Here is a 42,097-nt window from a genome sequence, read left to right as displayed (position 1 = left end):
TTTCTTAAATGCCTCTTTCTGGCTGTCAGATAGTGCAGCCAGTGTCGCGTCGAACTGTGCGCGTTTCTCCGGCTGACCAATCACTAATGAATCAAAGGCATCGGCTAAAACAAGATGGTTTGCTTTCATCCATTCGCCATCGATGTTTCTTTCCTCAAACCAGTCTCCCCAACCCAAAAGGATCGGTGAACGTTCTTCGGGATTATCGACTGAAACCGCGCCGTAGTGGCTTGATAGCGAGTAAGCGACGACCGCCGCCACTTCAAGGTTCGGGGCGTAGAAAGTGAGTGGGTCGCTAGGGTTAATAAGTTCAAATAAAGTCATATTCAACATGCTCTATATCTCTTGATGTTTATTTCGTTGCTGGTGGAACTAGAACAATTGCTGTTGTTCACTGCCGCTTTTCTTGCCATACCAGAGGGTGTAATTGTTTCTATCACCGCTGGCATGAACTCCGTTGGCGTTCATCTTGTAAACCGTGTTTAAGACAACGCCATGTATCCTGGCAAACTCCGAATTGCTTCGGAAATTAGCCTTAATAAATTCGTCCAATGGGTAGATCGTCAGCATCGTTAAAACTGTTCTGCGTACTGCTTTGTCATCTTCAAAAGGTGGCTAATGTTGCGTAGCTGTTGATCGTGGGTTTCTTGCGTTTGGTCATCGTCCAAAATCAATGACTGGATGGTGACATCCCAATCAATGCCCTTTTTTTCAATCAAGTAAACTGCATCAGCTAGATAGGTTAAAAATTGATATTGAGAATCAATCTCTGTGTAGCTTTCTTTGGCTTTGTAAGTAATCTCATCAAAATAAGCAGAGAGTGAATCCCAAAACTTAACACTGCTACTTGCTGTCGTTTTCATCTCATAAAGATGGCCAACACGTAGTTTGCTGTCAGTGAAAAGTCGTTTTAGCTGGTGGGCGTATGTACCTCTCTGCATTAGCACCATATCAGGGTTAATTAGTGGGTTAGTGCTGCAAAATCCGTGAATTAGATTCATTTCTTAAACGGCTCCGACTGTTTGCTTGTGGCGTAATCTAATCCCATTTTTGGATTATGGCAACAACTTTTTATTCCGAACACACAACTTAATATCAATATATATTTTTTTGATATTAAGGGGCAAATTAGCTATTGCATATCTTAATTTTGATGTGGTAGTCTCATTCCGCATTCCGAACACGCTCAATCATTTGCAGAAAATGACCATAAAAACGTTCAATACCAGCAAAGGCACTATTGTCCTGTCTAACCACGGAGCAACAGTATCGATGGCCATTAGCCGCAACGCTGGCGCGGTAGCGAACGTGTGTGTGAGTTGGGTGTTAGGAAGTGCAGATGAGGCGAAAGCCTTTATTGAGGGCGCAGACGAAAAAGCGATACGAAATGAAATGCCTCGCTTTTCCATGTGTGCAGATGTGGTTAAACAACTAGACAAGGCACTGGCCAATGGCAATTCCAAAAAACCAGTTGAGCCTACTCATAGAGCTTATGGAAGCTCTACCGCTAGATGGAACGGTCTACGAAATGCCACTACAAGTAGAGTTTATCCCGCACGATGAAATCTACATCGGCTATTTCGATACGACCGTCATTGACCGCATGCAAGGGCTAGGAATTATCACGTTACTTGGGGTGCATGATGATGAGCGACAAGCTATCAAACTCAATGAGCGTGACGATTTTCTAGCAAGCTGGTCGGCGGGAGTGAGTGAGGCTCGCAACGGCTCAGATCTGCATTATGCAGACTACAACAACAACCAATATGCGTTTACTGCCGGATACGAGCACTGGCACAACCGCAACAAAAAGGCGTTAAAGGGAAGACTTACGCATTACTCAACAAGTAGAGAGTATCTCTGTCATGGATTTATTGACGAGGATACGGGTGAAATTTGGCATCAATAACAAAAGGTAACTAACTATGACTTTGGGTAATCTACTTCTAGCAATTCTTGAACAGAGAACACAAACAGGCTATGACCTAACAAACCGAACTATGCCTGAATCTGGCGCATGGCAAGCTAGCCACCAGCAAGTGTACCGCGAACTCGGTCGCATGACCGAAAAGGGTTTAGTGTCACACGAAATTGAAGCGCAAGACGGTAAGCCAGACCGCAAGAATTACAGCTTAACTCAAGATGGCGAGCGTGTTCTTAACCTTTTACGCAACGAATCTACATGCGATGACCTGTCTATCATTCGTAGTCCTGCATCGGTGATGCTGGAAATCGGCAGCGAGACTTACTTCAAGTCGTACATTGAAAAGCTCAATCAAGAAATCACTCAACTTAAAGAGAAGCTGAACGCGCACCAGAAAGAGAAAGGCGTGTTCTGTGACAACTTCACACTGCATGTAGAGCGCGACATTGATATGCGCAAAGCAGAGCTTAAGTTTGCCGAACGTTCACTGTCTATGATCACTTCCTCAAACATTGCTACGGAGAATGCTGCGTGAAACCTCGCAAAGCCGTTTATCTTTTAGTTGGCTCGCCAGCGCTTAAACGAGCCAAAGAGTGTTTAACTCGAAATCAGCCTTGGGACTACGAGGGCAAGCTCATGAAGATCGTCAGTTTGGGGCAACGGATGCGTAACGATGACGGCAAGCCATGCCATCGGGTTTTGATTGAGAGTTACTTTTGATAGGTACAAAAAAACCGCGAATAAACGCGGTTTTTTTGCGGCTGGCCTTAGCAAACAGTTCGAATCAGCAAATTCGAGTTACCAGCCTTTTCATGTTCCACCAGCAAATGTGAAACAAGAGCAAACAAATAGTAGGTGTTTTTAATGGCTTTGACAATAGCAGAGAAACTTCAAAGACGACGAGAGAAGCAAAAACAATCAATGGAACGGGCGCGCGCAAAGCAAATCGCCAAGATGAATGACCCCGAGGAACGGGAGAAGCGCTTCAAAAAGCAATTACAGCAACAAGAACGTCAGCGCCAGCGACAAATCGAGCGCTTAAATGATCCCGAATACCAGAAAAAGCAGCGTGACAAACAACAACAGCGTATCGAGCGCCAAAAAGCGAAGCCGGTAGCGAAGAAACCGACCAAAAAGATCGCCAGTAAGGGATTGAAAGGTCGAACGCCTACGGCAGAGGAAAAGCGCATTATGGATGCCATTGGTCGCTTACCGTGTATTGCGTGTTGGCTGCATGGCCGAGAGAATCCGGTGATTTCCTTGCATCATGTGTTTGGTCGTGTTGGAGAACGGGCGCATGCGTATGTATTACCCTTGTGTTGTTATCACCACGACACGCTACTGGAAGCGGATAAGCGCGCTCAGTATCCCGATATGATACCTATCCACGCAAAAGGGAAATACGGCGGCAAAGCGCAATGGAAGATCCACAACGGTACAGAGACAGAGCTGTTATTTAAGGTCTATAAGCTGGCGGGATTGCCACTTGAACTGCTCGAAAACATTTACCCACAACATTCCGAACATTAATTAATATAAACACCATTAACAGGGCTAAAAAGCCTAGTTAATGGTGTTAAACTGACCAAGACTCCCCATCTTAAAAAGCGCGCTTAGAGGTCACAACATGGCACGAACGCGCATAGCTGTACTTACTCTATCATCTGGCCAGCCACGACTTATGCTTGCTGGTGTAGATGATGGTCAACTCCATATCATCGAATGCCAACAATTAGAGCGCTCATTGATGAGCCTTAAGCTGACTTTGCCCGAGAAGTTAGAAAAGCTCAAAAAAGGCGGTTTTATTGTGCTGGTGGACGAGGTTACGCCCTACTTTTCGAAGTATGGGCGCGCCGTTCGCCTGTCCGAACTGGACGCAAAAGGCAGACCGATCATTGTGTCGGCAATGGAAGCCTATAACTATCTCACATCCCTAAACGCTATCACTTACCCGCCTAACGCTGGTGGCCGCTTCGAAGTGTCGCCATCCATCGTAGAAGAAGTACGGGGAACCGATGGTAAGCCAACGTACAACATCGACTGGTCAGAACTGCGCCCTGACACCTACGCGCTCATGTTTGTGGTCTATGCAGCCACACAAGACAGTATTGGCGACACGGTAACGCTTAAGAGTTTGTTTGACCTGTTACGGAAACCTAAGAAAGAGCCAGAAATGGCCTCGCGCGCAATGGGACTGTTTAAGGCTAAAACGGGGCTAATCGCAGACGGTAAGTATCGAATGGGAGGCGATGATGAGTAAGTTATCCCGCCTCTCAGCAGAGAACATCGAGGACGATATTCTACGGGCGCATTTCTTTGCCATCGTCATGGAATACGTCAACCGTTCGGGCAATACCGATCTCTTTGAGTACACCATTCGACTTGATGAGGTTTATCGTGCGGATCTCGTCTCTTACAGAGCTTACGCCACGGTTGAGCTTGATTGGTTGGTTAGTCTGGTCTGTGACGTAGACGACCCAATTAATCCGCTACCTGTTGGCGAAACCATCAAACTGCCACCAGCATCTTGGGTGCGTCGTTCCATGCGTCAATTCATGGACGAAATGGGGCTGTAACTTATGCCGAAGAAGTTTGAAGCGGAGAAACGGGATAACGGCTCATTTGCCAGCCTTGGCCTCAATGAGAGACAGTTCAACCAGCTATTCAACAAGATTGAACGGGCACAAAAGAAAAACCGCCGCAATGCCAAGCGAACACTGACCGCCTCAACGCTGGCCAAGCCAACTAATAAGGCATTAAAAGCGCTAGGCGAAAAGGCTAAAGGGCAACGGTTTACCAAAGAAGACCTGATCAAGTTCGACAAGGCTCGTCAGCGACACAAAGAGGTCTATGACAGCAAGACAGCGGGTATCACCTACGCCTTTTTGGTGAAGAACTCGCGTCAAATCGACGTAGACCGTGCAAACAACCGTGTCGATGACGGTACAGGCATTCACAAGGCCACGTTGATCGGTATTAAGAACAATATCGCGCTTATTCGTGTCCGAGCATCAAGCGTGTCGAAGCACGAAGAACACCGAGTAAAGGTGCGTTTTGAGCAGTGGGATGAGCTACTACACGAACCGCCTAATGGGGATTACAACCAAGCGGTGCAATTGGCGTGTGCTGGCCGTATTTCCTTTGATTGCGACTGTGGCCGTCACCAGTATTGGTATCGATACTTGGCCACTATGGGTAACTACTGCATAGCGCCGCCTAAAGAGTTTGCTTTCCCGAAAATCCGAAACCCTGAATTGTCCGGTGTGGCATGTAAACACGTTCTCAAGGCAACAACCATGCTGCAATCGCTGGCATGGCAACGCATCTTGGCCAACCAAATGAAACAGCAAGCGCGCCGTGTTGGTTTTGGCTCAGATAACAAAACGTACTTGCTCAACGAGAACGAGAAGAAAGCTGCCGCACGTAACCGTAAAACGGTGGTGGATAAGGCCGCCGCTACGCGCGAACACGCGAAGTATCTACGCGCTCAGAAAGCAATGGAAAAACAGATCGCCAAACAGAAACGGGAAAGCGAAACCATCAAGCGCCAAGCGCGCAAACTGCGTAAGGAGTCCAACGAGAAGAAAGGTTATATCGATATGATTAAGGTCGGCTTCCAGAACTTCCATGACGGCTACAAGCTGCAAGGGAAAACTAAGAGTGAAGCACTGACCGATTTCGCAAAATTGATGAACGTAACACCAAGCAGATTAGAGAGAATCATCAAGTGAGTGACGTAGTTAAACCTGTAGTAAGAAAGGTTCGATACCAAGGCCATGAGCCCTTTAATCGCGTTTTAAGGGAAGATTGGATTAAGGCTATCAAACTATCACCTGATCACTTTGAAGCGTCCCTGTATCGCCCTATTGAGCCAGAATCGGCACCAACGGATGATAATTACCAAAGCGAGTCAGTATTAGAGCTAGAAACCAACCAAGATACGCTCACTTATAGCGATCCAGAGCTGGTGGCTTTGTTGGATTGTCCAGATGAGCAAGAGAACTTTTTCATGATGGATGATGGCGACGAAAACCTTGGCGAGTCCTTAGAGCCGCTAATGCTGCGTATTGCTTCGCACCATGTTCCTATCGGTAGTGTACTGGAATGGGATGAAGAAACCGCCGAGGGATTACGAACCGTGTGGTGGTACGTACATAAGGCCGTTGGCTATGGTACGGCGAACGTGGGCGTGATTTATGTCTGCATACCAATGCGTGACTTTAACCAGCCACCAGCGAACTTACCGGAATTACCGGATAGTTCGATTGAACCAGAACCTAAGCCAGAACCGGAGGAAGATTTCTTACCAGAACCGGAAGAAAACTTACAAGACGGTGAAGTGATCGAGCTTTAACGTTAATATCAGCCCTATTCCAACCCATCCTTAAAGCGCCGCTCCAATTATGGAGTGGGCATGACATTACAGACTAGCCGAAAGCAAGTGCCAGCCAGTGCCAAGCGCCTTAGTAGACTTGCACCTAACTGGTCATACGCGAACAACATTCTTAACTTTGGTTGCGGTAAGTTTCCCGACCTAACAGAAGAATACCTTACTAACTACCACAAGCAGATCATGACGGTCACTCACTATGACCCGAACTCGAAAGCGAAAGGCGTAGTAAACAATATTGCCGAAATTGACAGCTCAAAACGCCGTTTTTGCGTCATGTTATGCGCGAACGTACTTAACGTGTGCAAAGACCTAGACGCAGCGATCGCAGATATGGCCAAGATTGATTTTGATTGCGCGGTCATTCAAATCTATGAGGGCAACCGATCCGGTAAAGGCCGCAAAACGCGAGACGGCTACCAGCGCAATGAGCCAGTATCGGCTTACCTCCCTATCCTAACGAGCAACTTCCACAAGTTCGATGTGACCTTACACCGAAGCGATAAGTGCATCACTATCGTGAAAGGCCGTAAGTATTACGAGCTGGACGATTTGGAGGACTAATCATGCAACTGGACGATGCGTTCTTTGAAATCCCATGCGATGTAGTGACATTCGATGGCAAGGTGGAACACACAGAGCTAACCGACATTGATCGTGCGGTGGCTGCCTTTTTCCAGAACGTGCTTGATTCCTTAGTTGTGACTGACACTAAACGGCGAGAGAACAGTGAGTTTTCTCGCTTTGTTGGCCGTGATAAGTCGAGAAAGATTTACTACGGCAACTTTAACGATCCAGTGTCATTCCTATCTAAGTTAACGGCAAAATTGGGCGACAAGGTGAAAGCAAACCGTAATGAGCTTTTACCTGTTTGCTACATCACGCGCGATCCGGTGATTGGGTTTGTTGATGGCGGGGAGTACGTCGATATTGCTGACTATGGCGAACTGGCCAATGAACAAGGCCAGCCTTATGCCGTGATTAATAAGTCCTTTGTCGCGCTTACCTACCGCATTAATGCCCTAGCTTGGAACCAGTCTACCCTTAGCCGCCTAGCGCTAGGTTTAATGGTTTGGCTACGTCATACCAAGGGCAAGCGTAAACATGTATTCAGAGCGAAAACCATGCTCGCGGGTACTGAAATGGAAATCAACATCGAGATACGTGGCCGTAAAGATGCGATGACCGAACCCGCCGAAGTAGACCATGAAAATACTCGCCTGTTTGCTTCCTCAATCTCTTTTGAAGTGATTGCAGAGGTTTATGAGGCCGAGTCGATCGCTGTCCGTCAGGGTGCGATTGGTGTGGGAGGCCGAGTCATTGAGTAACAAAGAATACTTTCTCGCCCAAAAAGTTGTCACCAACGAAAATGACATCCCTATCGAGCACATTCATTCGTTTACCTACATTGAGTGTGCTTCGATGGACGGCAACAAGCTGGTTATGGAAATCATGGATCAGGCTGCCGTTTATCGGGATGACTACGGGATTAAGCGCGGTTCAGAGATCGAGGTCACGATGGCCGATGTGAACGAGCGAGGCGATCAGGTTTGGATTGAAAAATTCATTGTGGCCAAGTCCACCAGCGCTGACGGTATGCTTACCGTTCAAGCATTCCAAAAGGATGCGCACCTACTTAAAGAGCCAGTCACAACGCCTCGATTCTTTGTTGAAATGCAGCCTAAAGACATTCTGGCCGAGCTATTACCCGATCTAAAAATCGAATGTGACAGCTTTGAACGTGGCGCTACGTACCATTTAAATGCTGGTGGTACTAAGTCTCGCTTAATTCGAACAATGGCCAGAGATTACGGCTCAGTGGCGTTTATCTGCCGTGGTGTTATGCACTTTAAGTCGCTCAAGAACATGGATATGAGCGAGCAATTCAAGATGGAACAGTCGAATCCAGAGGAAGCAGAGCACAGCATTGCGAACTACTCCATTATCGGAGAGGAAGCCCTGTTTGAGCGCGTTCTTAACCGTAACTATGCCTCTTGGGATACCGTCGAGGGCTTCCAAGGTGGCCAACGTTCGGGCGCGATGGTCATGGTCAGCGTTCCACAAGCCAAGGCGCTGAATAATCAACACATGGCCATCATCCCTATTTTGGATGTGGAACTTACCGGAAATACTGCCTTTACGCCTCTTTCGGTGTGCTCAGTGCTATTCCATAAACGGCTACCCGCTACCGAGCTGGATGAGTCCATGCCAGAGAAACAAATCATGAACCGTGTCGCCCATTGTCAACGTGGGAACCGGTATCAGTGTCGTATCGAGTTGGGAGTCAGAAACCTATGAGCGATTCGTCAGAGAACAGAACACGCACCAACGTCACTAACCGCTTGTTTGGTAGCTATCAGGCCGAAGTGGTAAATACCGTCCATCCGAAAGGCTTGTACATGGTATCCGTTCGCTTGCTTGGTTATTGGGATGCAATCCCCGATAAGGATTTACCTTTTGCCGAGTTTCTACTGCCATTGGGCGCAAAACCGAGTGGTGGCCATGCAGTGCCAGTGGAAAAAGGGGATCTGGTTTGGGTGGATTTTCCTCGTAATGGCGATACCCGTTATCCCCGTATTACCGGATCGCTTTACTACGCGCCTAACTATGAGTCGTACCTACCAAGCGAGGTGAACGGCGAAGCCTATCAGCCTAAACGAGCCGATGGAGAACCCGAGCCACCAGCCTATGACCGCAAAGATGCGCTCTTTGTGCGATTTGGTTTGCGTGAGCTCATCACGCATCAAGGCGGCTACTCAGTAACGCATACCCAAAGCGGTACGGCCATTGAAATTACGCCAGATGGCCAATGTGTTATTCACGTCGAGGGCAATGCGTTTCGCAGCTCAACAGGGAACACATTCGAGCAAATCGGAGGCGCACTAACTATCAAAGTGAAAGGCGATGCGAACATCGAAGCGGGTGGTGATGCAACCGTAAAAGCCTCCGGTAAAGCCAACCTAGAGGGCAATGAAGTGACCATTAAAGCAAGTGGTAACGTCAATATCGATGCTGGTGGCCAGTTCGCTGTTAAGGCTGCCGCAGCTCCATTTACATTAGGGTAATGCACTATGCCAGCCGTAGGAATTGTAGGGAGTGTGGATAGTGGTCATGGTGGCTTTAGTCCAGGTGTTTTTGTTTCTGGCCAGCCACTACTGACCGTGAATGGAATCAATGTATTAGGTACGGGTGATATATCCGTCATGCACGTAAAACCAGATAACCCGCCGCACGTAGGCGTTATAACTGGTAGTTCAAAACTTACTGTTAATGGCGTTCCGGTCGCCGTGGTAGGCGATGCCCTTGGGTGTGGCGCTACGCTGGTAAACGGTAACGACTTGATGACGATTGATTGAGGCAATTTGATGTTAGACACACAAGAGCAAATCGAACAGTTTCGCCAGTTTTTAGACGTAGGCGGCCTTAAGGAAGCGGAGAACCTTACCCGAGGCAAATCCCTTAAGGTGAAGTGTGAAAGCTTGTCAGGGAAGCTATCAGGCTGCGTGAGCGAGGATATTGAGGACTACCAAGGCGCATCGCAGTTAGTGGTAACGCTTAAGGGTTTGAATGACTCAGTGAGCGCAACGGTGGCCACGTTAACGCAATGGAATGAGCACCTAGTGTTGATCACCGACCCAACCGACCTCGAACAAGTGTCTATTGGTGTGAACATCAAACACAAGGTTGATGGTACAGAGGACAACGTACCCGCTCCGAGTATCTTGCCAATTACCAGCAAGGAAGAACTGAAAGCGCTTGAGGCAGTGATCAATGGTCTTTCTGGCCATGTGGATGCAGCCGTATCTCTTATGGCGCAAATCAATACTGCATTAACGCCGCCAACAAGCGGCAGTGAGTCAGATAACGGTGCAACCTTACCGCCACCAGACTTGCCGCCAGAACTAGAAAGCCAAGCGAATGCGCTAAACGAGATCATGGCTCCCCTTGCTGGTGGCGTGACCAGCTCAAGCACGGTGATTGACGCAATGATCATTGCGTCGAAAGAGGAACGCACCTTAGCGTTAGGCTACTTCACTAAGGCGATTTCATTTACCATTTGTAGCAACCAGACGAAAAAAACGAGCATCAAATACGCGACAGCAGAGGTATTTAGACTGTAGAATGTTTTTTGTTGCTAAACCCTTTCCTATTCGCACTAGAAAAAAGACAAAATGAGTTATTCAGTTTATTTAAACGCATATGAACTATGCGGATTAATGTCGCTTATCATCGTACTAGCAATTAACCTATTTAGAGCTCGAAACGAGCTTAAATCCACCAAGGCGCGACTATCCTTTGTGATACGCAAAAGCCTCAGTGTTGAGGGAGAATACATGTACGATGGGTGCAGAATGAACGTGATATTTGATGCGGTGCGATACAGCGGAAATCAGTTTTACTTGATGCGTAAAGATCAGGTGATGGCCAGCTTCCACGTAGAACCCTATCGAGTTAATCCTGTTCTTGATTACTTCAAATCAAACAAGATAGAGCCCGTTCAAAACCGACCATAATCCAAGCAAAGCCAGCGTTCGCGCTGGTTTTTTTCTAAATTGCAGGCAAAAAAAAGCCGCGAGGTAAGTGTTCGCGGCACAAGAAGCTATTACAAAGGTTAAAAATGAAGTTTCAACGTTAGTTGACACCAGTCGATTGGGATGCCGATCTGGTAAAGCAAATACACTTCCTATTCCGAACATAGTCAATACCTAAGTACATATTAGTTAAGCTAAGTTTGGGAATTTATAAAATGAAAAAAGTCTGTATTGTTGTTGGCCATAGTTTTAAAGATGGCGGCGCTTACAACGAAACATTCGGAATGAATGAGTATGGCTATAATCATCCCCTAGCCAGCTTATTGGCCGCCGAGCTACATAAGCGAGACATTCTTCCAGTGATCATGTATCGAGACACCTACTCACGGATGATCAGTGATGTGAACGAATCGGGCGCTGACTATGCCATCGAGTTACATTGTAACAGCGTGGCCAATAAGTCAGTTCAAGGTTCAGAGACATTGCATTGGCATAAGTCGGACAAGAGTCAAGCACTTGCTCAGCGCCTACAAAAAGCGGTGGCTGGACTTATCGGACAGCGTGATCGTGGCCTTAAGCCTATCTCGAACACTGGTACTGATACTCGCGGTTGGCGTTTCTTGATGAAAACCAAAATGCCAGCCGTGATTTTGGAGCCGTTCTTTTTGTCTAACGACGAGTCGTTACAAAAGGGATTGGAACTGCGCGAAAAGCTAGCCGTAGCACTGGCAGAAGCGTTCGCAGAACACATTAAAGAGAGCAACTAATGATGGGACTAGCAAAAGTGTTTACAAGTAGTCTATTTAAGAGCGCCACCAGCGAGAAAGTAGGTGGCATTATCCACGAACTGACCGAGTTTGGTGATCGTGTGTTTACCAGTGACGAAGAACGCAAAGAGTTTGCCTACAAACTGGCAGAGCTTGAAGCGGCCAGCTCTAACACATTGGTACGTACTGGACGCGCCGCTATGATGTGGAGCATCGCGCTGGTGGTCATTTATCAACTCATTGTTCGTGACTTTTTGGCCGTTTTCTATGGGGTTGAGCTTCCAAGCTTAGAGACTGACACACAAGAGCTACTAAGCAACGTGTTCGGCTTTTTGGCAGGAACCCTATAACAACTGAAAATTTTTTAAATTTTTTTTAGATGCCCTTTCCTATCCCCTTTTCTCTCAACAAAAACACACGATCAACGACATAGAAATCCCCTGTCGTTACCATTCCCACAAAAGCGCACAAAAAGACACAAATTCATTATATAACAATAAGTTAAACGAAAATTTACCCCTGTTTTTTTCACAATAAATCTTAATTACTATCCGAAATTGAGCGAATTTTTACCGCTTTTCTGCGGCTTAACGATTCCGAACACACTCATTTAATAACTAAGGTTTATTTACATGGCAGATAAACGTTCTAACTTCAACAAACGCATTGAGGCGATTCATTTAGGCGCTCAAGCAATGCGTAATCTGTGTATCGAATCCCAATTCGATTCACAAACAGGCATGTTTCTAACTGACGACAATTCTCGTGGCGCGGCTATTTTGTCAGCCATTGCGAATGAGCCTATGTTCGAGTCAGTGTCTCAAGAAACAGCGGTTGGCATCGTATCAGGCATGCAGTCTGCGGTACGTGAATACGAAAAGACTTACGGCCACCTACCTAGCGATGAGCTAATGGCATCAGCTCACGCAACTATGCGTAACATGATGACGCTAGAGGGCGCTAAGCGCGATGGCTCAACAGGCGCAATGATGCTTGAGTCTATCAACCAGTCTCTATCAACATCAGAGGGTGTTGAAATCCGCGCGAAAATGGTTGGCCTAGTGCTGCCTGTTCTTCTAGAAACAGCAACACTTGACGCTGTAACCATGATCCCAGCGGGTGCGAACGAAGTTGAGATCTTCAAAGTGTACCGCCGCACTGGCTCAAACTTTGGTGACTTCGCTGCGGGTACTGAAATCGACCAAGCAACGGTTGGCCAATACTCGTCTATGCGTCAGCGCTACAAGTTTGTCGCTGAACAGCAACCAGACGGCACTAAGACAACTCACGTCTTTGACTCTAAGACTGACCTACAACACACCAAGTTTGAAATCCCATTCACTAAGACTTCCGTTTCTCTGTTCGTAAACCACAAGCGAGTGGCGCGCGATCTAGACAGCAACGGCGGTGCAATCATGACTGGTACTCACAACGGTGTAGTGATCAACTGTCAGATTGACCATGCCAAAGGCAAAGTGACTGTTACTCCAACATCGGCACTTCCAGAAGAAACCGTTCTACACATCGAGTTCGAGGTAGACATTGAGAAACGTCCAGATCTGATCCCAACTATCGATCACGACATGGACTCTCGCACGCTACGCCCACGTCAAAACGCAATCGCAGCAGACGCGACTATCCAAGCGATGTTCACAATGCAACGCGAGTTTGGCCAAGATCTGAAATCTCTACAGATGAGCCACATGCGCAACACATTGGCATCGGAAAAAGCGACTCGCCATCTAGTAGATATGGACTTTGCTTGTACGCGCGAAGAAACATTCAATATCTACGTAGCGGCTGGTGAAGATTGGCGTCTACATCGTGAACGTCTAAACGAAGTTCTTCTAAACGTTTCTACGAAGATCCTACAAGCGACTCGCACAACTGGCATGACAGGTATCTTTGCTGGTACTGGCGCGTCAACAATCCTTAAGTCTCTTGGTGCTCCGTATTTCGTTGCTCCGGCTAACTACCAACAGAAAAACGCTATCCACTACGCGGGTAAATTGTTCGGTATGTGGAAAGTGTTCGAGTGTCCGGTAGTGATCGGTACGAACGACATGCTTTGTTACGGTCGCGGTTCTTCTCACTCAGAAGCGGGCTACGTAGCAGGTGATGCAATCGCAGCAACCATGTACACGCATCCAATCGGTAAAGGTCTAGTAGCGTCTAACACGCTATACGAACTGGCCTACGGCGAAATCCATCCATTCGACGGAGAAGACTACTTCTACCGCGTGAAACTTATCGATGAAGCTCCTTTAGCAGCAGCGGCATAAGGCAAGTAAGCGGCAGTCTTACGGGCTGCCGCTCTTGGGGGATTCGATGAAAGAAACGATCGTTTTAATCACCAACCACACACCAAAGGAAATCACGGTTCAGGGTCGCGCTATGCCGCCACTGGCCAAAGATTTCCCTCTCTCAGTTTTCAACGTGAACCGCTTCAAACACGAAGTGGAAGCGGCCTATCCAAACGGCCTCGTTTCGGTTCGCCTTGAGCCAACGGTTTTACCAGAAGTTCAAAAGCAACCAGACACAGCCACCAGCGATAACGGCACAGCGCTATCCGCGCTTGAGCTTAGTGCAAGCGTTGAAAAAGCACTGATTAACCACGGTGTGACAACGGTTGAGCAACTAACCGAAATGACGAAAGACAACGTGATTGCGGTGAAAGGTATTGCTCAAGCGGGTTTGCAAGAAATTGTAGACCAGCTTGCAGCACAGGATCTAACGCTGAAAGAGACAGAGAATGAGTAAGATTGAATTTTCAATGGATAACGTCTCACAAGTTGCGGTTTCGCCAATTAACGCTGACTCGACAACTAAGCAAGGCACTGGCTCTAACCAGCTAGTGTTTGGCGGTGTGATTGTGTCTCAAAAAGGTAAGCCGTTCGAAGTGATTCCGGTAACGGCGGCTAACTTCCTAGACAAGCTAGGTAAGCCTTACCACTCAAGCCTTGGCAAATTGGCTGACGGCATGCGCGTTCTTGATGAAGCCTTGCGCGGCGGTAATGGCCTTGTGGTTCGTGTCGTACCAAAAACGGCAACCTATCCAGCTATCAAGCTAACCAAACCAGCAGACGAAGTGACGATCACTAACGAAGCGATCAACTACTCGGCTGACCTGTCACTTGAAGATGGCGAATTTTTAGCGATCGCTATCAAAGACGGTGCGCAATCCGATAACCGCTCTATCACGCTTGCGAAAGCAGACGAAGCGACTTACGGCGCTGGCATGTTCACTCTTACCCTAGAGGAAGAACAGGCGGCTGGTGGCTCTGTAGTGCTAGAAGAATGGGTTGTATCCCTAGAGCCTACAGCAGTAGACCAAATGGGTAGCGCTGCGTTTATCGAGACTGTTCTTGAAGAACGTTCGCAGTACCTAACTTGTCGCATCGATGCAGAAACAGCGAAACGCGAAGTTACTGCAATTGCGAAAACCAAATTCACTGGCGCGACCAACGGCAATATTAGCGACATTACGGCTGACGACTACCAGAAAGCAGTGAAAGCACTACGCACTACCGTTTACAGCTACAACTACGTTTGTGGTTTGGGCTGCTACGACACTGCGGTAATCACTGACCTTGCGCAAATCTGTAAAGACAAACGCATTTCTGGCTACTTCGATATTGATCCTCGCCTAACGCACGAAGCGGCATTGGAGTTCAAAAAAGGTCTGAACTTCAACAACCATCGCGCTTCATTCGTGCATATCCCTTACCAAGCTAAGTGTCGTTTCTACGGCAACATGGCGGTATGGGGCGGCTCGGGTATCGGCTTTGCAGCTAAAGCGCTTGGCGTTGCTAAGACCTCTCCGGTCGGCGGTTGGCACTACACACCAGCAGGTGTTGAACGTGCTGTTATTCAGCGTACTGGCCTAAAACCAATCCAAGGTGCTGGCGAGCCTAACTACCAAGAAATGTACAAGGCACGTCTAAACAAACTAGGCACAGACGAAAACGGCAACCTGTTCATTGATGACTCTCTAACGTCATCTGCGGCTGAAAACTACCTACGTTTTGAGCAAGTCGTGTCTATTGCTGACGCTATCTCACGCGACTTCTACGCACTAGGTAATCGCCTAAAACACCAACCTGACGGTGCAACGCTTGAGGGTCTAACTGACGGTGTGGCCAGCATCCTAGAGGGCTATGAAGCCGTTGGTGCGCTAGTGACACCTCGTAATCCAGATCAAGACGGCGAAAGCGCTTGGACACTGGAAATCAAGCAAGTCGAAATCGACTACTGGAGAGTCACTTGGTCGTTCTGTCCAACTGGCTCTGCGCGTCGAATCCTTGGTGAACCTGTACTAATCCGTTAATCAACATAAGAGCAAGAATAGAATGAAATCAATGTTTTCTGAGGGTTCTGTTCTTGCTCGCCCATTTGTGATGCCACAAGTGGCCGAGCAGGAACAAACTGAAACTGCATTTTTTGAGTCTGTAACAGAAGACCAACTTCTTGAATCCATCAATCGTGCATCAACCATCATGGCTCGCCAAGACGCAGCAGCGGCTTGTGTTCAGTGGGTTAACGGTGGTGACAGCTCAATCGACAACCTAGACGCAATGCTATTTGGCATGGCTGGTGGCGATGACGATACCGAGCTAACCGATGGCCAAGCAGCACTATACGAATCGCTACAGGAAGCGGCTAGCGAGTTCATTGCTCAAGTTGGCCAGCCAAAAGAGGGCGACATGCTAGAAGCACTGGAAGATCCAGAAGCAGCAGATCGCATCTTTGAATCCCTAGAGCGTGGCCTAGACAACGTGGACTCAGACGAAGCGATTGCAGAGTTCGCCGTTCGTGAATCCATGATGCTTGAAGCGCTTAAGAAAGTGATCCGTGATGGCAAGGTAACTTACATCAAAACGAATCGCCGTAAGCGCCGTATGAGTGCAGCACAAAAAGCAGCACTTAAGAAAGCGCGCGCGAAAGCTCACAGCTCAGCGGCTAAAGCAGCTCGCAAAAAGTCTAACCGCATGCGCGATTCTCGCGGTATGGACAAGTAAGGGTAAGCAATGGCTGTAATTGTCGGCGTACCTAATGATGATGGCGTGTCTATCCACAATAAATGCGCCATTACACAAGTCATAGGCGGTCAAGAGGTTACGGTCATTGGTTACATGACTGATGAGTGTCAGCTTGCCTTTAGAGCGATATGGGAAGCGCCGTTTGAGGGCGATTCCGTGGGTAACATCAATGCCCTAGATAAAACGTCCTCAGTCGCGCAAACCGTGTCGGATAAGACGAGTAAAACACTATGGAACAGTCAGCAAGTTTGGCAAGGAAACGAACCACCAGAAATCACAGCAACGCTGAAATTTGTCGCGTTCACCAATGCCAAATCAGAGGTCAATGATCCCATTAAATACCTGGCTCAGATGATAAGTCCCGAGCTCCAAAATACTGTTCCAGTCAGTTCCGATGGCCTTGGTGGCCGTGTTCCAAGTGATGCGCGATTCAAGATTGGCAAAGCGCTCAATCTACCCATGCGTATTAGCGAGGTGAGTTATGACATTAACGCACCTAAGACGCGAGACGGGAATTTCGCTTACAACACGGTAACTATTACCGCCGCTCCTAAGCAAATGATTAATCAGTCACAGATTCCAAACCACTTCCAATAGAATAGGTGTAATTATGGCCGGAGCATTTAACGCAAAAGGCGATATGAATTTCTTAAAACAGAGATTCACTAAGAACGTCCAAGCTGGCGAAAAGATGATGGGTACAGAGTTCGAGATGAAAATCGAAGAATACCCTAATCTTAGCGTTTTGGTGCGTTCGACTCAGTTTCCAGCAATGGGTCGTGCAGATGTAGAAGATTTTGGCCAAATGGGCTTGGGCTACATCCAAAATGGTGCCCTTGAGAACAAAGGCGAAATCGCGGTGACGTGCGTAGAAACGATCACAGGTACCGTGCTAGAAATGCTACGTGAGATCGTTCGTGAAAAGAAAATGGTCACTGTCGTTATCGAGTCTACGCCTGAATCAACTAAGGGTAAGGGTGCAACCTCGCATCGATTCCGTTTGGAGCACGTAAAAGTACGTTCAGACGTGATCGACCTATCGACAGAAGATTCAGCAGCACTTGTTAAGCCAGCTATCACACTGCAATACAACTGGGTAGATTTCTAATCGCCAAACCAGCCTATTCTATTCCCCACAAAAAGGCCGCCAGTTAGGCGGCTTTTTTGATGTTCTTAAGCTTTGGTTAGCCTATCTTTCAAGTCGGCTGGTGCAATGTAGGTATTCTCGTTGCCATCCCTTGATTTGAACAGCAATTTCAGCTCCACCAGCTTCTCAAGATACTTGCGCGCAGAGGTATGAGACACGTCAAAATCAGACTGAATTTCCTTAACTGAAAAGACACGTCCGGCGGTTTCTAATCCCTTGGCCAGAATCACAATGTGCGGCAGTTTCAACACGCCCTTAAGCTTGGAGTCGTCTAGCAGTTCGCGCACCTCTCTCGTATCTTCAATCTTAGACTTGATGTACTCGTTAAAGCGCTCAATCGCATTGATGATGACCGTTAGCTGGTAGTCCACAAAGTGCGTTAAGTCATTGTCGTCCGTTTCGGTGTAAACGTAGCTTCTAACGTACTTGGTTGGCGCGCTCTTAAGTGGCGCAGAGATCGAGACGTACTTAAAGTTCTCATAACCATGCTTAAGGATGAACCAGTAGAAAAGCGCCCTAGCCGTTCTCCCGTTGCCGTCCATGAATGGGTGAATGTAGCCAATCATGAAGTGCAGAATACAAGCCTTAACGATTGGGTTAATAAAATTGGTGCTGGTGGTATGGTCGGTGTTGGCGAAGTCACATAGTTGCTCGATGAGCTTCAAAACGTGCTCATGCTCTGGCGCTTCATGAATAATATCGCCAGTGGCCACGTCTCTAACCATGACTGCATCCGTTCTGTATTGGCCAGCAACGTGCTCATTCTCTAACACTCCATCGGTGGCGATGCCATTAAACCCGCTAATCAATTCTGGTGTGAGCTCTACATCCTTAAGTTCATCGGCCATCATGATCAAACGCCAGTTATTGATAATCATCCGTTCGGAGTCATCTTTAGGCTCACGTTCTGTTTCAAGCATTTCCTTGGCCACCTTGCGCGTTGTGGCCGCTCCCTCCAATTGAGCGCTGCTAATGGCTTCTTCCATAATCACGCTTTTCACTAGGTGTGCCTTTTTGTCTTGAGCAGATAGCGGCAAATCTTCTAGTTTAAGCTGTTTATCGATGCGGAATAGCTTAGCGTCGAGACTGGCGGCACTAAGCTGGAACGGATTGCCATTTTCATCAACAAGCGAAATGTCGTTAAGGCCACGTCTAATTTTTAGGGCATGCCAAGCGTAACCCTTTTGGTCGCCTTTAAACTCTTTTGAACGGTACTGGAAGTCATTCCAGTGCAAGTAATTACCGCTACTATCAAAACCGTATTTAATTGGGTCTAGCTTGTCGATTAGCTCTACTACTTTAATAAAATCAGTAGGTTTTGCTGGTGGGAGGCTAACCCCCGCAATCTTTTTGCTCATACCGTGAAACTTTTTAAAAATGTTTAATGCATCCAGTATTGCACACAGGCAGTGGGAGTCAATCGCTTATCTATCTGGTAGTTACAAGGGGTGTAATGCTTTGCTGAATAATTTCAATAGCACGGTGACTTTGCCGAACATCAACAGCGTGTTGGATGTTCAACCAAAAATCGGGCGCAGTACCGAACGCAATGATAAGCTTAGCCAAAATGGTCTGATGGTAATGTCTCCACTTATTGGGCCATCTATAGAGCTTCTATCGATACCAAGCGCACCAAAAAGTTTACTATTCATTAATAGATAACGGGTCGAGAAATTCTAGTTTTAAGATGGGGCCAACCCTTACAGGCTCGTATTTCTCATTTCAGTAGCTCCCTTAACGACTACCTAAAGAACTAACAAGATTTTATACCAGTGACCAATGCCTGTCGGTAGAAATTAAAGTTCAAAACCTTTCGAATAGTTAACTTTTCAGTAGGCCGATATGAAACTCAACTCGAAGCATTCATTTGCTCATAAGTGCGCCAAAACAATTAAGAACAAAGGAACTTGCTTACTCCGAGTCTTGTAATTTCCACTCATTCCTCCAAGAGAAGGGGCAGCCTTTTGGGAGAATGGTCACCCTAGGAATTTAGCGGTAGGTTGCCAGAAGCTCTACGGCTCCAACAATAAGTGGAAAAAGCGGAACGGCTATCATCAACGCTCACTATCAGAGACAGCAATGTATCGAGTGAAGCAGTTGCTAGATGGGTGGTTAAGCCTGAGAAACTACAATGCTCAGGTTGGTGAGACTTACGCCATTATTAAAGCGCTAAACACATAAAAACTATTCAAGAACTTTAAAGGGACGTTATGCGATAGGATCAAAAAAGGGCACGAATAATGCCCCAAAGGACTTGTTCAATACATTAAGTGAGAATATCGGCTAGTTTTTACAACCATTTTTATCACACGTAATACGTTCATGTGAATTTTGCCAATGATCTGAATGTTTCTTGGTATCAGTACCACACCCAGTATTTCCGCCTTTAACGCCTTTATGTACGACTCCTGTTGGTGTGTGTTTCACAGCCATGTATTTTTCTCCTAATTGATTTAAGTTGCTTCCTAGTCATAAATGACTGAATTAACAGATAGTAAGCAAGGTTCCACATGTCAATGTAAGTAATAACTAAAGTTAATTATCGTGATCCAATCGCATGACAAAGCGTTCAAGATTGAGTCGCAACACGTGGCATTTTTACTATGCGTGCTTTGTGTGTTTAAGGTAGCATACGTCGTCTTCAGTATTACGCTGTTAACCCCTTAGCAGAGCGTTATACAAATATTTAAGCACAGAAAACATACAACATGGAAAGCTTACCTCAAATATAGGAGTAATACTTTGAATAAACATCTAATGCTTGCCTCGTTATTATTTTGTAGCAACGTATTTGCCTCTGGTCCATACGTTGAATATGGAGTTCAACAACTAGAATTCGACCAAATATCAACATCAGCTCAAGGCGTAACGATTGGATATGCATGGAAGGAAGACAAAACTATATACCTAGAATTAGATATGATGAATAGCTCTGATGATCTAAGCTATTTTGATCTTTCTGGGGCTTATAACTTTAAATTAATCGATGGTGAAAAATTAGACTTACTATTCAACATGGGTGTTGGCATATCATACATCGATTATGAACGGTTCCAGAACACTAATGCACTTCTTTCATTTCCCGTAGGTTTCACAGGGAGCTACTCAATCTCTGAGCACTGGAACGCAGAATTATCAGTAGGCTATCGCTATCACATTGATCTGACCTCACCAACTGAGTGTAATGACGGTACTGAATCCGATAGCGTCGGTTCTGGTACCTGCTCATATCATGGCGGTATTAAAAGGTATCAAGATCAAATTGGCGATGGTGGTGGGATCAATGCTAGTCTCGGTTTTAGATACAGTTACTAAATTTGTATAACAATACGTTTAAGACTGATTCCCAACGTTTGGTATGTCCCATACCAAACGTTGGGATTTGTGTTTACGGTGCTATGGTTATTTTTTGTGATAGCGTTGCTCAATGGCTTAGCAGCAAAATTCTAAAAAAGAAGAGTTAGTTATTCCTCTTTATGTAATACACACGATTTTTCAAATCTATGAAGCTAGGGGCTATGGGTTGCAGCCGCGTAAGATTGGTCCGTGTAACTACATGAGAAATGCCTAGCAAAGCGTTTAAAGCTAGGTTCGCAACGCTCGGTATTTCACTTAAGTTGAGTGTTTATGTCACAATGATTTAGGTAATTCCAATACGCGCCTCAGGAGACAATGTAGATTCTCCGCTCTATGCTCTCATACATGCTTTGCTGTGCGGCAACTGAAACACTAAAAGCCTATGTAGATAATCAATCGACCTCAGATTAAACAGCTATCGCACTTCCCGCTCCTCTAATCAGATGCGAGTTTACAGAGAAATTGCCGAAAAGCCGGAATAGCTTAAAGCGATCATGTACGATTGATCCCCAATTTAACAGATACCCCCAACAAGTTTGCCAATGCAATAAACGATGACAACGATGGATTATCAGGTGGGTGTAAAGTGTTCTCGATACCTTTTTGCTTTGCTACAGCCGCCAAAGCGTCTGCAATGATTGCAGGCTCACCAGTGTTTGCCGCTTCATCGATGTAGGCTTGTATAGACTGTTTTTTATCTAAGCAAGCCGACGGCTCAAACTCTTCAAGTTGAGTTGCCATATATACCCTCTAATTACAAAAAATTATTTCTAATGCTCAAAACGTCACCAAGTAACAAATGGCAACGAACAGATACACCATGTGTGCTAAGTTTTATATTTTTCTGATTTTAGCTTCGCCGTTGATTGTAAGAAGCCCACTATGCTAGTGGCTTAACAAATGAGTCCGCTACTGCTTACCACAATTATTTATTTTGCAAGGGTGTTTTACAATTGTAAACAAGAAGTATCTTCTACCCAGGGTGCCAACAACTCAGGCAGCATCACTATTCATACGCTTGTACTATGTTTGATTCCACCTTTAATGGCTAGGGTGCTCCCTGCGAAAGAGCAGGGAGGGGAATAGCCAAAGGTGCGATAGCGCCTTAATGCGGTCTATCCTGTTGCTCGATGTACTGACGAATAACAGTTAGTGGCGCACCTCCACATGTTCCAGCAAAGTAAGACCGACTCCAAAGCACATTCTTACCAAACGCTCCTGCTACATCATTAAATTCCCTGCGAATCCTGCGTGAACTGGTTGCTTTTAACGAGTTCACCAATTTTGCAACGCTAGGTGTATTCGGAGATGTTGATATTAGCAAATGAACATGGTCAGGCTCTCCGTTAAATTCCTTTAGCTCCGCATCAAAGCCCAAACAAAGCTCCCTGAAAGTCGCCTCAAGACTTTGTAGATGAAAATCTCCAAACACTTTCTTTCTGTATTTTGTCACGAAAACGATATGTAAATGCAGTGAATAACAACTATGCCTACCCTTATTAAAATCATTACACACTGATATTGCCTTTTGGATGTAAGTTGATAATATAAATACATTATCAAGATTCACACTGATTGTCATGTTAATACGCAAAGCATACAAATTTCGGTTAGAGCCTACCGCTACCCAAGCGGCTAGACTTGCTGTGCTTTGCGGTCATGCTCGATTTGTGTGGAATCAAGGCTTGCGCCACTGCTTAAACAAGTTGGACTCTGGCGAGAAGATCCCGAACTACGCTGAACTGTGTAAGCAACTCACGCAATGGAAGAAAGAAGACGATCTTGCTTGGCTCAAAGAGGCATACACTGACAATCTACAGCAAAAGCTCAAAGACCTTCATACGGCTTGGATGCGATGCTTCGACAAGTCATTAGCTGCTGATAAGCCTAGATTTAAAAAGAAAGGCAAAAACCAAGATTCAGTGCGCTTTGTTAACTTCAACAAATACTGCGAACTAGATGGTAAGCGTGTAAAGCTACCGAGCAAGCTTGGCTGGCTGAAGTTTCGCAAATCACAAGAAGTACAAGGCAACATTAAGAACTGTACTGTTAGTTTTCAGTCTGGTCACTGGTATATCTCGTTCCAAGTTGAGCAAGAAATTGATGAACCTAAGCATACCTCTAGCTCTGCCGTTGGTATTGATATGGGTGTTGCCAAGTTAGTCACATTGTCAGACGGCTCATATCTAAAACCGCTTAACGCATTCCGTAAGCATGAAAAGCGCTTAGCTGTCGAACAGCGCAAGCTATCAAGAAAGGTTAAGTTTTCTGCTAACTGGCAGAAACAGAAAGCCAAAATTCAAAAGCTACACACTCTCATTGCGAATTGTCGCAAGGACTACTTACATAAAGCCTCACATCAAATCAGCAAGAACCACGCGATGATAGTGATTGAGGACTTACGTGTATCAAATATGTCTAAGTCAGCAAAAGGTAATGCAGAAAAGCACGGTAAAAACGTGAAAGCTAAGTCAGGGCTGAACAAATCAATACTTGATCAGGGTTGGTATGAGTTCAGAAGACAACTAGAGTACAAGCAATTATGGAATGGTGGTTTAGTTGTCGCTGTGCCAGCGCAATACACAAGCCAAACCTGCCCTTGTTGCAGTCATGTATCGAAAGATAACCGTAAAACTCAATCTCATTTTGCGTGTATTAAGTGTGGTTACACCAACAATGCAGATATTGTTGGCGCATTAAATATTTTAGAGCGGGGACACCGCTTGTTAGCCTGTGGAGAGTCGGCGTTAGCCGCTTGATGAATCAGGAACTTGCACCTAAAGCAATTTAGCGTGCGCCCATGTAATGGGAATCCCCTAGCGAATCAGCTAGGGGAGGATGTCAAACTCACATCATTTCCTCTATAAGTCTTGATAACAATCAAACCCCTTAATATTAAATCCTCCCCTTATAAAATCACCAAGAAAAATAATATATATTTTTACTTTACATATGAATAATAAGTAAAAATCAATTTAAAAACATTAGAACATCGGACCAGTTAAGTTTTTTATCTAATTTTTCTCATTCTGAGAATCACAATGACAAATATCAACAAATAAATATTAAATAATTTCTCATAATAAAAGCTACAAACGTATCCTCCTGATATTTAAGGACTTAAAAAGCTGGCATGCTAAGTGCTTAAGTACAGTAAAAGGGAGATTTAATATGAAGAACTCGATATCTACTTTAATTCTATCTTTACTAGCCACTGGATGCTCAAACGGACTTAAATATGAATCCGACATAGTAGAACCTTATTTTAGTAGTCCAGTACTTACAAATGAAACTCCATATTCAAAGTGCTTATCGAGTCTATCTAATATTAAAGCCGATAAGTTACCAGTTTTCACAGTTGGTCAAGTAGTTGATAAAACAGGCCAGCTATCTTATTCAACATTCAACGACAGCACCGCCTTATCTCAAGGCGTATCAGAAATGATAATAAGTGCCTTATACAAAACAAAGCGCGTTGTTTTAACAGAAAGATTAGACATTAGAGTCCCTATAGCGGAACAGCAGCTATACGAAAATGGGGCCTTCAAGGGTGAAACCAAAAAGTTATCCGCTATCCCCGCTAACTTTGTGGTTCTAGGCGCTCTGACTGAACTGAATTATAACATTCTTTCAGATGGAGCAAGGTTATATATTGGATTAATCGGAGGTGGAGTAAGAAGAGCAGTCATTAATGTAGGCATTGATCTGAGGTTGGTTGATGTAAGGACGTTACAAACAATTTATGTCAGTAGCCTACAGAAGCAAGTTATTGGATTTGAGGTAGAAACTGGGGTCTATCGTTTCTTCGACAACCAGTTGGTCGAGTTTGACGCTGGCAGCGTTAAAAATGAACCACTTCAGCTAGGCGTACGTTCGGTCATAGAGATTGCCGTGTACAACATGCTTGTGGAAGGCCTCAAGTTTCCACTAACGGACGAGAGCAACAATTGTAAAGTGATTAATCAGTCATTTAAGGAAATATTATGAAAACTGTAAAAATCAACAAAGTAGCACTATCTTTAGGTCTTTTTGGTCTTGTTAGCTTTGGAGCGAACGCGTTTGATGTCGTATATTGGGAGTGGAATGCTTCCGTTGACACAACCGTAACTCAAACAATTAGTGCTAACACTGATGTGACACCGACAGGACTTACAATGGTAGAAAACGAGCAGGATATGGTCGGTAGTGTATTAGCTACAAGCTCTATCATCGGTGCCGAAAATGTCTCGCTCGACCCACTACTTGGTGGCCAAACGAGTGTAGAAAGTACTGCGACCGCTGTAGGTAACAACGCAAGCATCAGTTCAGATGTCCAAATGGATATCGACTCTAGTCAAAGCTTTGCTGGGGACGACTTACTCCTTATCGGCAACATCAGTGCTACCTCTTCTGTATTAGGCACTATTAATGCTTCCGTAGATAGCGCTGCTACCGCTGTTGCCAACAATATGTCGATGGATTTGACCACCACATCAGATCAAGATGCATTTATGCTGGCGAACAATGTTCAGTCATCTTCTGCAAACATCAACTCGCTATCCACTGTTGATGTTGCATTAACAACCGATTACTCAGGTACAGACCCTTTTGTTAGCTCTTCTGCAACCTCAGTCGGTAACAACTTAGATGTAAAAGTAGATGGTATCAACTAAACTGACTAAATAGGTGCCGCGAGATAACTTTTCTCGCGGCTCTACAAGGAGTTACTATGTATAAGCTGACCACTTTTTTTCTTTTGACTCTAGTTTCTGTTTCTATCAACGCTAGACCTCAAGACCCTGTCAGAGGCCCACACCCTTACGACTTTCCTGCGCGTAATGCTCAAACCTCTCTGGTATTACAAGAAAATCGAGATAGAAATAGAAATTCTGGATCCAAACACCACGGTGTTCTAGGTGGTGATATGAGCGCTGGTGTCATTATTAATAACACTACTATTGCAGCAGGCAACTGGCAGCAGATTGAAATGACTCTCGGTGATGGCTCTGAAGGAATGATCATGTCTGAGTCTCACCAAGATAATACAGGTGACAGCCAAGCAAATAGCCAAGTAAGTAATAACTCAGAGTCACTATCAAACAAACAATCGTCAGATGAGCAATGAGACCGAGGAAGGCGTCATGATAAATGTAATTGAACTTGAACTATACGAGCCACTTTTAGACGAAAAAGTACTCAAAAGGCTAATTAAAGATACTGATATTGAAACCGTTGAACTCGCTATCGACAGTTATTTGAAAGAATCGATGACGAGAATTGAAAAGATACACCTAGCATTTGATAGCAACGATCTAGATACATTAGAGCTTGAACTGCACACATTAGGCAACATAGCGCTGACGTTTGGTAACAAGCGCTTAGCCCGCATAGTTATGGATACGGAAAACTGTCTAAGGATAGAGAATAATTTAGAAGCTCAAAAACGTCTAAGGGCATTGCCATCAGTCGCTCAGAAATCTTTCAATACTTTAATTCAGATGCGCTGCAATAATTTTATATGATGTTCCTCAGACTTTTCAAAGTAGGCTTCCTGTATATAACATAGGCACTTGGTTATTAGCGTACATTTCAGAACACTTCTAATAGTGGAGAAGTGTGGCCTCAGTGTAGAAAAATGTGTATTACCCGACCCAAATACGACCAGTAGTAACTGAAGTGCCGAGCTATTATAGAAAGATAATCTATCGCCTCCCCCATTAGTTTAGTTTAAGATTCACCAAGCCTATCCCCTATCTCAAAATGCGCCGCCACTACCGGAGTGGCCATGACACCAACTGAACTACTCGAAGACGTGAAAACGAGATTCCCTGTCTTGCTGCACGACGACGAAAAGGCGCTGTTAAGCCTACTGCGTAAAGCGCTGGCCAAGTACCAAGAGACTGCCGGATTTACCACGAAAATCCGCATCCACCAAAGCGACTTAGCCGATAATAATCAGTTTGAATTGCCGTCCGACTTTGCTGCAAGGCTGGTGGTCAAAGATGACCGTGGCCGTTATGTACGTAGCGAGGTTTGGGGCAACGTTCTTGAACTGAAGTTAACGAGCGCAGAAATATTTCCACTGACATTGATGTACATGCAAAACGTACTCAATGAACCGTTTGATTCGTTCCAGCTTCCAACGCCGTGCATTAGCTTGCTTGGCGACTATCTGGAGTTGCTGATCACTATCCCGAACGCAGAGCGTCAACGCCGTATTGCCATCGCTGGCAAGTTGGATGTGAGCGATATTGCTGCCGAACCTGATCTAGCCGCACGTAAAGCTGAGATTGAAAACTCAATGCGCGCGAACCGTGCCATTGTTCCACCAGTATCGTTGCTCTAAGCGAGGTCGCCATGAATCCATACATGCAGCTCGCCAAACGCTCGACCAATAACTTTATGAATAAGCCGTGGCTGCAAGGCTGGCAATGGGCGGTAGAAATCGACTCGCCGGACGCGCCAACGGACTTTGATATTTACGTAAAGGATATTGATTTTGGTGCTGGCTCTATCGATGCGGATTCATTCCAAGTCGGTTCAGGCTCTATTGCGCTGCCTACATACAGCAGTGTTGGCGAAATCACGCTAACGGTTCGTGATGACGAAAACCTGACTGTTTCTAAATGGTTTGAAAGCCGGATAAAGAAAGTCAGAAACCAAGACGGCACACTCAACATCCCCAAAGAGTACGTGTTCAAAATCAACATATTCACGCTCAATGAGGACGGCAAAAAGTCACTCTATAAGAGCTATCAAGTCTTTCCTACCAAGATTGGCAACGTAATGTTTTCACGCGAAAACGGCAACCAGATCCAGTCATTCCCGCTCATTCTCCAAAAATTTATGTCTGTAGGTAACAAGGTACTGTAATGCACATTCCATCATTTCCACTACCAAGTAACATTTCAGAAGTGATTGAGTTTCGAGTTCCAACCGTGGAAGACGCTCTATTGTTCTGCGACCTCAACGAGTACCAAGAGGAAGCCAACACAACTCGCTATCTGAACCATATGCAAGACACCAGTAAGCGCCCTATGAGTGATAGCGGCCTATGGACTGGTGAAGATCGCCGCGCAGCATTGTGGTGGATTTTTATGTCCACCAGCGAGCTAGGCACTATTCCCTTTAGCTATGAGTGCGAGCACTGCAAAGAAACTCACTATCTCAATCTCAATATGGGCGAGCTAATGGAATCGGCCAAAGCGCTCAATGGATTGCCAAAACAAGAGATCACCTTGAGCGTGAAAGGTAAGTCATACCTAGCGAACGTGAAACCACTAACCGGTTACGAAGCGGAGCAACTTGAGAACATTCGCAATGAGCGCGACCAGTACGAACCGGACAGCGCTGAATGGAAGCAGCAAGCGAATCACATGGCGCTCACTGAGCTGGCCTACTGCCTAACGTTCGAAGATCAACCCAAAGGCCAAGACGATGCCCTAGCGTGGAAAATCGACCTATTGAAATCGATGTACCTCAACACGGAATTTCGTGTGGCCTTTGCCAAGGTTGAAAAGTGCCTACGCAATGCGCGTCACGGATTGCTCACCAAGTACGACGAGGGGCGTTACTACCTAGTCGCCACCATTCCGCAGTGCCAGAAAGCTATCAAGCAAGGAGGTGAAGCAACTCGAACGTTGCTCTTACCCTTTCGGAATAACGACTTCATTACAACGTTTTGATTACGTTGGTTGGAACGTACTGATTGAGAACTTAACGATCTACGGTAGCCAGCCTATCGATGCGGTATTCAAAACACCTCAAACGATGGCCATAAGCCTAGATAAAGCGCTCCAAGACAAGGTGAAAAATGGACAGAAACCAACAAGAGGTTGATCTTTCACTGGTTGTTGATGCAGTGAAGCGAGCCAGTGACAAAGAGCTGACCGTGCTATCTGAGATTAGTCGCAAACTCGATGGCAAGACTCTACCAACGAGCCAACAAAAGGCCGTCCTTGCAGTGGATACAAAGGGCATCGAAAAGGCGGTAACTAAAGGCGTTTCCAATGCCTCTCATAACGTCTATTCTATTCCGAGCGTTAATCCACAAAAAGCATTAAAACAACAATCAAGCGGCACACCTAAACCAAGTGCAACCAAGACCAAGCGTACAGGTGAAATTGAGTTGTCATTTGCGCCTAGTCAGTCAGCAGAAACACAAGCCAAGCCGGACGCCAAAGCGATCGAGCAAAGCAGGTCTGTAAGTGGCGTAAAGTCGATTGCTGACACGCTGAAAAGCGAGGACGCGCGCGAGCCAATAAAACAAGCGCCTGTTGTCGTGAATGTAGAAGCGCCAGAATCCAATTCTGAACGTTTGGATACCTCAATCCTTGATGATGTGCCAGAGAAGTTAGAAAAGGCTTTCTCTGACGCACTGGCAGAGTTTGAGGGCTATTGGGAAGACGCCAACGGCAAGCTTCGACGCTCCGATGGTCGCTATGCGAGTAAGCGAGAGCAATCGGCTTACAAGAACGCACAGCAAACCGCATTAGAGCGCCAGATTGAAAAGCAAACCGACACGGAAAAGGAAAGCCAGAACGTTTTTGCCAAGGTGGCCACCAGCCTTAAGCAACTGGCCATCAATAACGTGAAAGAGTTCCTACAGGAAGAAAACGACGCGACCGATGCGGCTGGCGCTGCGGCTGGTGGTTCGTTCTTCTACTCCGCTAAAGAGCTTTATCACTTGGGGCAAGACGCTAAAGAAGCATTGGATGATGTGACTGAAAAAGCCACCTCAACCAAGGACAAGCTAAAAGAATCGAAACTAGGCCGACTCTTTACCCGAGGCAAGCAAGCGCCAGAGGCAGACAGTCAGGCCGTCACAGCCATAGAGACAGTTAGCCATGAACAACTATCAGCGACAAAAGATTCGTTCGAGACGAACCACTCAACTCAAGTTACGCCTAGTGACCGACCTAGCCGTGATGATGCTAGGGGTAACGTGCCTGTCAATCTTGTTGGGAGTGATTCTAGCCGGATAAGCACAGCTAGTGAGATCAAAAGCACCAAAGAACAGAGCTACCGAGCAAACATGCTTGAAGTGCTCCATGAATCGAGTGCTGATCGTGAACGCCAATTCGATGATGTACTAGATAAGCTCGATGATCTGATTTCGACAACCAAAGCAGTGGCGAACGATGGCCAAGGTGGCCTATTAGACCTAGCTGGCGATATGTTTGAACGCCGCCGTGCTGGTGGACGTGCTGGCCGTAAAGCGGGTGGCAAACGTGGCCGAATCAAATCGGTAATGTCAGGCATTGGCAGCAAAGCCTCAAACGTGGCCAACAAGGGCGTATCGATGGCGGGTGCCGCCTTTAAAGGTATGTCTAAAATCGGCTCTGTTGCTGGCAAGGCGATCCCTTTCCTTGCTCCGGCCTTAATGGCCTACGATGCGTTTAGCGGATTCACTGACCACGACAAACAAAAAGAGACGTTCAATCTCAAAGATGGCCAAGAAGCGACAACTGGCCAGAAAAGCTCAATGGCATTGGCAAACGCGCTCGATTTGGGTGGCCTAGTCAGTGGCGGTGCTGGTTTGCTTGGTTCGGCGCTTGGGGCGTTCGGTTTTGATGGCGCTAAGGAAGCGTTGACCTTTGATTCTGGCGATATGGCCAAAGGCATTTACAAGCTATTTGGCGGTGAGATTGAGGACGACAAAGAGGCTAAGGATTCTAAGGCTGAGAAAGCTCAACCGGAGAAAGAAGAACACCTTAAGAACGCCGAAGCCTACCACACGGCTAAAGTGTCCAATGACAGCCAAGCCATGCGCGAACTTGATGCGAAAAACTCAATTCAAGTGACCTCTCAAGAGGCATCGCAAAAGGCCAGCGAGCAAGGGATTAGCTACAAAGAAGCTTACTTAGCTGTAGAAAGAGAAAAACGTATTAGCCAGGACAAACGTGTGCAAGTGGCTAATGAAACAGGCATGGATATGTCCGGCATGGTCGAGCATCCCGAGCTTGGCCAAGTTTACTCGCCAGATAAGAAAGCTGAACAAGTGGCCGCCGTCGATGCGGAGATCAAACGCCGTAAAGAGGCTGAGGCCGTAGCCGCACTAACCAAGGCTGCAAACAACACGCAAACCAACAGCGTGACCACAGCCAGCCATGAATCATCCATCAATACCGAGCTAAGTAACCAGAAAACGGACACTCAATCCGTGGTGAAAGTGGACACCGAAAACACCTCGAATAAGACGGTTGCGACTCAATCATCCATTCAACGCAATGAGCGAGTTAGCGAGCTGCAAGCACAGGCAGCAATGAAAGACCTCAAAGAGAGCGGCAAGCCTCAAACCGTGGAACTTAGCAAACATTCACTGGATGCCATTGGGCGCGCGGTTAGCGGCAGTGATAACAACAAACCGACCACTATCTTTGCAGCGCCTAGCGGCAGCTCAAGCAAAGACAAGCCAGCGTCAGCCACTAAGGCTAGCGGCTCTATTCCTCTCAACTTTGATGACCGTTCGTTACAGCGTCAAAGCGCTGATATGGAGTAATAGATGAGCCAAGAAATTGATTACTTACTACGGGTCGATATTGACGGTGTAAAAGTAGCCGATGAGAAACACGCGATCGTTGCGCGCGTCTCTGAATGGCTCGATACACCTCAAGGCCAAGTTTGGGGCGCTCCAAAATGGGGCAACAGATTAGGGGCATACAAGCATGAACCAATAAACGAAACCACAGCAGCAGCTATCGAAAACTCAATCCTATTAACCCTCCCAATTGACGTGAAAGACGCGGTGGTTCAAGGCATTGCCGTAGAGCCAAGCGTGAACGGTATCGATGCCTACAAATTGACGATCGTTGTGAACGGTCAAACGTTGGAGAGAGGTATTACGTTTTGAGCAAGTTAGAAGAAGTCAAAAAGACCTTTAACGAGGCGATTGCTGGTTCAAGCTGGTGGTCGCGTCATATTGGTTCGCAGTTCGTTGACTACCTTTGCTTATTTGTGGCCAAGATTGTTGAACGCATGGCAGCAATCAGTAGCCGTGCATTGCAAGAATCCTACCTAACGCTAGCCACTAAACGCACCTCCATTTTGGCGGGTGCTGAAACTGAGGGCTATGTAGGGCGAAAAGCAGCGCCATCGAAAGGCCGTGCGCTAGTGACCAATACCGGAACAAAGCGCGTTACCTTGCCGAAATACAGCCAATGCGTGGCTGACAATCAATTGCGCTATACGCTAATGGAAGCCATTGATCTTATGCCGCAAGAAAGCGCCGCAGTAGAGGTGCAACAGTTCGAAGTGTCCAAGATGACCTACACGGTCGATGAAGGAAAAAACTGGTTGGCCGTGGCGTTCCCTCAAGAGCTGACTAAGCGTATTCATAACATCATCGTGCGCGTGAACGGAGAAGAATGGACGCACGTCTTTAAGTTTCGTAATACGGACGGCAAATCCAAAGCCTACATGGAGTATTACAAGCCAACCGACCAGCTAGGCGTTCGTTTTGGTAACAACAATAACGGTCGCGCGCCAGCGACAGGTGATGTAATTGAGTTTGAGCTATGGCTGACTAATGGTGTGACTACCCTACTCGATGCGCAGCCTTTAGAGCTTATCGATATGGGGATTCAAAGCGCCTATAAAGACCAACTCTCAATCAAAACGTCCACCAGCATCATCGGCGGTGCAGAGCCGGAAGACATTGAATCAATCCGAAACAACGCCCTTTACTCGCCAATCTATGACGAGCAGATAGCGTGGGACTCGGATTACATGACCTTTGTTAAGCGCAATATTTCTGGTGTTACTTGGTTGTCGATTTGGGGTGAAGCGGAGCAGGAAAAACTCACAGGAACGCCGGACGTTCGCAACATCAATACGATCTTTATTTGTGCTTACTCTGCCGATAAAACCGACGAGATTTTGAATCAGGAAATCCAAGTTCTATTCGCTGGCCGAGAGGGCTATAACGAGCGCTATAAGCTGGTGGAGCGTAAGGACGTGCCATTTACCGTGACGGTCAAAGGTAAGCTTTACCCAAGTTCAAATCCAGAATGGGCGACAAAGGTACTGGCCGATGCGTTAGATGAGAAATTTGGCAAACAGACAAGTCGCAATGAGCGCATTACCAAAAACCAAATTTGGGATGTCATCCAAGAGCTCAACGTGACTTTGGGTATTAAAGAGTTTGAGGTTGAAGTCGTTGGGATTCTTGACCGCATCCCGATTGATACTTACCACTATTTAGATGTGAATGCGTCAACCATTCAACTGAACTTCGATTACTCATAGAAGTTTTCGCACGGAGCAAGAAAGACACGGATGTTTTCGCATGCGAGAACTTTAAGAAACACCATCCCGTATAGTTTTCGCATGCGAAAACTTTTACACCAATAAGGCGAAAAACATGGCATTTGGAGACTTCAGAAAATGGCTATCTGGCCAGCTAACCAAGGCGCGTCAAAAGGAAACCGCTTGGGTAGATTTAGCAAGCGCGATCGCAGAGTCAATTGAAACTCACGTAGAGTCATACATTGAAAAGCTTAAAGCGCGTTCTTCACTGTACGAAATGGACAAAGAATCGCTGCTAGAAGACATTAAAGAGCTGCGAAAAATCTTCCCACTAGGCGAAGTGGCCGATGAGGACTTGCCACACGTTGTGATGCAGCGTAAGGACGAAATTCACTTTAAAAAGACCATTTATCCACTTATCTCAACGCTCGCGCGTGAATTTAAAGGGTTACGTGTTAAGTGGGAACGAATCTACGCGCCAGTAGACCAAGAGCGATTTCCATACGGCACGTTCTTAGTTCCCGAGTCAGAGTTGGAGCTGCAAAACGGACTAAACCCGAGCGACTTTTTCCTGACCAGTCGCGGTGCTATTCGCATCCCTTTGAACGACATTGCAGGTGAGGACGGCATTACCGAGGAAGCCATTCGAGCATTCGAAGCGAAGATTAAGCGAGTGGTGCATCCTCTTATCCCATTACGAATTGTTTTAGATGGCCAATTGTATTCTATTGAATTTGAAGTCATGGATATGGTGGAAATACCTAACTATTCTGACCATGTTACGGTTGGAAAACAGACCACGACCGATATAGAATCAACACCGAGCTATAAACAGGATTTCGTTCAGACTGGAACGACGACACAGGAAGAACGCCCTGTTAGCCCTATGTATGGTACACCTAGAATGGATGCGATCCCCTTAGATGCGATCTCCATTGATAGACGGTACTATTAACCCTATTCCTATTCCCCGTCCCATTAAAGCGCCACGACTTATACGAGGTCGTAAAGGTGCTTACACAAAAAGTAGTCCTATCGCAGTGTGAACTGCTTAACCGTTATTACGACGAACGCGCCTTGTCGTCGTTGCCTACCAATGGTACTGAGCCTTATTTCCAATTTGGCGATCTTGAATGGGGTTTTGACCTTATCCAAGAAATTGAGGGCAAGCCTAGCTGCATGCCTATCCCACTGGATAAGACAACCGTTGAAAACGTGTTTTACCGTTCTAAGGCGAACTACGCCTATGTGAACGGCAATATCGTAATCACGGCAAACTTGCCAGCGGGTACGCTAGCAGAAGATGAACAATACCAGTTCTCTTGCGTCGGCGTGAAAGATGCGAGCGGCGGTCTAATTCTAGTGGCTGTCACTCAACCAGTTTGGATCTACTCTGACCGTGGTCTATCGATAGAAATCGTGATTAACACGGCTCGCACGGATAGCGCTCAATTGGCGCAGGTAGGTGCCTAATGAGTCGCCCAAACTTCGAAGAAACGATCATCATCCCGCCACTGCTAACGGACTGGCAAGCGCTACCGCTTATCACCGATACGCAGTACCTAGAACCACTGGCCAGTAACAGCCTAAACCGTAAGTTTTACGGCATCGTTCGCGCTGGTATTTTCCGTGGTTTTGAATGTGCTCCGGCTGGTGGAATGAAACTGCGTGTGAGCAGTGGTGAACAATTTGGCGTGGCGTTAGTTGAGCGCGACGACTATGTGTTAACCGTTCGACAACAACACGATGTTGATGTGGAGATTCCGGCTGGTGCCACTTCTTATGTGGTGCTCGAAGCGTTCTATAAGTTTGGCGTAAAGACAAAACAAGTCGATTTAGCGTCAGACATTGAAGCGTCCGAAATTAAGGTGCTTCCGCAGGAAGCGGTTGAAGAACATCATTTGATATTGTGTCGCGCTACCGTGCCAGATGGCGTTACCCAACTCAAAAGTGAACACCTTAACTTTGATGATCGTGAACAAGGCGGTTATGACCTACAAGGTCACGTTTCACATCCCGATCCACATAAGCAATATGCGATGCGCGCCGAAGCCAATGCGCACTACGCAGACCGTGAAAACCCGCACCATGTAACCAAAGCGCAAGTTGGCCTTAGCTTGGTAAACAACTGGGACGCAACCAGTCAGATAAACGTAGATAACGATCAGCTTTATGCCACTGCGAGAGCCATTAAGTTGGTTCACGACAAAGCTGCTGCTGCATACAACAAGTCGGTTGAACATTGGCCGTACATTGCGTCTGGTGGCGAAACAAAAATCGCATTGCCTTACGAAGTGCCGGAAGTAGATTCATTGTCTATCCAAGGTATCGTGCAGACCAAAGACAGTGCTTGGCAATTCTTGAAAGACACTAATGAGGTTGAAGTAGCCGAACCACTTGAAACGGGTGATGAAGTGGTGATTACTCTAGGTGTCCCATCACTAAGCTCAAGCTCTATCATTGCCGAGCTTCAAGAGCATATCGATAACCTTGAAGCCATCATAAACAGCGGTATCGCTGGCGCGCCTATGGAAGTATTCCATAGCCACTTCGCTAGTACGTCGAATACTTTCACTGTTCCACCAGTCTTTGAAGAACGCGCGATTAAGCTGGTGTTCCTACAGGGTGTGCAGCAATCAAGAGATATTGCTTACACCATCTCACCGGACGGTGATGTTATCCAGTTTGTTGACGAAATTGCAGCAGGAACGGAGATCACCTTGGTCGGCTAATCAGTTTTCAAATTCCCCTAGCCCTATTCCCCATAAATGCCCTTTTTACTAACAACGAAATTGGATTTTTTATGGCTACACAAAACAAATTAACTCGCATCAACCGTCTTGTTTCTGATCTTTCAGCGCAAGACGTTGGTGCATTACCAGCGGGCGCTCGCGCAACAGACTCATCAAAACTAGAGGGGAAAACCAAGGCACAAGTTGTCAGTGAAGCGCGCTCCAATCTTGTCCCAACTTCTCGCACTATCAATAACAAACCACTAACGGGCGATGTGACTCTGACTCACTCAGATGTGGGCGCAGCGCCAGCAAGCCACACGCACGACTACATCCCTAACAACAAGAAAGGCGTTGCAGAGGGTGTGGCTACACTAGATAGCACTGGTAAGATCCCACAAGGCCAATTGCCAGCTATCGCTATCAAAGAAACGTTCCCTGTCAAGTCAGAAGCGGAAATGCTTGCTCTTACAGCGCAAGAGGGTGATATGGCAATCCGTTCGGATCTGCGTAAATCATTCGTTCTTATGCGCCAACCAGCGAGCACACTAGCGAACTGGCAAGAACTATTAACACCGACTGACGCCGTTTCGTCGGTTAATGGTCAGCGCGGTAACGTAGTGCTTGAAGCGACTGACGTTGGCGCGGAACCAGCGTTTGAGAAAAAAACAGCATTCAACAAAAACTTCGGCACTAGCGCTAACACAGTGATGCAGGGTAACGACTCTCGCGTTGTGAATGCAGTGCCAAAGACTCGCACCATCAACGGTCACGCGCTAAGCGCAAACGTCGAGCTAACCGCAGAAGACGTGGGCGCACTAGACGCTGGCGCAACTGCCGTTAACGCAGCGAAGCTTGAGAACGCCACTAAATCGCAAATCATTTCACAAGCGCGTAGCGGTCTAGCAGCTAGCGGCGCGTCATACACCAAAGCGGAATCTGACGGTAAGTATGCCACCAAGGATAGTCTAGGCGCCTCAATCAAAGACGCGATCCGAACGGTGGATATTACTGTCGAATCTGCATCAACTACGGTGGCTCTGCCAGCGGGTACAGTCTCAGCAGTCCTTGTTCTAAGCGTTTGCGGCGTAATGCAGAACGCAGGTGTATGGAGTCTATCTGGTAACACAATCACGTTCGGTGAACAGCTACAAGCTGGCGACATCGTGACGGTTATCGGCTTCAAGTAAACATGACCTTTCCTTTCCTACTTCCCCATTAACGATGTGCTCCGGCGCTTTGTCGGAGTTGCTGGTCATTGAATTGAGAAAGGCATATTTCTGAATGGCATTAAAAAAATTGACTCAAGTTGGTGGTAGTCCAGCTCGAAAATTGCGTGAAGAAATCACAACAAAAGTGGATGAACACGCTAGCAATAAAACGAACCCGCACGGAGTCACAAAGGCACAAGTAGGCTTAGGTAACGTACCAAACTATCCGGCCACCAGCTCGGTAACAGATGCGTCCAACAGCAAACTTGCGACCGCTGGTGCTGTTAAACAGGCATACGACAAAGGCATCGAGGGTTTAAATCGCGGTAACGCAGCTTATGACCGCGCAGAACAAGCAGAGACTAACGCAAATACCCACACTGACAACCGCATTAGTGCTTTGATTGGTGGTGCGCCAGCAGAAGCGCTCGATACAATCAAAGAGCTTGGTGACGCGCTCATGGATCAAGAAGATGCGGTAGCGGCCATTACAACCAACATTGCTCAACACAAATCAGACTACTCGAACCCACACAAGGTTACGAAAGCTCAAGTTGGTCTATCAAACGTGCCGAACTACGCATTCACAGCAGCGGTTAATGATGCTAGCGATGTGAAATTTGCGGCGGCAGGTGCCGTTAAGAAAGCGTATGACCTTGCAGCCTCAAAGATGACGCAAGCGCAAGCCGATGGCCGCTACCTAAAACTGTCAGGCGGTACATTGACTGGTGGCCTACTCATTGATGAGGGCAGTTCCAATGTTTCTCAATTGCACATAGGTCATGCAGGTAAGCGCTTTCATATTGAAACGAAAACCGATGGCACCTTTGAGGTTGTAGAAAGTGACGTTTCAAGTCGATTAAAGATCCGCAAAGGTGGTGAATCAACACTATACGGCTCCCTAAACGCTACAGAGTCGGTATCTTCGAATCGTAGTGTTGAAGTGCAAGGCACTCGCGCTGGTAATAACGTTCCATCGAGCGAGCAAGTTAAGCTGGACGGGTACGGGTTGATTGGTAATCGTCGGGCGGTTTACTTAACGAACGGTTCTAATTCGTCGGATGCTTACGTTCAAATCGCGGTGGGTGGTGCTCATAATGGAGGGGACGCCAAGTTAGACCTGACTCGATCAAAGCTTAGTTCCAGTGTCCCTATCGAAGTACAAGGGAATAAAGTCGTTACAGAGGCGTTTAACCGTACAGAGGTTGTGCGCACCTCTTTAGGTAGTGACAACTCTTGGTGTTTGGTTGCCAATGTAACGATGCCTCAATCAAGCTCTACTGCGGTTATTGAGTTCTTTGGTGGTGCTGGCTTTAACACTGACTTGCACTATCAGTCGTCACGACATCAAATGATTCTGCGAGCCAGTAACGGAAACCCTAAAGGTCTAAATGGTCAGGTTATTACAGACCATCCTAGCGGCTTACCATTTAGTGAGTTTGGTTGGGTAAACACTAGCGGTGACAATTACGCCATCTATGTAAAAACACGTAGTGCCTACAGTACGAACATTCTTATTCGATACATGTGTAGTCACACCATTACGCCATACGTTAGCAATAAGGGGGCAAGCCAGCCAGCGGGTATTGTCAAAGGGCGAATGGTCACTAGCTATACGTCTTACAATAAAGACTTAGGGGCAATTAACTCTGTTGATGGAAAGGGTTTAGAGCTTGATTACTCTACAAAGAAAACTTGGATTGGTTCTCGTAATTCATCTTGGTGCCACATGGAGACAGAGGCCACCAGCGGCTTTTACTCTTACTCCTCGTTCACCTTTGCTAAAGGGATTGATGTAATGCTCAATCAGAGCATTTCATTAGGTGGGCGAGCTGCATTTCGTAATACAGACGGCAACTGGCTTCGCATCAATGATTTAGGAAAGTTTACTTCTGGTATCTTTTTCGGTAGCTCACTGGTTCGTACTGATGGTGAGTTTACGGCGGGTTCTTGGACTGGTTCGAATGATGCCGTTCGTATGGATAATAGTTTTATGGATTCATCATGGGCGACGAATGGCCGTGCGGGATTCAGTATCAACTGTAAAGATAGTTCAAGTGCGCATTGGGCGTTAGCCTCTTACTATGATGGCACCAATATCCGTTCTGGTATTCAGATCCTATCTAACTCAGAGGGTCGGATGCGCTTCTACACTAACCGCCGCAGTAAGTATGTAGACATTAAGGACGGCAATGTATATGCAGGTTCGCCTCAGAGCTCGGCTGGTAACTCTCTCGCACGTAAAGACTACGTTGATAGTAAACTAGCGGGTGTTTCATCACGCGCTGGAGAGGTTGCCTTGGGCTGTAATGCGGGGCTAAGAGAGGGCAACCTTACGATAGATGGCATTACATGGGAGTTCAAGAATTGGATAGGATGCTTCCTCGATCCGTTTGATTTGATTAACTACAACGCTCCGGTTGCTGGTTTTGATGTTCGTGTTGAGGGGTATTACGAAATTGAATGGACTGCGATACGACGCCGCAATGCTTCAAACTCATCGACTGTGTACTCTGCAATCGCCAAAAGCAATAAAATTATAGCGGAGGCTCAAAGTGATTCCAACGACTTCGATGCCGTGCCAACGACTTGTCGATGGGTAGGAAAATTATACTACGGTGAGCTTATTCAATTCTTAGACAGAGGTGCATCCACGCCTATTCAGGGTTCGCATTTCTCGATCCGCTACATCAAGCCATAACCATCAACCAAAGGGACACGATGCTGTCCCTTTTTTTTGCAAAAGTTTTCGCATGCGAGAACTTTAAAACATGGCATCTCCTAAAGTTTTCGCATGCGAAAACATGGGCGCATATTGATGCGAAAACCAATATTTATATAATTTTCCTCGTCAAATATCGATTCGACTCGACTATCCTCATTGGAAGTTTTGTATGCGTTTCCGCGCAACAAAACGCTTGGATTAGCCTCTCACCAGCCTTTTGGGTGAGAGGCTTTTTTTATATAGGCTCTTGAAATCTAACTTTTTTCCGCAAAACAGCCCTATTTAATACCCATTCAAAAGTAAGTAACGCCCGTCTATTGAGCAAAAGCCACTATTCCGAATACACTCGCTAGGTAATATACTAAAGGGGGATTTAATGCCAGTGTCAGTTGTTGGTGAGAGCTTTGCGATTAGCGTACTGGCTCTATCTGTCCTCAGTGGTGTTGGGTCATATCTCCAAGGCATACGCGAGCAACGTCTAGCTGGTGGATTCCTTGATTTTTTAACCGAGCTAACGCTGGCGTTGGTGGTCGGTTTGATAGTCGCTTACTTGTGTGAAAGCGAGGGTGTGGAGGCTGGTTATACCAGCGCGCTTGTCCTCATTGCGTCGAACAACGGAGCAGACTCGATCAACTTTATCCGCAAGCTGGCTAGCCAAATGTTAGCGAGATTTTTTAATACCGGAGGGCAAGGCAAATGATGGAATTTGCAGTAATTGGCCTAGCCATTGCTGACCGATTTTTGCTTAAACGAAACGCAGTAAAAATACTGCATGCAAACCAGATGGACGATCCCGATGTGATTCGATTCGTTCTTGGTTATCAATCTCAGCGAGCCATAACGAGTGGGACTTTAACCTATTCGTTGCGCAGTAAAAAACGACCAAAAGCCGTCATTACTCGCACACGTAAGCTCGACTTTTCACACGCCGGACATAACAGCGAATACCTGACGTTCGAACGCAAGTTACTCGAACTCGAAGCGGGGGAAAAGCTGCATGGCGAGTGGATTCTGGACGTTAAGATTGAGCGCTCCTGTTCCCTAATCAATCCGCTGTACAAAATCTTTCCTACCTGTACGACATATTCAGAGGAATTTGAAATTGCGTAACAACAGTAAGTTTGCACTAGACCAGTCACATAACTATGTGGTGGTCGATTTTGACAACGTGACCGAACGCGGCCTTAAGAGTCTGATCACTGCGTTAAAACAAGCTGGTGCGACTGTTACAGACGTAGAAGCCTCGAACAAGAGAACGAGACGAGACGGCGAGACAGTTAAACGCGCCAAGTTATTCTTTGATAATGGCCAGTCAATGACGCTGTTTATTGGTGATGAGGGTGATATTTTCCAAATGACACTCAACAGCACTAAACAGCCTATCCCTAGCGTGAAGAACGAGCGCGAGCTTGCGCGTGAAATGGTTCGCCTAATGAAGCGCAACCAAAGCAAGTTTGACAAGCAAGTTGCACGTAAAGCGGCTAAAGCCGTTAAAGACACCTCAGACATTCAACCAGCTACACGTTCTATTGCTAAGCGACTTGAAGAAGCCAAAGCGGCTGAACAAGTCGCTCAGTCCAATTACACCAATGCCCTAGCCGCTCGGGATAGCGTTCGCACTAAGTTGGAAGAAGAACAACGCCGCATAGCAGATCTCGAAACTGCATTAGAGCAAGAGAAGCAAGAAACCAAAGAACTTGAAGCACAATTAGAGGCGGCAAAGTCATGATGTTTACCAGTCAAAATCAAATCAAGATTGTGGATCGCATCGACCATCTGGCCAAGAAACTCACGCCGGAGCAGATTGAAGCGGTGCTGCAAGGTAAAAACGCCGATCAAATCCTAGAGGCATTGTCACTTGAGGATTTGGAGAACACCTACTTGTATCAGTGCAAACCTGTGCCACAAATGATGTTAGAGGCGTTCAAATCGAAAGCCTCAAGGCTTCAATTTCGTGCTCAGCAATTCGGTAAGCACTTGGAACGTAAAACCCCTACTCTATCGGTAGAAGCCGTAGAAGTAGGCAAACCGCGCAAGTCTGGTGCGGT

At 46.4% G+C, this 42,097-nt stretch carries 50 protein-coding genes and 1 pseudogene (1 of these 51 cut by a window edge); 45 read left to right on the top strand and 6 right to left on the bottom strand.

All coding sequences use genetic code 11. The features are described from left to right. Both R8269_RS15020 and R8269_RS15015 read right to left on the bottom strand, forming a co-directional pair. A partial coding sequence (locus tag R8269_RS15020; protein WP_318222583.1) for a hypothetical protein occupies positions 1-324 on the bottom strand: 324 nt, incomplete at its 3' end. 248 nt (positions 325-572) lie between these two features. Continuing rightward, a complete protein-coding gene (locus R8269_RS15015; RefSeq protein WP_206954311.1) occupies positions 573-1,001 on the bottom strand; it encodes a hypothetical protein in 429 nt (142 codons plus the stop codon). A gap of 449 nt (positions 1,002-1,450) precedes the next feature. On the opposite strand from R8269_RS15015, the gene R8269_RS15010 reads away from it, so the two are divergent. The 23 genes from R8269_RS15010 (at position 1,451) to R8269_RS14900 (ending at position 17,760) form a co-directional block, all read left to right on the top strand. Continuing rightward, positions 1,451-1,909, top strand: a complete 459-nt coding sequence (locus R8269_RS15010) for a hypothetical protein (protein ID WP_048626724.1) — start codon at positions 1,451-1,453, stop codon at positions 1,907-1,909. A 16-nt stretch (positions 1,910-1,925) separates the two neighbouring features. Then, positions 1,926-2,459 carry a PadR family transcriptional regulator gene (locus R8269_RS15005; protein WP_054866672.1) on the top strand — a complete coding sequence of 178 codons (534 nt, stop codon included), beginning with the start codon at positions 1,926-1,928 and terminating at the stop codon, positions 2,457-2,459. Further along, positions 2,456-2,644 (top strand): hypothetical protein, encoded by a 189-nt coding sequence (locus R8269_RS15000; protein ID WP_104968909.1) that lies wholly within the window; start codon positions 2,456-2,458, stop codon positions 2,642-2,644. Before R8269_RS15005 ends, R8269_RS15000 begins: the two co-directional genes overlap by 4 nt. 144 nt (positions 2,645-2,788) lie before the next feature. Continuing rightward, the gene (locus R8269_RS14995; RefSeq protein ID WP_206954309.1) at positions 2,789-3,454 is read left to right on the top strand and encodes a Ref family recombination enhancement nuclease; all 666 of its coding nucleotides are present in this window, start codon (positions 2,789-2,791) and stop codon (positions 3,452-3,454) included. A gap of 97 nt (positions 3,455-3,551) precedes the next feature. Next, positions 3,552-4,184 (top strand): hypothetical protein, encoded by a 633-nt coding sequence (locus R8269_RS14990; protein WP_169629031.1) that lies wholly within the window; start codon positions 3,552-3,554, stop codon positions 4,182-4,184. Then, entirely contained in the window at positions 4,177-4,500 is a 324-nt protein-coding gene (locus tag R8269_RS14985) for a hypothetical protein (RefSeq protein WP_206954307.1), read from the top strand. Before R8269_RS14990 ends, R8269_RS14985 begins: the two co-directional genes overlap by 8 nt. Positions 4,501-4,503: 3 nt before the next feature. After that, a complete protein-coding gene (locus tag R8269_RS14980; RefSeq protein WP_206954305.1) occupies positions 4,504-5,655 on the top strand; it encodes a phage tail protein in 1,152 nt (383 codons plus the stop codon). Beyond that, complete coding sequence (locus R8269_RS14975) at positions 5,652-6,278, top strand: hypothetical protein (RefSeq protein ID WP_206954303.1); 627 nt, start codon at positions 5,652-5,654, stop codon at positions 6,276-6,278. The genes R8269_RS14980 and R8269_RS14975 overlap by 4 nt, the downstream gene beginning before the upstream one ends. Positions 6,279-6,338: 60 nt before the next feature. After that, entirely contained in the window at positions 6,339-6,878 is a 540-nt protein-coding gene (locus R8269_RS14970) for a hypothetical protein (RefSeq protein WP_069497720.1), read from the top strand. A gap of 2 nt (positions 6,879-6,880) precedes the next feature. Further along, positions 6,881-7,642 (top strand): hypothetical protein, encoded by a 762-nt coding sequence (locus tag R8269_RS14965; RefSeq protein ID WP_206954301.1) that lies wholly within the window; start codon positions 6,881-6,883, stop codon positions 7,640-7,642. After that, the gene (locus R8269_RS14960; RefSeq protein ID WP_206954299.1) at positions 7,635-8,612 is read left to right on the top strand and encodes a hypothetical protein; all 978 of its coding nucleotides are present in this window, start codon (positions 7,635-7,637) and stop codon (positions 8,610-8,612) included. The genes R8269_RS14965 and R8269_RS14960 overlap by 8 nt, the downstream gene beginning before the upstream one ends. After that, a complete protein-coding gene (locus R8269_RS14955; RefSeq protein WP_206954297.1) occupies positions 8,609-9,379 on the top strand; it encodes a hypothetical protein in 771 nt (256 codons plus the stop codon). Before R8269_RS14960 ends, R8269_RS14955 begins: the two co-directional genes overlap by 4 nt. A gap of 6 nt (positions 9,380-9,385) precedes the next feature. After that, complete coding sequence (locus R8269_RS14950) at positions 9,386-9,670, top strand: PAAR domain-containing protein (protein ID WP_042522745.1); 285 nt, start codon at positions 9,386-9,388, stop codon at positions 9,668-9,670. A gap of 9 nt (positions 9,671-9,679) precedes the next feature. After that, positions 9,680-10,435, top strand: a complete 756-nt coding sequence (locus R8269_RS14945; protein ID WP_206954295.1) for a hypothetical protein — start codon at positions 9,680-9,682, stop codon at positions 10,433-10,435. A 231-nt stretch (positions 10,436-10,666) separates the two neighbouring features. After that, positions 10,667-10,828: a hypothetical protein gene (locus R8269_RS14940; RefSeq protein WP_155396901.1), complete on the top strand. Its 162-nt coding sequence runs from the start codon at positions 10,667-10,669 to the stop codon at positions 10,826-10,828. Positions 10,829-11,061: 233 nt separating this feature from the next. Further along, positions 11,062-11,613 carry an N-acetylmuramoyl-L-alanine amidase gene (locus R8269_RS14935; RefSeq protein WP_206954293.1) on the top strand — a complete coding sequence of 184 codons (552 nt, stop codon included), beginning with the start codon at positions 11,062-11,064 and terminating at the stop codon, positions 11,611-11,613. Continuing rightward, positions 11,613-11,963 carry a hypothetical protein gene (locus R8269_RS14930; protein ID WP_042522741.1) on the top strand — a complete coding sequence of 117 codons (351 nt, stop codon included), beginning with the start codon at positions 11,613-11,615 and terminating at the stop codon, positions 11,961-11,963. Before R8269_RS14935 ends, R8269_RS14930 begins: the two co-directional genes overlap by 1 nt. Before the next feature lie 282 nt (positions 11,964-12,245). Further along, complete coding sequence (locus R8269_RS14925) at positions 12,246-13,895, top strand: hypothetical protein (RefSeq protein ID WP_206954291.1); 1,650 nt, start codon at positions 12,246-12,248, stop codon at positions 13,893-13,895. A 46-nt stretch (positions 13,896-13,941) separates the two neighbouring features. Beyond that, positions 13,942-14,373 (top strand): DNA-directed RNA polymerase subunit alpha C-terminal domain-containing protein, encoded by a 432-nt coding sequence (locus R8269_RS14920; RefSeq protein ID WP_206954290.1) that lies wholly within the window; start codon positions 13,942-13,944, stop codon positions 14,371-14,373. Next, a complete protein-coding gene (locus R8269_RS14915) occupies positions 14,366-15,940 on the top strand; it encodes a hypothetical protein (protein ID WP_206954289.1) in 1,575 nt (524 codons plus the stop codon). The genes R8269_RS14920 and R8269_RS14915 overlap by 8 nt, the downstream gene beginning before the upstream one ends. A 22-nt stretch (positions 15,941-15,962) precedes the next feature. Further along, positions 15,963-16,631 (top strand): hypothetical protein, encoded by a 669-nt coding sequence (locus R8269_RS14910; RefSeq protein ID WP_049879884.1) that lies wholly within the window; start codon positions 15,963-15,965, stop codon positions 16,629-16,631. A 9-nt stretch (positions 16,632-16,640) separates the two neighbouring features. After that, positions 16,641-17,249 (top strand): hypothetical protein, encoded by a 609-nt coding sequence (locus R8269_RS14905; RefSeq protein WP_017635635.1) that lies wholly within the window; start codon positions 16,641-16,643, stop codon positions 17,247-17,249. A 13-nt stretch (positions 17,250-17,262) separates the two neighbouring features. Next, on the top strand, positions 17,263-17,760 hold the full coding sequence (locus R8269_RS14900) for a hypothetical protein (RefSeq protein WP_017635634.1): 498 nt from the start codon (positions 17,263-17,265) through the stop codon (positions 17,758-17,760). 65 nt (positions 17,761-17,825) lie between these two features. On the opposite strand, the gene R8269_RS14895 is transcribed toward R8269_RS14900, so the two are convergent. Further along, the gene (locus tag R8269_RS14895) at positions 17,826-19,157 is read right to left on the bottom strand and encodes a Fic family protein (protein WP_176311846.1); all 1,332 of its coding nucleotides are present in this window, start codon (positions 19,155-19,157) and stop codon (positions 17,826-17,828) included. Positions 19,158-19,731: 574 nt separating this feature from the next. Here R8269_RS14895 and R8269_RS14890 point away from each other — a divergent pair. Continuing rightward, positions 19,732-19,980, top strand: a pseudogene (locus R8269_RS14890) (IS5/IS1182 family transposase); the annotation flags it as partial. A gap of 102 nt (positions 19,981-20,082) precedes the next feature. Here the strand turns inward: R8269_RS14890 and R8269_RS14885 are convergent. Then, a complete protein-coding gene (locus tag R8269_RS14885) occupies positions 20,083-20,232 on the bottom strand; it encodes a hypothetical protein (RefSeq protein WP_017635632.1) in 150 nt (49 codons plus the stop codon). A 309-nt stretch (positions 20,233-20,541) separates the two neighbouring features. Between R8269_RS14885 and R8269_RS14880 the strand changes: the two genes are divergently transcribed. After that, positions 20,542-21,114: a hypothetical protein gene (locus R8269_RS14880; protein ID WP_136976922.1), complete on the top strand. Its 573-nt coding sequence runs from the start codon at positions 20,542-20,544 to the stop codon at positions 21,112-21,114. Between the two features lie 534 nt (positions 21,115-21,648). On the opposite strand, the gene R8269_RS14875 is transcribed toward R8269_RS14880, so the two are convergent. Both R8269_RS14875 and tnpA read right to left on the bottom strand, forming a co-directional pair. Beyond that, on the bottom strand, positions 21,649-21,897 hold the full coding sequence (locus tag R8269_RS14875; protein ID WP_017635630.1) for a hypothetical protein: 249 nt from the start codon (positions 21,895-21,897) through the stop codon (positions 21,649-21,651). 364 nt (positions 21,898-22,261) lie between these two features. Beyond that, positions 22,262-22,738, bottom strand: coding sequence for an IS200/IS605 family transposase (tnpA, locus tag R8269_RS14870; RefSeq protein WP_318222582.1), 477 nt, complete (start codon positions 22,736-22,738; stop codon positions 22,262-22,264). On the opposite strand from tnpA, the gene R8269_RS14865 reads away from it, so the two are divergent. From R8269_RS14865 to R8269_RS14770, 20 genes are all read left to right on the top strand, one after another. Further along, positions 22,737-23,915 (top strand): transposase, encoded by a 1,179-nt coding sequence (locus R8269_RS14865; RefSeq protein ID WP_318222581.1) that lies wholly within the window; start codon positions 22,737-22,739, stop codon positions 23,913-23,915. The genes tnpA and R8269_RS14865 overlap by 2 nt on opposite strands. Before the next feature lie 412 nt (positions 23,916-24,327). Further along, positions 24,328-25,143, top strand: coding sequence for a CsgG/HfaB family protein (locus R8269_RS14860; protein WP_203512720.1), 816 nt, complete (start codon positions 24,328-24,330; stop codon positions 25,141-25,143). Next, positions 25,140-25,808: a hypothetical protein gene (locus R8269_RS14855; protein WP_318122402.1), complete on the top strand. Its 669-nt coding sequence runs from the start codon at positions 25,140-25,142 to the stop codon at positions 25,806-25,808. Before R8269_RS14860 ends, R8269_RS14855 begins: the two co-directional genes overlap by 4 nt. Before the next feature lie 56 nt (positions 25,809-25,864). Continuing rightward, positions 25,865-26,260 (top strand): hypothetical protein, encoded by a 396-nt coding sequence (locus R8269_RS14850; protein ID WP_213971734.1) that lies wholly within the window; start codon positions 25,865-25,867, stop codon positions 26,258-26,260. Positions 26,261-26,276: 16 nt separating this feature from the next. After that, positions 26,277-26,657: an Hpt domain-containing protein gene (locus R8269_RS14845; RefSeq protein ID WP_213971735.1), complete on the top strand. Its 381-nt coding sequence runs from the start codon at positions 26,277-26,279 to the stop codon at positions 26,655-26,657. 263 nt (positions 26,658-26,920) lie between these two features. Then, positions 26,921-27,481, top strand: a complete 561-nt coding sequence (locus tag R8269_RS14840) for a hypothetical protein (RefSeq protein ID WP_206954286.1) — start codon at positions 26,921-26,923, stop codon at positions 27,479-27,481. 11 nt (positions 27,482-27,492) lie between these two features. Continuing rightward, entirely contained in the window at positions 27,493-28,008 is a 516-nt protein-coding gene (locus R8269_RS14835) for a hypothetical protein (RefSeq protein WP_170894054.1), read from the top strand. Beyond that, positions 28,008-28,820, top strand: coding sequence for a hypothetical protein (locus R8269_RS14830; RefSeq protein WP_318222580.1), 813 nt, complete (start codon positions 28,008-28,010; stop codon positions 28,818-28,820). The genes R8269_RS14835 and R8269_RS14830 overlap by 1 nt, the downstream gene beginning before the upstream one ends. Before the next feature lie 128 nt (positions 28,821-28,948). Further along, positions 28,949-31,636, top strand: coding sequence for a hypothetical protein (locus R8269_RS14825; protein ID WP_318222579.1), 2,688 nt, complete (start codon positions 28,949-28,951; stop codon positions 31,634-31,636). 3 nt (positions 31,637-31,639) lie between these two features. Further along, the gene (locus R8269_RS14820) at positions 31,640-31,987 is read left to right on the top strand and encodes a hypothetical protein (RefSeq protein WP_033905435.1); all 348 of its coding nucleotides are present in this window, start codon (positions 31,640-31,642) and stop codon (positions 31,985-31,987) included. Next, complete coding sequence (locus R8269_RS14815) at positions 31,984-33,381, top strand: hypothetical protein (protein WP_140203101.1); 1,398 nt, start codon at positions 31,984-31,986, stop codon at positions 33,379-33,381. Before R8269_RS14820 ends, R8269_RS14815 begins: the two co-directional genes overlap by 4 nt. Positions 33,382-33,496: 115 nt before the next feature. Then, positions 33,497-34,336 (top strand): hypothetical protein, encoded by an 840-nt coding sequence (locus tag R8269_RS14810; protein ID WP_054579128.1) that lies wholly within the window; start codon positions 33,497-33,499, stop codon positions 34,334-34,336. Positions 34,337-34,392: 56 nt separating this feature from the next. Next, on the top strand, positions 34,393-34,854 hold the full coding sequence (locus R8269_RS14805) for a hypothetical protein (protein WP_033905433.1): 462 nt from the start codon (positions 34,393-34,395) through the stop codon (positions 34,852-34,854). After that, a complete protein-coding gene (locus R8269_RS14800; protein ID WP_140203103.1) occupies positions 34,854-36,113 on the top strand; it encodes a hypothetical protein in 1,260 nt (419 codons plus the stop codon). The genes R8269_RS14805 and R8269_RS14800 overlap by 1 nt, the downstream gene beginning before the upstream one ends. Before the next feature lie 71 nt (positions 36,114-36,184). Further along, positions 36,185-37,303 (top strand): hypothetical protein, encoded by a 1,119-nt coding sequence (locus R8269_RS14795; RefSeq protein WP_206954279.1) that lies wholly within the window; start codon positions 36,185-36,187, stop codon positions 37,301-37,303. A 94-nt stretch (positions 37,304-37,397) separates the two neighbouring features. Then, the gene (locus R8269_RS14790; RefSeq protein ID WP_206954377.1) at positions 37,398-40,025 is read left to right on the top strand and encodes a hypothetical protein; all 2,628 of its coding nucleotides are present in this window, start codon (positions 37,398-37,400) and stop codon (positions 40,023-40,025) included. A gap of 400 nt (positions 40,026-40,425) precedes the next feature. Further along, positions 40,426-40,749: a hypothetical protein gene (locus R8269_RS14785; RefSeq protein ID WP_017634052.1), complete on the top strand. Its 324-nt coding sequence runs from the start codon at positions 40,426-40,428 to the stop codon at positions 40,747-40,749. Then, entirely contained in the window at positions 40,746-41,159 is a 414-nt protein-coding gene (locus R8269_RS14780; RefSeq protein WP_206954278.1) for a hypothetical protein, read from the top strand. The genes R8269_RS14785 and R8269_RS14780 overlap by 4 nt, the downstream gene beginning before the upstream one ends. Next, complete coding sequence (locus tag R8269_RS14775; RefSeq protein WP_033905426.1) at positions 41,152-41,778, top strand: hypothetical protein; 627 nt, start codon at positions 41,152-41,154, stop codon at positions 41,776-41,778. The genes R8269_RS14780 and R8269_RS14775 overlap by 8 nt, the downstream gene beginning before the upstream one ends. After that, a protein-coding gene (locus R8269_RS14770) for a hypothetical protein (protein ID WP_318222578.1) crosses the window boundary here: on the top strand, positions 41,775-42,097 show its 5' end (the start). Its footprint extends 4,471 nt past the window's final position; the window shows 323 of its 4,794 coding nt (coding positions 1-323); its start codon is at positions 41,775-41,777; the stop codon falls past the right edge of the window. The genes R8269_RS14775 and R8269_RS14770 overlap by 4 nt, the downstream gene beginning before the upstream one ends.

Source organism: Vibrio sp. Vb0667, assembly GCF_033391095.1.
This window is presented reverse-complemented; position numbering and strand designations above follow the sequence as displayed.

What these genes read in the sequence shown, in the direction of transcription:
- R8269_RS14820 (WP_033905435.1), top strand. Translation starts at nt 31,640, where the DNA reads ATGAGCCAAGAAATTGATTACTTACTACGGGTCGATATTGACGGTGTA.
- R8269_RS14915 (WP_206954289.1), top strand. Translation starts at nt 14,366, where the DNA reads ATGAGTAAGATTGAATTTTCAATGGATAACGTCTCACAAGTTGCGGTT.
- R8269_RS14930 (WP_042522741.1), top strand. Translation starts at nt 11,613, where the DNA reads ATGATGGGACTAGCAAAAGTGTTTACAAGTAGTCTATTTAAGAGCGCC.
- R8269_RS14985 (WP_206954307.1), top strand. Translation starts at nt 4,177, where the DNA reads ATGAGTAAGTTATCCCGCCTCTCAGCAGAGAACATCGAGGACGATATT.
- R8269_RS14845 (WP_213971735.1), top strand. Translation starts at nt 26,277, where the DNA reads ATGATAAATGTAATTGAACTTGAACTATACGAGCCACTTTTAGACGAA.
- R8269_RS15010 (WP_048626724.1), top strand. Translation starts at nt 1,451, where the DNA reads ATGGCAATTCCAAAAAACCAGTTGAGCCTACTCATAGAGCTTATGGAA.
- R8269_RS15015 (WP_206954311.1), bottom strand. Translation starts at nt 1,001, where the DNA reads ATGAATCTAATTCACGGATTTTGCAGCACTAACCCACTAATTAACCCT.
- R8269_RS14965 (WP_206954301.1), top strand. Translation starts at nt 6,881, where the DNA reads ATGCAACTGGACGATGCGTTCTTTGAAATCCCATGCGATGTAGTGACA.
- R8269_RS14990 (WP_169629031.1), top strand. Translation starts at nt 3,552, where the DNA reads ATGGCACGAACGCGCATAGCTGTACTTACTCTATCATCTGGCCAGCCA.
- R8269_RS14995 (WP_206954309.1), top strand. Translation starts at nt 2,789, where the DNA reads ATGGCTTTGACAATAGCAGAGAAACTTCAAAGACGACGAGAGAAGCAA.
- R8269_RS14785 (WP_017634052.1), top strand. Translation starts at nt 40,426, where the DNA reads ATGCCAGTGTCAGTTGTTGGTGAGAGCTTTGCGATTAGCGTACTGGCT.
- R8269_RS14945 (WP_206954295.1), top strand. Translation starts at nt 9,680, where the DNA reads ATGTTAGACACACAAGAGCAAATCGAACAGTTTCGCCAGTTTTTAGAC.
- R8269_RS14810 (WP_054579128.1), top strand. Translation starts at nt 33,497, where the DNA reads ATGGCATTTGGAGACTTCAGAAAATGGCTATCTGGCCAGCTAACCAAG.
- R8269_RS14855 (WP_318122402.1), top strand. Translation starts at nt 25,140, where the DNA reads ATGAAAACTGTAAAAATCAACAAAGTAGCACTATCTTTAGGTCTTTTT.
- R8269_RS14835 (WP_170894054.1), top strand. Translation starts at nt 27,493, where the DNA reads ATGAATCCATACATGCAGCTCGCCAAACGCTCGACCAATAACTTTATG.
- R8269_RS14795 (WP_206954279.1), top strand. Translation starts at nt 36,185, where the DNA reads ATGGCTACACAAAACAAATTAACTCGCATCAACCGTCTTGTTTCTGAT.
- R8269_RS14830 (WP_318222580.1), top strand. Translation starts at nt 28,008, where the DNA reads ATGCACATTCCATCATTTCCACTACCAAGTAACATTTCAGAAGTGATT.
- R8269_RS14935 (WP_206954293.1), top strand. Translation starts at nt 11,062, where the DNA reads ATGAAAAAAGTCTGTATTGTTGTTGGCCATAGTTTTAAAGATGGCGGC.
- R8269_RS14910 (WP_049879884.1), top strand. Translation starts at nt 15,963, where the DNA reads ATGAAATCAATGTTTTCTGAGGGTTCTGTTCTTGCTCGCCCATTTGTG.
- R8269_RS14825 (WP_318222579.1), top strand. Translation starts at nt 28,949, where the DNA reads ATGGACAGAAACCAACAAGAGGTTGATCTTTCACTGGTTGTTGATGCA.
- R8269_RS14895 (WP_176311846.1), bottom strand. Translation starts at nt 19,157, where the DNA reads ATGAGCAAAAAGATTGCGGGGGTTAGCCTCCCACCAGCAAAACCTACT.
- R8269_RS14920 (WP_206954290.1), top strand. Translation starts at nt 13,942, where the DNA reads ATGAAAGAAACGATCGTTTTAATCACCAACCACACACCAAAGGAAATC.
- R8269_RS14940 (WP_155396901.1), top strand. Translation starts at nt 10,667, where the DNA reads ATGAACGTGATATTTGATGCGGTGCGATACAGCGGAAATCAGTTTTAC.
- R8269_RS14900 (WP_017635634.1), top strand. Translation starts at nt 17,263, where the DNA reads ATGGCCGGAGCATTTAACGCAAAAGGCGATATGAATTTCTTAAAACAG.
- R8269_RS14780 (WP_206954278.1), top strand. Translation starts at nt 40,746, where the DNA reads ATGATGGAATTTGCAGTAATTGGCCTAGCCATTGCTGACCGATTTTTG.
- R8269_RS14865 (WP_318222581.1), top strand. Translation starts at nt 22,737, where the DNA reads ATGTTAATACGCAAAGCATACAAATTTCGGTTAGAGCCTACCGCTACC.
- R8269_RS14950 (WP_042522745.1), top strand. Translation starts at nt 9,386, where the DNA reads ATGCCAGCCGTAGGAATTGTAGGGAGTGTGGATAGTGGTCATGGTGGC.
- tnpA (WP_318222582.1), bottom strand. Translation starts at nt 22,738, where the DNA reads ATGACAATCAGTGTGAATCTTGATAATGTATTTATATTATCAACTTAC.
- R8269_RS14860 (WP_203512720.1), top strand. Translation starts at nt 24,328, where the DNA reads ATGAAGAACTCGATATCTACTTTAATTCTATCTTTACTAGCCACTGGA.
- R8269_RS14955 (WP_206954297.1), top strand. Translation starts at nt 8,609, where the DNA reads ATGAGCGATTCGTCAGAGAACAGAACACGCACCAACGTCACTAACCGC.
- R8269_RS14840 (WP_206954286.1), top strand. Translation starts at nt 26,921, where the DNA reads ATGACACCAACTGAACTACTCGAAGACGTGAAAACGAGATTCCCTGTC.
- R8269_RS15005 (WP_054866672.1), top strand. Translation starts at nt 1,926, where the DNA reads ATGACTTTGGGTAATCTACTTCTAGCAATTCTTGAACAGAGAACACAA.
- R8269_RS14875 (WP_017635630.1), bottom strand. Translation starts at nt 21,897, where the DNA reads ATGGCAACTCAACTTGAAGAGTTTGAGCCGTCGGCTTGCTTAGATAAA.
- R8269_RS14885 (WP_017635632.1), bottom strand. Translation starts at nt 20,232, where the DNA reads ATGGCTGTGAAACACACACCAACAGGAGTCGTACATAAAGGCGTTAAA.
- R8269_RS14790 (WP_206954377.1), top strand. Translation starts at nt 37,398, where the DNA reads ATGGCATTAAAAAAATTGACTCAAGTTGGTGGTAGTCCAGCTCGAAAA.
- R8269_RS14970 (WP_069497720.1), top strand. Translation starts at nt 6,339, where the DNA reads ATGACATTACAGACTAGCCGAAAGCAAGTGCCAGCCAGTGCCAAGCGC.
- R8269_RS14800 (WP_140203103.1), top strand. Translation starts at nt 34,854, where the DNA reads ATGAGTCGCCCAAACTTCGAAGAAACGATCATCATCCCGCCACTGCTA.
- R8269_RS14980 (WP_206954305.1), top strand. Translation starts at nt 4,504, where the DNA reads ATGCCGAAGAAGTTTGAAGCGGAGAAACGGGATAACGGCTCATTTGCC.
- R8269_RS14905 (WP_017635635.1), top strand. Translation starts at nt 16,641, where the DNA reads ATGGCTGTAATTGTCGGCGTACCTAATGATGATGGCGTGTCTATCCAC.
- R8269_RS14925 (WP_206954291.1), top strand. Translation starts at nt 12,246, where the DNA reads ATGGCAGATAAACGTTCTAACTTCAACAAACGCATTGAGGCGATTCAT.
- R8269_RS14850 (WP_213971734.1), top strand. Translation starts at nt 25,865, where the DNA reads ATGTATAAGCTGACCACTTTTTTTCTTTTGACTCTAGTTTCTGTTTCT.